A 56,978-nucleotide genomic window follows, 5' to 3' on the forward strand; every position below is an offset into this window, starting at 1 on the left:
AATGATCTTTTCAGGAGAGACGTCTTCCACACAATCGGCTATAGCTTTAGCCGCCGTGATAAACATTTTTGTAGTCAGTCGTGTAATCCGTGCATCAAGAGCACCACGAAACAGCCCCGGAAAGGCAAGCACATTATTGATCTGATTAGGATAATCAGATCGGCCGGTCGCAACAATTGCTGCTCCGGCTTCCCAGGCATCTTCAGGAAGGATCTCAGGGTCAGGGTTGGACATGGCAAAGATCATTGGATTCTTGTTCATGCTTTTTACCATATCTTTAGAAAGCACATTTGGTACTGAAACACCAATAAAAACATCCATATCCTTAACAGCATCGGCAAGTGATCCTTTTCGTCCCTGTTTGTTGGTGATATCAGCCATCTCTTTTTTAGTGTCATTAAGACTACTTCGGCCCTTGTATATGATGCCACGACTGTCGCACATAATGACATCCTTAACACCTGCTGCAAACAGCAGCTTAACGATAGCTACTCCGGCAGCACCCGCTCCATTAACTACAACCTGAAGTTCTTTCATTTCCTTGTTGGTCAGCTCGAGGGCGTTATACATACCGGCCAGCGTTACTATAGCGGTTCCGTGCTGATCGTCATGGAATACAGGGATGTCGAGTTCCTGCTTTAATCGCTTTTCAATTTCAAAACAACGAGGAGCAGAGATATCTTCCAGGTTTATTCCACCAAAGCCCGGTGCAATATTCTTCACGGTTTGTATGATCTCATCGGTATCTTGTGTATCGAGGATGATAGGAAAGGCGTCTACATCGGCAAACTTCTTGAACAGAACAGATTTCCCTTCCATAACAGGGAGAGAGGCTTCAGGGCCAATATTTCCAAGACCTAAAACAGCGGAGCCGTCACTGACCACGGCAACCATGTTTCCTTTTGCGGTGTATTTATATGCGTTTTCTTTATCTTCTGCGATCTCCAGACATGGTTTTGCAACGCCTGGTGTATAGGCTATACTTAGATCATCTTTAGTTTCGAGAGGCATTTTAGGCTCAACTGAGATCTTGCCTTTGTATTTATTGTGGGCTTCAAGCGCCAGTTTGCCGTAATCTTTGTGTGACATATAAAGTAATGAGTTTTAGCTAAGCTAAAGTGAGTTTTAAAAATCCAGTAAATAAAAAAGGCGTTGCAATGTGCAACGCCTTTTCAATGATCCTAAAAATAAGCAATTATTCACTCAACATTGAAGCAACATCAAAAGAATTATTTTCTGTATTGATATCGGCCAAACGCTGACTAGGATCGATCGTGATACTTTTAACCTGAGATGCGGGTTTGTTGATCACCAGGTTATAGGTTGGTTCAACCCAGGTCCAGTCTTTCAGTACCGTTCTGTTCATATCAGTTTCGTTGGGCTTTTCACCGCGCATCATGCGTAATGGCAGATAGAACAGTTCCTTCTCACCGTTGGTATATTCCACGACGATGTCAAGTGGCATAGGCATCAGTTCGTTTCGCTCAAGCTTGGCTACGGTCTTGTTCTCATCGCCAACCACAGATTCGATTCCATAATCAATGGTCTTTGTGGTCTGTACGAAATACTCATAGTACCAATCCAGTATCAATCCGGACTCCTGTTCCATAATATTGATGAAATCAAGTGCGGTTGGATGTTTAAGTTTCCAGGTCTGATGGTACCTAAGCATGCCATTACGGAAATCTTCTTTACCAATGATGTATTCCAGCTGATTCAGAAACACAGCGCCTTTTGAATAAGCTGCTACGCCGTATGCTGAGTTGGTGTTGTAATGATCAGCATGGGTGATCAATGGTTCTTCATCTCCACTTTGTACAATGTAGTTGTAGCTTCGGTATGAACCGGCGTGCACGTTGCCATCACGGTCGAAGAGGTGTGCCATGGTTTCGGAGGAGGCAAAACTTGTGAATCCTTCATCCATCCATTCAAGCAGGCTTTCATTGGTAGCCAGTACATTTTGATACCAGCTGTGGTACATCTCATGAACCATCACACCTACAAGACTTACAAGGCTTCGACCGCCGGTGATAAGAGTTCCCATCGGATATTCCATTCCACCGTCACCACCCTGAAGGTTTGTGTACTGTGGATATGGATATTCTCCAAAATTCTCGTTTGCGTATTCAAATGCACCAATTGTGTAGTCAACCAGTTGCTCCCAGTTTTCAGTATACTGAGCATTGGCTTCGTCGGAGGCTCCTTCAACTACAGCAGGCTGTTGGTAAAGGAAGTGCAGTTTTGGCCCATTGGGCACCTGAGCCGTTACATGTTTGAAATCAGGATCAGCTCCCCAGAAGAAGTCGATCACGTTCTCAGCTTTAAAGTGCCAGGTCATTTTATCGCCATTTGGTCGATCTACACGGGCACCTTCTTCTTCATATCCATAACCGATCTGATTTGGATTTTGAAGGATACCGGTTCCACCTAATACATAATCTTGGTCGATGGTGATTTTCACGTCAAAGTTACCGAAAGGGGCGTGGAATTCACGACCTACATATTCGTTCGGATGCCAGCCCTGAAAATCGTATTCAGCCATTTTTGGATACCACTGACTCATGGAGAACTCAACACCCTCAGCATTATTCCATCCTGAACGGCGGATCTGCAGAGGAACCTGAGCGTCCCATTCCATTTCAAAAGTGGCTTTTTCACCAGGACCGATCGGTTCATTCAGGTCAACGACCAATACGGTGCCGTCTGTTTCATAATTAACAGCACGACCGTTTTGAGTAAGTGAACGTACCTTCTGATATCCGATCTCATCCTCAGACAGATTGTAGATACGGTCGCCAACACGACGATCAGGGTCTACAATGGTTCTGGATCGGATGTCCATCATGCTTTCCGGTTGGAATGCATTAAAATAAAGATGGTAATACACGCGATCCAATGTGTGGGGCGAGTTATTGGTGTAAACCAATGTTTGCTCACCGGAGTACTGATGGTTTTCAGCGTCTACGTCGATCTGCATAGTATAGTCAACATGCTGTTGCCAGTAATCTCGGTTCTGAGCCTGAATAACAGGCAGCGTTAATATGGTAATCAGTAGTAGCGATAGTAGTTTTTTCATACCGTTTTATTAGGGTTAGTTCAAAATTTAAAATTCAAAATGAAAAATTGAAGACCATACAGGTTAATTTTGAATTTTTCATTCTTAACATGTTAAAAACTGTTTCTGCTGGCGAAGGCTCGGCTAAGGGTTGCTTCATCAATAAACTCGAGTTCAGTTCCCATAGGGATTCCATAGGCAATACGCGTTACCTCCACATCATATTGTTTAAGCAATTTATTGATGTAATAGGATGTGGCTTCGCCTTCGGCATCGGGATTCAGGGCCAGTATGATCTCATTGACCTGATCATCCTCCCCAACGCGCTTCAGTAATTCCTGTATTCGCAGTTTATCGGGACCAATGTTATCCATGGGAGAGATCACACCGCCCAATACATGATAGCGGCCCCGAAATTCATTCGATTTTTCAATGATATAGACATCATTGAACTCCTCCACCACACAAATGGCAGAAGGATCTCTTTTTGGGTTGTCGCAGATCTTACAGGGATCCGAGTCACTTACGTTTCCGCAGACAGAACACCGGGTTACTTTTTCCTTAAGGTCCACGATTGCCTGAGCAAGGCTCATGGCATAATCACTGTTCTGTTTTAAAAGGTGAATGGCAATACGCTGGGCTGATTTCCTGCCGGTACCGGGTAATTTGGCAAGCTGTTCAATGGCCCGCTCTAAATATTCTGAGGTTATCTGCATGTTTTGAGAGGCAAGGTGCAAGGCGTTAGGTGTTAGTGTTTCTAAAACCTAACACCTTGCAACTAAAACCTAAATTATAGTCCAAATTTAGACATATCCATTCCGGGGATGCCGCCACCGGGCATCATGTTCTTGTACATTTCCTGCATTTTCTCTTTGGATGCCTCCTCAGCTTTTTCAAGGGCCTTATTGACGCCAGCCACGATCAGATCTTCCAGCATTTCTTTGTCGGCAGGGTCAACCACATCATCATCCATCTCAATGGAAACGATCTGTTTGTTACCATTAGCTTTTACCTTTACCATTCCACCACCGGCTTCCGCTTCAACAATGACTTCTTTCAGTCCTTCCTGAGCTTCCTGCATTTTAGATTGCATTTCCTGGATCTTGCCAAACATATCGGCCATATTAAAATCGTTCATAGTTCTAAGTTTTAATTAAAATAATAATCTTTCTTGCCACTATAACGTCTTATATACTTATTAGTTACTCAAATTAGTGGCGACTCTTAATATTCAAGTTCTGCCCCAAATATCTCAACGATATCACGAATGATAGGGTCTTTTTGTTGAATTTGCTTAAAGCGTTCGTACACGCTCATGGGTTTATCCTTTTCGTCTTTTTCTCCTACTGAAATATTAAAACGAAGTACGCTTCCCGTAAATTCCTTTAGTTTGAACTGCAGATCAGTACTTTGCTCGTCCAGCATTTTCTGTGCAAAATCATTATCACATTCAAGATGAATTTCGCCACCCTTGACCTTTTTTACTTTGGCCCGTTCCATTTGCAGGTGCAATAGCATGGGAAAATCCCCTTTCAATGACTCCAGATATTCTAACCAGATCTCTTGAACATATTCTGTGGTGATTTTCTCAGGAACTTCTTTTTCAGCAGGGTTTTTAGTATTAGGCTTTTCAGAATTCCCATTTTGATTCTGTTTTTCGGCTTGAACCGATGCTCTGGCTTTGCGGGTTAGGGTTGTTATCAAAGCCGGGGCTCCGATATCAAAATCATCGTCTTCCTCTAACTGCTCTTCTTTTGCCTCTGATCTCTTTTTAGATTCAGCAGCTTCGGGGTCCGCTTCTTCTGCTTCAATTTCAATTTCTTCTTCTGAATCTATTCTCTTTTGTCCTTTCGGTACTGAATCAGTTGTGGTGTCAGGAGTTTCTTCTTCAGGTTCAGAGACCTTATTCGACAGATCTTCAGATTTCGGTTCTTTTTGGGTTGAGCCCTTATGGGAAGGAGCTACGAAGTTACCGGAGTTTTTTTTTAACTCCTGAAGTCCTGCCAACAGGTCGGATAGCTGTTCACTTCTCTCCATGTGAATGAGTTTCAGCAGGGTGATCTCAAATTGTATTCTGGGCTGACTCGCATCCTTCAGTTTTATCTGAGCCTCACTGATGATATGCAACATGCGCATCAGGTCATCCCGCGAAAAATCAGAAGCAGTTTTCTGATAGCGTTTTTTGGTTTCTTCGGAAGCCTCAACCAGGTAGAGCTTTGAGGTTTCATGAGCAATGTAAAGATTTCGAAGGTGCTCGGTCAGTCCTATTAAATATTCTTGAATGTCATAGCCTTCCTGCAGGAGGGTGTTGATCAGTTCCAGCCCTTGGTCGGCATCGTTGTCTTTAACGCATTCCATGAACTCGAACAGACGGTCGGTTCCAACTACGTTCAGCGCCTGCAGCAGTTCATTATGGGTGATCGTATCACCGCAAAAGGCAATAGCCTGATCCATGAGCCCAAGGGCATCGCGCAAGGCCCCGTCGGCTTTTTTAGCGATCACATGAAGAGATTCTTCATCAATGGAAATATTCTCATCGATGGCAATTTTGCGCAGCCGCTGCACGATCTCTTCAACGGAGATACGCTTGAAATCAAATCGCTGAACGCGGGATAGAATGGTAGGGAGAACCTTATGGGGTTCGGTAGTCGCAAAAATAAAGATGGCATGCTCAGGCGGTTCCTCAAGAGTTTTTAGCAGAGCATTGAAAGCTGCTTTACTGAGCATGTGGACCTCATCTACGATGAAGACCTTGTATTTGCCATTTTGTGGCGGAATGCGAACGCTTTCCCGAAGGTGATGGACATCATCCACCTTATTGTTGGAAGCGGCATCCATTTCCACAATATTCAATGTTTGATTCAGCGATTCCCCGTCAATACTGATATCGATCTCGTTGATGGTTCGGGCAAGCACCCTGGCCATTGTGGTTTTACCAACCCCGCGCGGACCGCAAAACATATACGCATGTGAAAGGCGATTTTGTTTGATCGCATTCTTAATGGTGTCACTCACATGTTCCTGTGAGACAATATCCTCAAAAGAGGTCGGTCTGTATTTTCTGGTAAGTGCGCGGTAGGTATCTGACATTGATAAATCTGTTTTTCAATCATAACAATGTACAAAAAGGAAGAGAAAAAATTGGGGTGAATTGGGTAATAAATGATGTGATTTTAGTGGTCATTTCTATTTTTAGTCAGGTTAGATCATATTGTTTCATTGGTTGAGAAGAAAGTATCAGAGTGTTTATGATAATGGGCTGTTTCATTCATCGGACAGAAGCCACGTTTGTCCTGATCTACAACACAATCGTCGGGTTTTAATTCAATGGATCCCTTATTGAACTTACCTTAAAGTGAGTTAAGGAAAACCGAACACTTAAAACACAAAACAATGAGATCACTAAAAATATCAGCGCTGTTAATCTTAACATTCACAGCCACAAGTCTTTTTGCACAAACACAAAATTCTAAGTTCAGTTTTGAATTTAATGTCGGCCCTTCTTTGGCAACTCAAAGTTTGGGTGATACTGACCTGAATATGGGTTTTGGGTTCGAAGGAACATTCACGTACAGGTTTATGCCGCACCTAGGCGTTTATGCCGGATGGGGATGGAATAAATTTGCTTCAGATGACCCATTTGAAGGAGTTGATGCTGACTTTGAAGAAACAGGTTATGTATTTGGCCTGCAGTTCAAACACCCATTTCAAACGTCAGACATCAACTGGCTGTTAAGAGCTGGCGGACTTTATAATCATCTTGAGATTGAAAACCCGGATGGTGATATCGTTTGGGATACAGGTCATGGCTTGGGATATCAGGTCGTGGCAGGTATCGAAGTTCCTGTGGGTAAAAAATGGAACCTGGTTCCGACCGTAAAATTTCACTCCCTCTCCAGAGAGATCGATGCAAACGGTAATACCAGAGACCTTGATCTGAGATACCTGGGTGTTCGAGTTGGACTGGCACGAAATTTCTGAACGTAGAAGTAAAAGAGCCTGGATTTAATCCGGCTCTTTTTAAAATGAATATTCTGTTCATAATTGTGTGTTACATTAATTTCATTACAATTGCCTGATGAAACTTTTAGATATGAAATTACGGGATTTACATGATTTGATACCTTTCCGAAACCTGTTCAAACTGGTTTTTGGTTTTGCCATATCATTACAGGTCATCATAATCCTGGTTAACCATTTAACAGGGTTTTATGAACTGAATGGAATATATCAGTTTATTTCACGGGTCATATTTGGTTCAACATTAGGTCTTTTAGCTACCTTTGCAGTGGTTTATCCTGATCTGATAGTCATCAAATTACTGAACGAAAAAATAGGGTGGAATGAGAAGGTGTTTGTCCGTGTGATAATTCAATTTTTTCTTACGGTTTTGATTGGTGGGATCATTGCCGCCTGTGTGACCTACTTTTCTCATGTATTGAATCCATAAAGGGGTGGGTTGCTCATCAACATGAGTTACAACCTGATGATATTTGCGGTGTGTAATGTAATATTGGTAATAATTCTGGAAGGATGGATATTCTTTATTGAAGGGGCTGAATCAAGGAAAAGGTCTAACGAACTGGAAGGGCAGGTAACGGAATTGCGGTTTGAAATGCTGAAAAAACAAATAGATTCCCATTTCTTATTCAACAGTTTGAACGTTCTATCCGGTTTGATTGAGAAGGATCCTGAAATGGCTCAGGAATTCATTGACGAGTTCTCAAAACTTTACCGGTATGTTTTGGAGAGCATTGATAAAAGAGTGGTTAGTGTGCAGGATGAGATCAATTTTGCCCGCAATTATCTGTATTTGCAGCAAATGAGGTATGGAAAAGGGCTTGATTTCACAGTGGATCTGGCTTCAGAACTATTGAATGGCTACATGCCCCCCCTTTCACTTCAGGTTGTTTTGGAAAACGTATGCAAACACAATACGGTGAGTGAGGAGCAACCCTTGGTGATCGATATATCCGGAGATGAAGACCAATTGATTGTACGAAACAACTTACAGTCAAAGATTTCATATTCAAGTGGAACAAGAACCGGGCAGTCCAATTTACTAAAACGCTATCAACTGCTTGGTAATTTCGAGCCAACTTTTAAGGTTGGAACGACTCATTACACGGTTAAACTTCCAATAATATTTGAGGATAGATAAGATAATGAATGTTTTGATCATAGAAGATGAGGACCTGGCTGCAGAAAGACTGGAAAGGATGTTAGATGAAATTGATCCGTCTGTAGAAGTACGTGCTAAGATCAGATCTGTAAAAGAGGCAGTGAGTTGGTTGCGAGAACACACTGTAGATCTGATCTTTATTGACATTCAATTGTCAGACGGACTCAGCTTCAGTATCTTTGATGAGGTACACATTTCTACACCGTTGATCTTTACGACTGCCTATGATCAATATGCCATCCGCGCCTTTAAGCACAACAGCATTTCATACTTGCTGAAGCCTATCAGTAGAATAGAATTGAAGGAAAGTCTTGAGAAATTTGAACAATTCAGATCTGCATTCAGCATAGATTTTGAAACCCTGAGATCGATATATCAAGGGGAAAAACCTGATTATAAAAAACGATTTTTGATCAGTATTGGCGAGAAACTCAAAAAGGTGGAAGTTACTGATATAGCCTATTTCTATGCCATGGATAAAAGTGTGTTTTGCCGAAGTTTTAATAATAAAGTTTTACCCATTGACCAATCTTTAGATGCACTCGAAGACCTTTTGAACCCTAAGGTATTTTTTCGGATTAACCGAAAATACATTGTAAATATGAATGCAATTGAGGAAATGATCGCCTGGTCAAGAAGCCGGATCAAACTGAAACTAAACCCACCTGTTCAGGATGAGGAAGGAGCCATTGTCAGTATCAGTCGTTCCTCAGATTTTAAAAAGTGGATGAATAGTTAATAATGGAATACAAGACTTGGGGCTATGACCTATGAAAGTATTTAGAGATCATAAAGGATGGTGGTTGATATTAGTGATATTGACGCTCATTGTATCATTGATCACTTCGAATAATGTAACGATACTGGGTTTGACGTTCAGCATGCTGGGGCATTTTTCTTTTGCCATGGTAGTGTCGATCTTTCCGCTGCTTTTTTACTGGATCATTAAAAAACCACTGTCTACTGAGGAATACATGTCAACGTTTACAGTGGCCTGGTTGATCCTGTCAGTTTCGAATCTTGCTGTAATGTGAATTTAGGTTTTAACACCAGCCACAATTTCACCACTAAGGAACAGTGATATTTGAAAAATATAGGCTGAGACAGTTACTTGATGCTGAACGAATCCCCTTCCGTGAGCAACTTGAAATTGACGCCTCGGTTTTCAGATTTTTGCATTGCTGAGGAAAAGTCATTTTCAGGATCTTTCATGCCATCATCGGCAAGAGGGAAAGTACCGAAGTGCATGCCAAAGCTTATTTCAGCACCCACATCTTTATGGACCTGAATGGCCTCTTCCGGGTTTACATGCATCGGCTTCATGAACCAGCGTGGTTTATAAGCTCCTATCGGAATAAGTCCTACCTTGATGTTAGGATAACGCTGACCGATATCTTTGAAAAACGATCCATAACCGGTATCACCGGCAAAGTAGACATTCCCGGCCGGGGTTTCTATAACATAGCCATTCCAGAAGGTCTTATCACGGTCAAATAATCCACGGGCTGAAAAGTGCTGTGCCTGAACGGAATGGATCGTAATGTCACTGTCGATAACTTTGTTGTCCCACCAGTTTAATTCAAAAACCTTGTTGATTCCGTTGCTATTCAGCATGCGTCCTACTCCAAGCGGGGCGATCACACGAGGCTCATAGATTTCATTGATCTTTTTAAGTGTTTCAAGATTCAGATGGTCATAGTGGTTATGGCTGATCACAATAAGATCGATGCGGGGAAGGTCTTCAAATCGGACTCCGGCAGGGCGATATCGTTTGGGGCCCGCAAAACTAACCGGGCTCACCCTGTCACTCCAAACCGGATCGGTCAGGATATTGACTCCGGCTACCTGTATCAAAAAAGTAGAGTGGTTTACATAGGTAATGACCATACCATCGATTACGTTGGAAACCGGTTTTGCAGCAAAGGTAATCTCACTTTCAGGAACCGGGGTCCACTCGCCTTGATCTCTCTGAAAGTACCACTTCATAACATCAAAGAAGGTTTTTTCAGGAACTTCATCCGGATTTTCAAAGGTCTCACCGTTAAAGTGCTCAGTAACAGGACCTTTATATCCCGGTTCAGAAACATACCAACCCAGAGATGCTATAAAAATAGCACCGGTAACAATAAGGATCAGTAGAATGGTCACAATTTTACCAATGAGTTTCATGCTTGGTTTGTTATTCAGTTTATGGAAAGTTTTAGGGAATAATGAAATATAGAAACACAGGCCTGTTTAAGTTACAGGTTGTAAGGTTCGTATCCATGGATCGAAATTCTTTTATTCCTGCATTTCCTGAATTACTTTTTTCCTTCCTTCAGATGTTTTTCAAAGAAATGATAGATTCGGCGGTATTCATCATACCATGCATCTTCATCCTGAAAGCTATGCCGTTCGGTTGGATACATCATCATCTCGAAGTTCTCATTTCCACTTTGCACGAGTTTTTCGATATACTGAACCGCATCCTGAAACCCTACATTATTATCAATAAGTCCATGCAGGAGGAGAACAGGACGCTCAAGTGAATCGGCGTATGTTAGTGGGTTGCTGCGCTCGTAGTGCTCAGGGAATTCTTCGGGATCACCGAGTCGGGGCAGAGTATACCATGGGTTGGTGTAGTAATAATTTTCCCACTTGGTGACCGATCGTAAGGCGGCTGCAGCATCAAATCGTTCGGGAGAAACACCTACGGCATACAAGGCCATGAATCCGCCATAACTGCCACCGTAAATTCCCACACGAGAGGTATCGGCTTTATCATAATTATCAGCAAGAAAAGCGAGACCGTCCTCTATGTCTTCGGTTTCGTATTTACCCATCCAGTTGGTTACGTCTTCACGGAATTTACGTCCGTATCCGGTACTGTGGCGGTAATCCACCTCTATCACATAATAACCCTGATGGGTCAAAAACTGATGGAACATATATTCGCGCCAATAGCTGTTTGACCAGCCTTTGTACACATTTTGCAGAGAGCCTGCTCCGTGAACAAACACAACTACCGGATTGCCATCAGGATTTCTGCGTTCAGGTTTCAAAACAGACATGGACAGTTTAGTGTTTCCGTCTCTACCCGTGAAGCGGACATAATCTTCCTTCTGCCAGTCATACGCATAAAAGGCTTCGGGAACGGAATTTGTGAGCTGAACTTCTCTTTGCGGGATCTTTGTATCAATCAGGAATAAGTCAAATGGCTCATTGAAGAAGGTTTTACTGTACACGATGTATCGCCGATCGTGGCTGAGGTCGAAATCCTGTCGATAGCCTTCCGCTGAAGTCAGTTTGGTGGGAAGATTGTTGATGATATCAAGTTTGTAAAGCTGCACTTCACCGGGATCCATTTCATTGCTTGCCATCGCAATGGTTCGTTCATCAAGCCATCTAGCCCAGCGAATGTCGTATTCCCCAAAGGTGTGCTGTTCGAAACCGGTTCCGTCAGGATTGATCGTGTAAATATGATTCCATCCGTCTTTTTCGCTTTGGAACATCAGACGTTCGGTAGCCGGCGCAAATTCCATGTTAGTATTATAAAGCCACCCTTTTGTGGAGTCCTCGAATAAGGTAAATGAAGATAAACCTTCAGTATCAAATACCTCGATGCGACGATGCTTCATAGGTGCATCGATGATATCCAAAGCTATATGCTTGCCGGTTGCGCTGATGTCCGTACTGACATATCCGCGATGCTCCAGGATCACTTGGACCTCACCGCTGTCCACCGGGGCAACGGAAATAATCCGGTTTGGGATCCCCCTTCGGGTAGCACCCGTTTGCACATATTGGCCGGCATATTCCGGAAAGTAATATTCCGTGTAATCGGAGTTATCAAATTGATTGAGTAATAATTTATTACCGGCCCAACCTGAGACACTGTAATTCGGTTCATCTTCATCTTTTGCGGTGATCTGCTTGATGAAGGCATCCTCTACACCGGATATCCAAACGTCTCCATTTTGCACAAAGGCAAACTGAGTGCCATCCTGCTTCCAAACCGGATTGTAGTCAAATCCCTTGGAAGCCACGATCACTCTTTGGTTCTCAAACCTTGAATTGGCCAGGATCAGATCCCCATCCTTCGTGAACAGAACGTGTTTGCCATCCGGAGATAATTCATAATTACGAACAACATCCTCAGGTGCTTCCTTTTGATTTTTGCCGCTTAATCCAACCTGGAACAGGTCACGGTCTGAGGTGGCTGAATCACTCCAGCTGAAATAAATGGTTTTGCCATCGGGAGAAAAATGCGAAAAAGAAGGCCGGGTACCCGGAATAAAGGGTTCATGGAAAATATCTTTAAGGGTTAATTCATCGGGAAATTGTTGAGCCTGAGCACTGAGGTCGGCTCCAATGAACAATAGCAGTAAAACGGCACTAAATAAACGCTTCATAGGATCTTGATGATTCTGAATTGACAAATGGAGGATGAGAGAATAAAAACTTTGGGGGAGAAATATTGAAAAAGTTGGTTTAATTGGTAGGACAAAATTTGATAAACCTCAGTACGGATTCAGCATTTATGAGTACTTCAGCATCAGTATCTTTGATTTGAAAAATTAACCCTAAAAGAAAAACACTATGAGATCCATAACCTTAAATATTGACGGAATGGGTTGTTCCGGATGCGTTAATACCATCGAAAATACACTTTCGGCTTTGCCCGGCGTTAAAACAGCGATCGCAAATTTAGAAAAGGGCATTGCTGAAGTTGACTACGATGAGAATGAAGTAAAAGAGGATGACTTCAGGAAAGCCGTGGAAGAAGCCGGATACCAAATGACTGGTATTTCAAACTAAATTAAGAGCTATATCATGCCTTGAGATCCCTCGTGTTAGACATTATCACTATTAGGAACTTGGTACACACTCGGGATGACAACTTCTTTTAAGAACCATTCCCGATGGTTGTCATCCTGAGCGCTGTTATAGTAACAAAGGATTTAATGATGATCGCGAAGGATCTCAACTTATTTTTGGACTTAGATGTATGATCTTGTTTGAGACTCTTGATGTTCAATAAGTTTCTTCAAAAATATAATAATAGGTCCAGTGTGACAACGTCGTAGTTTTTAACCAATAGGCAGTAAAAAATGAAAGAATGAAACCCATGAAAAAAACCACGTTTCAAATTGATGGCATGCATTGTGCCGGTTGTGTGAATGCCGTAGATAAACAACTGGAAGCCCTGGAGGGAGTGGAGTCTGCACAGGTGAATCTCGCTACGGAATCTGCTACGGTTGAATATGAGGGAGATATCTCTATAGAGACTTTTGATGAGGCCGTCACCAAAGCCGGATTCACACTGGTTCGTCAGCAATCAGAAGAAACCGAAGATAAAGCCCAACAGGCTGAGCAACGGGAGCAAAAGAAACTGGATACAGCACGCAGAAACATGGTGTGGTCCTGGATCCCGACTATCATCATGTTGGCATGGATGCTACCGATGTGGATCGCCGATTATATGTTATTTGGTATGATCGGTATGGAAGCCGGAATGATCCTGTTGTCAGGTTATGCCATTTTTGTACCGGGATGGGAAACTCTGAAGAGTGCCTGGCGGTCAACCAAGAACCTAAGCCCGAATATGGATGTTCTTATCGCAATGGGTTCTCTTGCAGCTTTGTCTACAGGGTTTGTGAAGCTGTTACATGCATTCGGGATCGGGCCTGATTTCCACAGCTTTGCCATGATAGGCGGTATGATCATGGCCTTCCACCTCACCGGCCGATACATTGAGACGAAAGCCAAGGGGAGTGCCTCGCAGGCCATCAGAAAATTACTGACCCTGGGTGCCAAGGAAGCCTCCGTTATAAGAGATGGGGAAGAGGTGAAGATCCCTGTGAACCAATTGAATATCGGGGATGTGATGCTTGTTCGCCCCGGAGAAAAGATCCCTACGGATGGTGAGGTTTTAGAGGGAGAGAGCAGCGTGGATGAATCCATAGCGACAGGCGAATCCATGCCGGTGGAGAAAACCGAAGGTGATGAGGTGATCGGGGCGACCCTGAATACCAATGGTGTGCTTAAAGTTAAAGCGACCAAGATCGGTAAGGATACCTTTCTGAATCAGGTGATCAAAATGGTGGAAGAAGCTCAGGGCTCCAGGATCCCGATACAGGATTTTGCCGACCGGGTGACCAACGTCTTTGTACCGGTGGTACTGTTGCTGGCCCTCTCAACTCTAACAGCCTGGCTGGTCTTTCCGGACTTTTTCGGTGGTTTGGTGATCTGGGCGTCTGATTTCATTCCGTGGGTAAATCCTGATCTTGGTTCCACAGCCCTGGCTTTTTATGCGATGATCGCGGTGCTGGTAATTGCCTGTCCGTGTGCGCTGGGACTGGCCACGCCGACAGCACTTATGGTCGGCTCAGGACTTGGAGCTGAAAATGGCATCTTGATTCGTAAGGGAGAAGCCATACAGCGAATGAAAGATGTAGATACCATTGTGTTGGATAAAACAGGAACTATCACCAAGGGGAAGCCCGAAGTGACCAATGTGATCACATTTGGGGATATGAGCGAGAACGAGCTGCTTAATCTGGCTGCCTCTGTTGAAAACAACTCAGAGCATCCGCTGGCCCGGGCTGTGGTGAATGCAGCTTCAGAAGGAAGTATGGAGCTAAAGAAATCGATCGGCTTTGAAAGTATTACCGGAAAAGGAGTGAAAGCCATAATTGGTGAGGGAGCCATTGGAGTGGGAACGGCATCACTGATGGAAGAACTGGGTGCAGAGATCACCGATGAGAGAGCCCGGCAAAAACAACAACTTGAAGAAGAGGCCAAAACAGCCGTTTATGTATGCCGATCCGGAGATCTGCTGGGCATTCTGGGTATCGCCGATGAAGTAAAGTCAGACAGCCTGGAGGCTATTAGCGAATTTCGAAAGCTGGGATTAAAAACGATCATGCTGACGGGTGATAATGCCAAAACCGGTCGAGCCATCGCCGAAAAGGTCGGTATTGATGAAGTGATCGCTGAGGTATTGCCGGATCAGAAATCAGATGAGATCCGGAAACTGCAGCAGTCAGGTAAAGTGGTAGCCATGGTTGGCGATGGCATCAACGATGCCCCGGCGCTGACCCTGGCAGATGTGGGCATTGCCATCGGAACGGGAACGGATGTGGCCATAGAATCAGGCGATATCGTACTCGTAAAAGGCGATCTACCAGGTGTATTGCGGGCGATCAATCTCAGCAAGGCTACCTTTACCAAGATCAAGCAAAACCTCTTCTGGGCCTTTTTCTACAATCTGATCATGATACCCCTGGCCGTGGTGGGTATGCTGCATCCCTTACTGGCTGAGGCAGCCATGGCCTTTAGTTCTATTAACGTGGTGCTCAACTCCAAGCGATTGGGGAAGGCGGAGCTGGATTGAACATAGAGAATGATTTTAATCAATCGTCAGATCACTTCGTAGCAAAAGAAAAAAGGCAGGCATTTTTCAGTGGTCGGACGATTTTCGGTCTTCATCTGACGACTTTAAGTTCGTCTGATGAATGAATAGGCTTGGTAATCATACCTATGAATGATCTGTAATCGTTGTACTCGTTCCGGTGCTCCGCTCCGGAATGAAAGATTGAGGCTCCGCCTCATGCTATCCAATTCCAGTCTAACTTTCCACCCATACCGAACGAAAACCACCCTAACAAACTTTCATAATTCAGAATAAAACAAATTTCCTGTAAGAAGGTTATCTTTATCGAAATCCTATTCAAAAATTTTATTTATTAGAGCTATGAGTAATAACAAGATCCTGATCCTAGGTTTACTGATAACTGCCGGTGTAGCCGCCTTTTTATTCTGGCCGGGTAATGATTCACCCAGCGACCTGTTTAAAAGCGGAACTGAAGTGGTCATGTATAAGAATGAAGGTTGCCAGTGCTGTACAAAATGGGGTGATCACATGTATGAAGGTGATTTTGCCGTGGAAGAAGTTCCGGTTCCTGTACTGATGCAAGTGAAGCGCGACAACGGAATTACCCGAGAGCTTGCATCCTGTCATACAGCCATCGTGGAAGGATATGTGGTGGAAGGTCACGTACCGAGAGCTGATGTAGAGCGTATGCTTAGAGAAAAACCTGATGCTGTGGGACTGGCAGTGCCGGGAATGCCGATCGGGTCACCTGGAATGGAAACACCGGGGCGTACTCCGGAAAGCTATGATGTACTTCTGGTTCATAACGACGGGTCAACCAGTGTTTATTCCTCTTACTAAGCTAACCAATGCGATCCTAAATTAGGAAAACAGGTACTAGTTTTAGAGACTTTTTTGCAAGCCCTTACAGAGCGTAGGGGCTTTTTTTATGGGTCGATATATTTTTATGCAGCTTTAATTGAATTTATTACCGAAACAAAGTATCCTAAATCGGGTTATATAAAGAAATCAGAATAAAATTCGGAGTATCATGAAAGAAACAATAGGAAGAATACTGGCCATAGGGGGTGTTTTGGGTATCGTTTATTACGGATGGCAATACTACGAAGAGTCGGACTCATTTGAAGCTTTTGGGGCGGATATTGCCGTAAGTACAGGTGACTATGTCCCCATTATCATTTCTGCGGTGGTCATGTTGGTCGGAATTGTTATTACCAAGCTTAACTTCAAATGAAGTTGCCGATACCACTTAAACACAGCACAGTTTTTCACTGATATCCCAGAGTTTTTTGGCTGCTTTAGGATCTCGCGCAATAGAAGAAGGTGTCGCTACTTTTTTATTTCTGAAATAGGCTCCATTGGTGTTTTCAACCTCAGGTGAGGTAGCCAGGTATATGGACGTTTCTGCTCCTTTTTTCGGTGAAACGAAAAACGGTTTACCAATGGTGAATAACGTTTTCATGATCCAGCTACCACTTTGTGCAAAATTGGATGCCACCACGCCGGGATGCAGGCAATTGGCGGTTACATTGGTATCCACAAGGCGATTGGCGAGCTCTTTGGTAAACAGAATGTTGTACAACTTGGAATTGCCATAAGCTTTCCAGGGGGAGTAATTTTCCCGAAGCTGAATGTTCTCGGGATCAAAGGTTCCGGCACGATGTGCTTCAGAAGCAACGCTGATGATCCGGCCACTGTCAGCTGCTTTGACCTTGTCGAGGAGTAACTTGGTGAATAAGAAATAACCGATGTGATTGACGGCAAAGGTCTTTTCAAGTCCGTCTACGGTTTCTTCTTTTTCTGAGGCTAAAAAACCATGGTTGTTGATAAGGACATCGATCTTTTCATAATGCTCGTTGATCTTTTCAGCTGCCTGATGGATCTCAGCCTGTATGGAAAAGTCGCATAGAACGATCTCTATACCCGAGTTACCGGTTTCTTCAATGATCTCTTTTCGGGCTGATTCCGCCTTATCCTCGTTCCGGCAGACCATAACGAGAAAAGCTCCTTTTTGTGCAAGAGCTTTGGTGGTCTCATAACCAATTCCGGAGTTTGCACCGGTGATGACCACCAGTTTGTTGTGCATCAGATCGCTTTTCGAATGTTTATTCATTTAAGGCAATTAAGTGCTTTTGGTTTGAAATGTGAACTTTTCTAACGGTTTTCATAAGTCTCAAATTCCGTATCTTTAATCAAAAATTTTGTAGTGACATGATACAGGAATATCTGAACTCAATTGAGAAATTTGTTGTGGTTGGAGACCGTGTTCTTATCAAACCACGTGATATGGAAACACATACGCGAAGCGGTCTTGTTCTTCCGGCTTCCGTGAAGGAAAAAGAGGAGATCCAAAGCGGTTACATCCTTAAAACAGGGCCCGGTTATCCGATTCCCAACACTGATATTGAAGAAACATGGAAAGGCAGCACCGATACAAAATACATTGGTATGCAGGCGGTGGAGGGTGATTTAGCCATCTTCCTGAAAAAGCAAGCACATGAAATTGAATTTGAAAACGAAACGTATCTGATCGTACCACATGCAGCGATCCTGCTTTTGATCAGAGACGACCAACTGACTTAAATGAACACTGATAAAGAAAACGAGATCACGAATAGGGAAACACTAGTAGAAGAAGAGCAAGGAAAGAAGGCTGAGGGTATAGACAAGCACTCGGTAGTGGATGATATTCAGGGTATCATCATTGGTTCGCTGTTGGCAGCATTCGGTATTGCGATCTTTTCGCACATGAATTTCCTGATAGGCGGAACCGCCGGCGTGGCCTTTTTGACGCAATACACCACTTCGCTGACTTTCGGTCCCATTTTCTTTGTGATCAACCTGCCGTTCTATGTATTGGCCATTAAAAAACTAGGGTGGGATTTTACGATCAAGACCTTCATTGCGGTTTCTGGAGTTTCTTTCCTGACCGAATTCATTCCAACGATATTTGAATTTGGTGAGATTAACCCTTGGTTTGCAGCCATTTTTGGAGGCTTCCTGATCGGGAGTGGTTTGCTGATGCTTTTCCGGCATAAAGCAAGTCTTGGTGGACTGAATATCCTTTCTATTTATGTACAGGAGTACTTTCAGATCAGTGCCGGGAAGTTTCAGATGGTAGCTGATACACTGATCATTCTGGCTGCTTTCTTTGTGGTTGACTGGAAAGCACTTGCCTTTTCCGTACTTGCTGCCGTAGCCCTTAATATCATCCTTGCTATAAACCACAAACCCGGACGATATAGAGGTATGAGCTGAGTTATTGGTGATACTCAGACTTGGCCTCAAGCCTGACGCTCTGCGTTGGCAGAAGATGACCACCAGGAAAGTCCGGGGAATGAAAACTGAAATATTTTTCGTTAATTGCACCGTATAGAACCACAATTAAACGAATCTCCTATGAATCGACGTGAATTTCTGCTTAAGTCAGCCCTAATGAGTGCTGCAGCTACTCTTCCTTTTCATAAACTGCTGGCTTTTGGACAAAACAGCCCTTTTGCAACTCTAAGGGGAAACGTAGGAACCTTTATTGGGCGAGGCGGAACCATCGGATGGTTGGTTAACGAGGAAGGTATCATCGTTGTAGATTCACAGTTTCCGGAATCAGCTCAGAATTGTATATCAGGACTTGAAGAGATGAAAGATGTGGCTTTTGATATGCTAGTCAATACACATCACCATGGTGATCATACCGCAGGTAATCCTGCTTTTGAAGGAAAGGTGACCCGTATTGTAGCACATAAGAACGTTCCTGATCTGCAAAAAGCAGCAGCTGAAAGAAATGGTCAGGAGGCGGTTGATGCCCAGGTTTACCCGGATACAATCTATGAAACATCCTGGTCTGAAGGTATTGGTGATGAGACCGTTCACCTGAAACACTATGGACCGGCCCATACCGGTGGAGATTCCGTGGTGTATTTTGAGAAAGCCAATGTAGCTCATATGGGTGATCTCATGTTCAACCGAGCACATCCTTTCATCGATAGGGCTTCAGGCGCTTCCATTTCTAACTGGATCACTACCCTTGAAACCGTGGCCGATGAACTGCCTAGGGATGCAATATATATCTTTGGACACGGAAATTCTGATTATGGGATCACAGGTTCAAGGAATGAACTTAAGGTAAAGAGGGACTTTTTAACAGCTCTGATCGAATACACTCAAAATGGAATTGAGGCCGGAAGAACAAAAGAAGAGCTGGCAGATATTGAAACTTTGGATGGGTTTGAGGAATTTAAGGCTCCCGGCTGGAGATTGCCTTTAAGTGCTAACGTACAGGTTGCTTATGATGAACTCACGCAAGACTAAAGCTCAGGAAGAAACTCAGCAAGCAGGATCAGCTAAAAGAAGATGCCTGTTTTGTGGGCAGGAAGCAGAATTGATCTGGGTGCATGGTCACGGGCAATGTGCGGCTTGTGGAACCAATGCAGAAGAGTGCTGCCGTGGTGAACAATGTAGAAATTAAGTGTTACCGTGCTTAAGTGTTATGGTGTAGGGCATGTAATACTATCCTAACACCGTAACACTTAGGCACTTAAACACGGATAACACTGATCAATAGTCGTAATGCCAGCGAAGGTCAATTCCCTGCTGCCGTTCATCACCCTGAGTCAGAATGAGATCAAGGTTATTATTTAACATGTACTCCAGAATGAACATGGTTTCAGGGGTTGTTCCGGTGATCTCATTGATGATGGCAAAAAAGGTTCTCCGGTTCAAATACCACCCGGTTTTGATGGAGGTGGTTGTGCCGGCATCAGATCCGGTGTTTAAGGTTTCGATCTGAACTACATCAATACCAAGTTCCTGAGTAGCCAGAGCTTCCACTTCATCCAAAAGTACTCCCATCAGTAGATCGGTCGGAGATGATCCGCCGCCACCACTAACCACCTGTTGCCAGGAATCCAGGGCATAGCATGGTTTATTAAAGAGGGTGTAGCATATGATATCCTGCTGTTCCATCTGAGGCTCACTCTCAAAACGAAATTCCGGTTCCTGCGCTGTTCCATCGATAATGTAATACAAGGTAATTGGATCGCCCTGTTTTTGAGCCGTTTGAGGTATGTAACTGGTACTTACAAGAATATTAGGATTTTCGAGTGGTCCGCTAAAAGTGAATCTTCCCTCTTCGAGATTAAACTGCTTGCCAAGCGGACGTACATAACCATCACCGGCATCAAGGGTGCCAAATAGCTGAAGTTCACCGGCGGTTTGTTTTTGTGCTTCAAGTTCTCCGTTTATTTCGATCTCCATATCCAGATACCGGCTGTTACGGATGAAAAAATCCTGTTCTATCACAAAGGTCATATCCATGGCAAGTGAATCATATGGGCTGAATGAAGAGGCCTCTTCTTCTTCAAGTTGTACATCCTCTACCGCTTTTTCACCAAAATTCTGTAAATAAATAAATCCGTTTTTAATGGTAAGTGAGCCGGAGGCTTTTGGACGAAGCGGATCTCCGGAAATATTACTATTCAGGTCAATGGTGAGGTTGTAATTATCGGTGTTGGCAAGTCTGAACCGACTTGCTTTTGCATTCAGATCAAGTTTTGTCGGGGTGATTCCTTCGAGCTCAATGGCGCCTGAGGCTGTAAAATTACCACTCCCGCTTTTCATATTGAACCTGTTGAGGTCAAGATGTCCGTTTTCTAAAAGTTGAATTTCCGAATTGATGTCTGTTAACGTAATCCCCGCAATTGGGACTGATAATCGTCCTTTGTCTAACCTTAGGTGTCCTTCTGATTTAAGGTCCGTCTTAGTGCCGGATATATTGACATCAGCATTAAGCGTACCTTTTAGGTTTCTGGTAAACTGCTTATCGAGGAAATCATTGAACACTGAAATATTGAAATCATCAGTGATAAGATTCATGCTTAACGAATCTTCAGGTCCCGGCATTTGAATCTCAAAGGTTCTGAAGTCCATCGAGATCGGAATTTTGGCTTCAATGGATGCGGCTCGTTGCCCACGGGCATCTATTCGCGTAAGAGCGGTAATATTTTTTTGAGTATGATCGTAGCTGAAACTGGCAGAAGCTGAGTCGATAGAAATACCGGAAAGAGTAGGTTCGGTTAGAGTAAAATTACCACCAAGGTCAGGCTCTCCTGCTGTTCCACTAAGCATTCCTTCAAAGGAAAGGATACCATCCGTTTGTGTGATCTGAAATTCCTCCAGGATGCCTTTTATTTCATCCAAAGGGATAGGGAAAATTTGGAAGGAGCCGGAAACAGGCTCATTAAAAAAGGAATCTGATAAGCTTTCAGGTGATTCCGGAACAAAGGGTACATTAAATCTGCCGGCCACTTTTTCTTCCTCTTGCATGATAATACTCAAACCGGCACTTAACCTTTCATCCTGGAGGTGAAAATCTATAGAGAAGCGTTCAGCCTGAGTTCCAAGATAGGACAGGTTTTCAATATTTAGTGCTCCGTTTCCGGTAAATGTACTGTCCGTATTTTCCAGTGTAAAACCTCCGGAAAGGACTCCGTCTACAAAACGTTCATCAAAGATGGTTTCCTGGATAACTCCAAAGTCACAGTTTTTGGCCTGCATCCAGAAACGTTGTGAAAGCGTATCAGCATATGGAACCGCAAAGTTAAGGTATGCTTCATCTTTTGAACCTAACCTCAGGGTGTCAGTTTTGATACTGGCATCTTCATAAACCAGATTGAACGGCTGTTCCAGGGAAAGTGTCTGTGCCTGAGTTCTGAATTCCAGAAAATCCCAGCTTAGCTCAGTTCTCAGGTTGCTAAGGTTGACGGCAAAATCCCCTGATTGTGTGATCTCACCGGCATCTTCACTGATTATATCAAAATTGAAGTAACCTGACATGAATTCATTGGTTGAAACTCCAATGGTCTGCAAAGTGATATCCTGAAGCGCCACATCATTTATAATTGGCTGTTCGATATTAAGTGTAAAGTCGAAACCATATTCATCGCGGATAGATATTTTAGTTGAGCCGGATATTTTATTAGCCGTAAAAAGGGAGTCATACTGAAAATCGGACAGGGATATATTTCCATCAAAGAGTAGCTCATTATCTACGACTTCACTGACTTTACCTGTTAAGGTTCCGGTTGCTTCAAGCACGTCTGCTTCTGCTATAGACGCAATAGGTTGAAGATTCAGAATTTCCATGTTCAAGCTAAAGTTATTGTCCGGATCTGTACGGTCAGTAAGATTGCGTCGCCCCGAAAAATTACCTGCAATGACCTCACTGGCAAGTTGGCCATTTCTGATTTTCAGAATATTATCCTGCATTTCTGCATCAATGGTCAAGGAGTCAAGTGAGGCACCATTGATAGAGCTCGAATCGATCTGTACCAATGTTTCAAGGCTAAGGTTTTCTGGGTCGGTAAAGCTGCCGTTACCGGTTACATTTAGGTTTATTGAGCTTGGTAATGATTCAAGGTCAGGCAGGTCGGCAATGTTAAAAGAGCTTGTCGAGGTTTGGAATGTAAAAGATCGCTTTTTCTGCAAAAGCTGCTGAACGGCTGCCCTGAAATTGATCCTGTTGTCAAACAGATCCACGAAGCCCTTCGTAGTGATCTCATCAGAATTGATGGATCCGGTAACAGAAAGATCCGGTATTCGATAGCCTGCCAGCTCGATTGGTTTGGATCGAAGTGATATTCGATCTCCGAAATCTGCATTAGATGGATCATCTGTAACAACGGGATTCTTACGCTTGAAGAAGGCATATTTCCAGGGTGTTTCACTTAGGGTAAACCCTGTTCCGGAGGCTCTGGCATTCAGTGAAACGACACCGCTCATTTCAGGAGTTTTCATCCAGCGGGCAGGATTTAGCTTTCTTACGCTTATATCTAATACCCACTCCGGGTCAGTACTTAATATCTGTTCTACATCTGTGTTAAGGACTATTGATTCCTGACCGTCCCGCATTTCCACATTAGCTAAAACGGTTTCATTTTTTAGCGACCCGCTACCAAACAGAGTTTGGAGTCTGTAATTTTCGTAGGTGATATTATCCAGTGTAAATCCCCAGATCAAGTCAGCTTTTTTCAGATCCCGACCCAGGTAACCCTCAGCCGTGATCTGAAAATTAGATATATTTGCGTCTACTGAATCACCGGTGTAATATCTAATATCAAGATTGCTTCCGCTCAACCCTATCTTCTTAAGGGAAGGCTGCTCACTTAGTGATACAGTTGTGATAAACTGGAGGTCATCAAACCCGGTTCCGGCACCTGAGATCTCAATATCAAATGAGTCAAAAGTTCCTTTAGCCGTCAATGATAATTGCAGGTTTTCATCAGGCAGAGGCTGATCGATGTAAGGCTTGAGATCTGTAAAAGAAAATGGGGCTGCCTGAAATGCCGCGTTCAATGTGGAATCCCTCAGGTTAGTGGATGCATTAGCTTCTAGAAATGATCTGCCTGTTCCAAGGATCAATTCATTAAGGGTGATCTGCTTACCTTCGTAACCGGCAGAGGCAGAAAGAGCAATTGGTTTGGGTAAACGACCCTCATTGATCTTGAGATCCAGTTTACTGAGGCTGGCCGAGAATTCATCAAACAGTTTAAATTGTGCACGTGCATTCACGTCTGTAATAGATAATCTTTGATCCGGAAGATAAGACGGTGAGTTTACGTATATCGCTGAGTTGAGTAATCGAATATCTTGAAGGTCAAAATTAATAGGGGATCCACTATCAGTTTCAGTAGTGTCTCGTGGGATCAATTGCTGTGCGTTGAAACCACCGGAGCTGTTTTCTTTCAGGTAGACCTTCATTCCATCGATGGTTATAAGGGAACTTTGATAGGTAAGAGTTACCAGTTTTAATAAAGAGTGATTGATTTGAACTTTTGAGACAGTAAGAAGGGTATCAGTCTTCTGATCAATTAAGGAGATACCCGTTATATTGAAGTTATTCCAAAGATCACCCTCCAAAGACGAGATATCCAGGGTTCCATTAATGGTTGAGTTTGTCACAGATACGATCTGTTTTTTAACAAAGTCACGGACCAATGTCGTCTTAAGGGATAATCGCAGACCCCCCAGCAGAATAATAACTGAAAGCAATGTCCATGCTGTTCTTTTAATCCAGACTTTTTCAAAGATATGTTTTTTGTCTTCACTCATTAAAATGCCTGCCCTATACTAAAATGAATGCCCCATCGGTCCCAGGCATTGCCATAATCAATACCCTGATAGAGTTGAAGGTCTTTATCGGTTGGATTTACTTTATAGGCGACGTCAACCCGGACAGGTCCGATCGGTGACTGATAGCGCAAACCGGCCCCGGTTCCAAATAGGATAGAAGTGGAAGCGATGTCTCCAAAATTACGCCATACCTGCCCGCCATCCAGGAAAGCAGCCATTCCAAAACCTTTAATAAAGCTGTCGAACCTGAATCGAAACTCAGTATTGAAGCTGAAGTTTGCGCGACCGCCTATAGGTACATAACGATCAAAGTTACCATCGGCATCAAGGATAGCTCTTTTGGGGCCTAGTTCCTGTCTGTTCCAGCCACGCACGGAATTTGTCCCGCCACTGAATAATCGAATATTGGATGGCAGTGTATCATTTTTTGAGAAATAGATAGCTCCAAGGTTGATCCGTTTTGCAAAAACAATGTTTTCAGTCAGGGGGGTGAACTTTCTGGTATCGAGGCCAACTTTTTGAAAGCTAAAAGTAGATTCACTGAACAAACCCGATAATTGCCAGAAAGGCTGAATAGACCAGCCACTCCGTCCCCGGTTCAAGCCGGTAGAGTAATACCCGTTTAGGTTAAACGAAGAGGTATTATATGATTGAATACTGTCTGGAAGGCTTTCCTGAGAGCTAAGCGTTGACTCATTATTAAGCGTAAATTCATATGAAACAGAGCCGGTTAGATTAGAGCTGTATTGATAAAGAAAGCTGTTTGTAAAACCACCTCGGAAGATCTCGTAGGAGGGTTCAAGCTGATGACTGATAAAAGGGGAGGTTACAAAAGAAGACTTTGTATTAAATAAGTAGGGAAACAGGTAATCGGTACTTAGCCGCTGCTCAATGGCAGATGCACTGCTTGAAATAGTAAAACGCTCACCCTTTCCCCGAACATTTCTGTGAGTCCATGAAGCCCGCCCTCTGAACAGTTTATAGAAATCGGCCCAGCCATTATCAAGCCGTGTAAGGTTTCCGATCCCAAATAAAAGCTGTACGGTACGTAGAGGAGCCTCCTTTACTCTCACATTCACGCTGATGGTGGAATCCTGTGGTTGATCGGGTATGGAGACGATAGCGAAGCGAAGCAAATGGTGACTGAAAACTTCCCGTTGTGCTTCCCTAAGTTGATCATTGCTGAAATACTCGCCATCTTTGATACCTGTTTCCCGGGCTATATACCTAGCTCCCAACGATTCTTCACCTTCTACAGTTACAGTATCAAATCGAGCCCTGACTCCTGAAGTAACCTCGATATTAACCACGGTAGATTTTGCAACGCTGTCTGTTTCAGCCTCGATTGAACTGTTCGCATATGGGAACCCAAGATTGTTGAGAGCGCGGGTCAGATTTGCTCTGACATCAGCTTCATTTATGACCTCATACCGTTCTCCTTTACGATAAGGTAATCGCTCTCTGATGGTGTTAAACCGATCGTTAGTAACGATCAATTCACGGTCTTTCGGATTGGCTTTGATGTCAAAATTTACTTCTTTGATGCGAATGGGTTTATTTTCAGTGACAGTGAACAGAATAGCTTTTCTCCATTCCCTGTTCAAAGATTGTATCTCATAACTTACCTTAACTTCATCAAAACCCCGGCGTTGGTAAAACCTTTCGATACGGATCACATCTCTGCGTACTTCATTCTCATTGAGTTTCATTCCAGGTTTTCTCCAAAAAGCCAGCTTTTTAAACCTTCCCGGGGGTTCATTCAGAATAATCTTACTTAACACAAGGTCTTCGTATGTGGTATTACCCTTGAAGTCTACACTCCACACACGGGGCTGAACCGGTTCTTCATCTTGATCCTGAGCCAAAGCCATATTCATAGGATAAAATAGAAGTCCCAATAATAGAATGAAAAATTGAATTGCTTTATGCATGGTAGAAGTCAGGAAATAGAAGCTGCTATTTGAGTAATAAGTATAACTGAATGTTTGCTATCTTGGTAGCCGTTATCCGATTTTTTGAGGATATAATGCCAAAGTTTAAAAGTCTTTATTTACATGCGTTCTGTACTGATTGTAGCATTTTTGCTAGTAATGTTGTCATCCTGTAAAAGTACTGAAGAATTTACCGGTTTTTCGTACGATCCGCCTGATGTTACAAATACCACTGATAAAGAACTTACCCCACAATATAAGAGGGTGATCGGAGCCGGTTCGCCTAAAGTTTGGGTCTCAAACGAATTTGAAGGTGCTCGCCTTAATGATTTTTATATGAAAAATGATTCTTTATTTGAGGTTTTTATACAACCGGAAAATGCTCCGATAAATAATAGCCCATGGTATGCTTTTAAGATATGGAGTGATACCTTAAGGACCGCTAAAATAATGATTAATTATCAGGATGCCACACATCGTTATGTTCCTAAATTACATAAGGCAGATAATTTAGAAACAACCTATTTCACTAAATATAAGGAATTGTCTTTTGAATTTGATTCAACTGACGGCACGGCTATCATAGAGCTGAAACTGAGTGAAGATCCGGTTTATATATCGGCACAACCCCTTCAGACCTCATCAGATCTAGAGGCAGATCTGGCTGTGCGTGACATCAGCGGGCATGATTTTGTGAAACTGAGAAGTGCCGGAATTTCTAAAAGTGGAAGAGAGATCTTAGAGCTTGAGATTACAGAGGTGAACCCTGATCAAACAGCTCCTGTTTTGGCTATAGTGGGAAGGCAGCATCCACCTGAGGTGACGGGCTATCTCGCCTCACTTAGTTTCCTGGAAGAATTGACCTCTGATTCTGAATTGGCTAAAGAGTTTAGGAATACATTTGTGGTTAAAGCATTCCCAATGATCAATCCGGATGGAGTCGACCTTGGACATTGGCGACATAATGCGGGAGGGATAGATCTGAACCGCGATTGGAAAAATTTCAATCAACCTGAAACAAAAGTGGTTCGAGATGCTCTTTCATGGATGAAGGGACACAATAAAAGAAGGATGTTTTACGCTATCGATTTTCATTCCACAAATGAAAATTTATTTTATCCTATAAATACGGACATTAAGACCGATCCTGATAATATCACTCAAAAATGGATCAATTTCATTAAAGGTGATAACAAGGACGTAGATTTTACCGTTGAGGAATTTGATACTAGTTCACCCATCGCCAAAAATTGGTTTTACCATACTTTTGGTATTGATGCCGTAACCTATGAAGTTGACGATCAGCTTGACATGAAAAAACTGGATAAAATTTCAAAATCTGCAGCTCGTTCTCTCATGCGTCTACTATTGGATGAATGGAAGACTAAAAAATCTTGATAACTATCATAGCGTTACACATATTCATTTCAAATATTTTGATTAGCAGTATATGAAAGGATCTGAAATACTTCTGGAAGGAATACAAAACTGGAAACTGAGACTTATTTTAAGTGCGCTACTCAGCATAATGGGGCTTGCCGCATTCATTAGCATGATGCTGGGTGAATTCGTGCAGCTTACTGTTTGGGATAAAACAGTGGTTAGCATAGCAATTTTTATGGTTGGAATGCCTTCTTATCTTATCTTAAGTAAACTTGGAAAAGTAGATCAGTATACCATTGCCGGATTTTTAAATGAGAGTCTGGAAGAGATCCAAGGCGATGCAGAAGTATTGGTTAAAAAAGAGGATGATCTGGATGAGACCGAAAAAACGAGAAGAGAGCAACTGGAACAATTCTTTACGGAAAACCCTTTGTACCAATATCTGCCGGACAAACCGGTAAAACAGGCTTATATCTTATTTTTGATCACATTGATCGGAAGTTTTGGAATCTGGTATCTGGGTTAAAATCAAAATTCGACAAGAACTTGTTTGAATTTAAAAAAATGACGATCCAATATTTTTGGAATATTGGAAACTGTTAAAAATGAATCTATACAGCTCTCAGGCTATAATAAATCATAATGGGACATAATCACCAACATCACCATCATCCAAAGATAGATGACTCTTCAATTTGGAAATTATGGGTGTCTATATTTCTAAACCTCGGTATCACGCTGGCACAGGTGATAGGTGGAATTATCGCTAACAGCCTTTCTCTGCTTTCAGATGCGGTACATAACTTCAATGATGCCATGTCGCTGGTAACTACATTAGTGACTAAGAAAATTGCTAAGAAAGGGGCTACTTCTTCAAAGACCTTCGGTTATAAAAGAGCGGAAATAATTGGGGCTTTTGTCAATTTGATCACTCTTGTAATTGTGGCTTTATTCCTCATCAAAGAAGGGATTGAAAGGTTTTTCGTCCCTGAGACAATTGATGGGTTTACGATGTTATGGGTGGCAATGATCGGTTTAGCTGCCAACCTTATAACTGCTGCTTTACTTTGGAAAAATTCTAAGGATGATTTGAATATGAGGGCAGCTTTCATCCACATATTGGCTGATGCGATCTCATCGTTTGGGGTAATAGTGGGTGGATGGCTCATTATTAAGTACGAGTGGTATATTGTAGATGCCATATTGACGCTCATTATTGGCTCGTACATTTTGTGGCACAGCTACCATATGTTGCGGGAGGCCATCGAGATCTTAATGGAGGCTAAGCCCGGGAATATAGATATTTCTGAACTGACTGAGTCTATGCAGAAAGTAGAAAAAGTATGTGATGTGCATCATGTTCACGTTTGGAGGCTGGACGAGGAAAGCACTCTGCTGGAAAGTCATATTGTTATTCATAAGGAAGATCTGCCCCTCATGGAAGAAATAAAATCAGCCATCAAAGAAGTGCTGCATGATGAATATGATATCTCACACAGCACGCTTGAGTTTGAGGTTGAGCCTTGTAATGCTCATAAACATGAAGTTCTTCATCAACACTGATCCGATTTACTGAGAAGGTGCCGAAAAATCCTGATTAAAATGATTTTGTTCAGGAATGGTGATTTTTACAAGTCCATAGTCAGCCTCTTGGTGGCACTGATTACAGGTTTGTATCATATTCTCATAACTTCTCTTGAACATAGCCAGATTTTTATTATCGATAGCTTGCTCAACTTTTTCGATCTGTGGCGGTAACATGGTTTTCATCAGGTCGCTTATATTAATGCCGTCGTCTATCATATCTCCTTCAATGATCACTTCAGACAGCTCTTCCAGTTCGTGTGCGTAGATATCTGCCAATCCCCAGTTCTCTTCCAAACCTGCAAAATACAATTTGGTACTATAGCGCTGAATGAAAGACATATGGTAGATAAGAGGAACTGTGTTAGCATAGTTCTCCTCGGAATCCATATGAGTTTCGGCCTCAGGAACAACTTTCTGAGATGGCTGAGGTTCACACGCAATACTTATAAAGATCAAAATTGTAATAAATGTGGCACTTAAGAATTTAACTCTGTTAATCATTCCGGATTTTTAAAAAGGTTTATACTTGTTGTCACAATCTTAAAGTTATTCGCGAAGTTCCTTACATTCAAACCATGAAAAAACTTTTACTTTTTATACTCCCAATTCTTTTTTTCGGATGTAGCAGAAACCCGGACGTGATCGACGACATGGGGGATGCTTCATTCCAGCTTATGGATCAGGACAGTGCTGCTGTGTCTTTCCCAGACGATTTTCAGGGAAAATACGTTGTCATGGGATTCATTTATACCAACTGCCCTGATATATGTTCGCTCATCACTCAGAACCTGATGAAGATCCAGAAAGATCTGAACTACCCTGAGGATGTTGAATTTGTAGCTGCCACTTTTGATCCGGTGCGTGATACGCCCACTACCCTGAAGCAATACGCCAGCTCATTTGGAATAGATGAGGGGTTTACATTTCTGACTGGTGATTCAACTGAAGTTTTTGCCTTGATGGATAGCGCCAGGGTACGAAGTCAGGTTTCTATGACTCAGACCACTGAAGATGGACGTGAGTTGTATTTTATTAACCACTCCGACAAGATCATGGTGCTCGATAAAAAATCGCGGGTTATTTTTGAATACGGTGGGAGCCAGAAAGTAGTACCATCAATTGTAGTTGAAGATCTAAATAGAGTACGATGAGAAATTTATTAATTGGGTTATTGGCGTTAGGCATTTTGGTTTCGGCTTGTAGTACTGAAAAAAAACAGGAAACAGAAGCGGGTGTCATTGAAGAACCGGTAGAACAAAGAGTACGGCCAGCAGCAAGTGGTGGGACAAGCGCTGCCTATTTTACCTATACAAATAAACTTAATGAGCCTGACACCCTACTTGGAGTTAGCAGTGCCGTTGCAGCCTTGACCCAGATCCATGAAACATATGAGACAGAAGACGGGATGATGGGAATGCGTGAGAAAAAAAATCTCTCGGTTCAGCCCAAAGATACAATGGTTTTTAAGCAAGGTGGTTTGCACGTCATGCTTATTCAGCTTGATAAGAACCTGAGTACCGGGGATTCCGTGTCAGTAATACTGCAATTGAGTAAGGCCGGTGAGATTGAGATCAAATTGCCGGTAAAAAATTGAGTAAAAAGCTAACCTCAGAATCTTATTCTAAAGACGCCCGTAACTATGAGGAAACATGGGCGAATTATCTGGATCATACGCACGCAAAATTGCTTGCCGAATTTAAAAGTAACCCGGATGATGAGATACTTGATGTAAGTGCAGGAACGGGTTTGTTTGCGGAACATCTGATAGAGGCAGAATATGAATTTGATACAATGACTCTTAATGATGTGTCGGCAGGAATGCTCAAGCTGGCAAGACAGCGATTTGAGGGTAGGGTAGATCTAAATTTCACGTGTTTTTTTGCTGAAGAACTGGGTTTTGAAGACTCTGCTTTTGATATCGTAATATCGATGAGTGCCTTTCATAATTATGCAGAGCAAGAAAAGGCATTGCATCAAATACATAGGGTTTTAAAGGCCGATGGTTGTTTTTACCTATTAGACTGGAACAGGACAGGACTGTTTAGTTTGATCAACTACGGAATCAGTAAAATGGTACCTGAAATTATCAACACTAGGTCGGCCACAGAAACCAGAAAGATGCTGAATGAAAGAACCTTCCGTGTAATGGTTGAAAAGGAGTGGAGATATAAATATTGGGAGTTTTATCTTTTTAAAGCTTTTAAAGAATAAAACTACCGGTTGAGGGAGGGCAGGAAAAGCCTATTTGAGGCTATTTAGCTGGCCGTTAGTTTCTAAATCTTTCCAAATCAATAATATTCAACCACTGCAGTGATGGCGCCCTGATAGTGACCGCTTAGTTGCTGTAGGTCACTTACTGTACCATTAATGGATATCTGATGCTCACCATTATCAGAAATTGTCTGATCCGCGGCTAATTCTTCAAAATCAAGCGTTTCACCATTCCCGTTTGTTATCTGATCGGTGTTTTGAATATGAACATTGACGTCAGAACCGGGTGTAGTAACGAGAGTAAATGCACCGGCTTCAAAATCTTCAAAAGCATTAACAGAAGTGAAGTCGATGAGGTGTTCGCTCAAAGTAGTAAAACTTGCACCGCTAATTACTTCTACCCGGGCTTGCATTACGGCGGTTACCTGTGCATTAGTTTGGAGAATAGATCCGGAAACTAAACAGATCAGTATGGAGAGAATTAGTGTTTTCATTGAATCTCTTGTTTTATTTCACCTGCAATTTATTAATTATTCTTAATATTAAAAAATCTTAATGTTATGAAGGGTAGTAAACCTCTCCCTTGATGACCAAAAATGCCCTAAATGGAGGGTTCAGGGGTGATTTTTACACTTATTAGAAAATAAGGTTAAGCCTTTGTGGTGAGCCAATTATTAGAAAAACCCAAATATTGCTGATCAGATGCGTAGAAATCGTTTGATCTTGATCATTCTTGCACGCTTTTTCAATTGGATCAGTTTTTCAGGTGAGAGTCCGGCTTCGTCCGGATTTAATTCAACATCTTTTAAAGCGTTTTCGGGATCTAATACACCCAGATGATTGATAAAAGTTGTCAGATGAGAGCGGAGATAGTTACTTCTGTTTTTATCCAAAAGGTCGAGAATGGTGTCCCATTTTTCCGGTTTTACTGAACATTCAATACCAAGCCCAATAGCGTCAGAGTTGTCAGTACTATTAAGGCAAATTTCAAGCTGCAGTTCCAGACTTTTAGGGAGAGGTTCAGGGCGCAGTAACTTTGGACCTTTATGTTTTTGATAGCCCTTGGGAAAAAAACTCTTCCACATTTCACCGGTAGAGGGGTCATGATAATATACTTCGAACGTTTCAAGGTTCTTGCGAAGTGGAACCATGCTGTTAATGCGTTCGATCTGTCGTTTGTTATCAATGATATACATAATGGTACGGTCTTATGTGTGTCTGATCATTTTTACCTGAACCTATACATAAAGTTCCCTGAGAGAAATTTGTTACAATTAAAAAAGGGATGTCAGTATAATACTGACATCCCTTATCAATGTCGGGGCGACTGGATTTGAACCAGCGACCTCTCGACCCCCAGCCGAGCGCTCTACCTAGCTGAGCCACGCCCCGATCATTGCTATAAAGATACGCCCTTTGTGGCCTGTCTTCAATTCTAATTAATGTATAATCTAGGATTCTTTTTTACTTTGGCACAGCTCTACCAAAACCCCGTTGTTGTCTTTAGGATGCACAAAAGCCACCAGTTTGTTGTCGGCCCCATCCTTGGGTTGTTCATTCAATACGGTGAACCCTTCTTTTCTGAGGCGGTCGAGTTCTGCGTGGATATCTTCCACTTCAAAGGCGACGTGATGCAGTCCTTCCCCTTTTTTAGCCACATACTTTGCAATCACGGAATCATCATTTATGGGGCCAAGTAGCTCAACTTTAGATTCCCCGGTTTGAAAGAAGACGGTTTCTACCTTTTCACTTTCAACCACTTCCGTTTTGGTTGGTTTACTGTTCAGGATCCTGGAGTAGGTTTCAGTTGCTGATTTGATATCTTTGACAGCAATACCAATGTGATCAATATGCATAGTGTATTAAATATGATTTAAATTAATGATGAACCGAAGCAGTTAATAACTGAAACATGCCTGAAAGCTGGATCAAGTCTTTTATTGTGAATCTAAATATGCTCATCAGGAAACAGAAATAGTTAACATTAACGGAGAGTATGTGCTATGTACAAAGGAAATAATTTATCTTTAAGTTAATCTTCATGAAATTGGGTAATTATAAGTAACATATAGGTTTATTGAGAGTACAAGAATTTCACCCTCATGGTCAAAAAACGTTTTAAAAGTTATATTAATTTTATTGAAATATCAGCAGCCGTAAAAAGTAATCAAATTACATGCCTAAAAAGTTAATGCACCATCCCCTTTCTTCGCAAGAAAACTATCCCTTTTGGTTTAAAACGACGATAATTTTAATTGGTCTGAGCCTGCTGATCACTTTACTTACTTCAGCAAAATTCATTTTAATGCCGGTGGCATTTTCTGCTTTCCTGGCGATGCTTTTGAACCCGCTTGTTAAGTTGTTTGAGAAACTTAAGGTTGGTAAGGCTTTAAGCATCCTTTTGACAATGATCGTTGTCATCGTTGTTTTAGCCGGTATCCTATTTCTGATATCAGTACAGTTCACTCAATTTGCTGAGCGCGTTCCTGAAGTAACAGAAAAGTTGAAAACAGTATCTGGGCAGGCTATAGGTTTTCTTGAGGAGCAAGTAGGAATTTCTCAGGAGGAACAGAGTAAATATATTGAGCAGGGTATCAATAACCTGATTGATCAGAGTGGCAATCTTGTGAGTTCTGTAGTGGGTGCAACAACCAACATGTTTACGGTTTTAGGACTGTTGCCTATATTTGTTTTCTTCATGTTGTATTATCAGGATATGTATCGGGTCTTCTTTCAGAAATTATTTGCTGCAAAAAAAGGAGATTATACTCATGTAAATAATTTACTGGACCGCATTCAGGAAGTGACTCAAAATTATTTGGGCGGAATGCTGACAGTGATAGGAATTTTGGCTCTTTTGAATACCATTGGGTTATTCATAATTGGCCTTGAACATGCCCTTTTCTTTGGCGTGTTTGCTTCTCTGCTTGCTATCATACCTTATATCGGTATAATTATAGGAGCTTTGCCGCCACTTTTATTTGCTTTGTTACTGACAGACTCTCTAATCGCCCCATTACTGGTGATCGCTGTCTTTTCAACGGTTCAGTTTCTGGAAGGTAATTTTATAACGCCAAACATCGTAGGTTCAAAAGTCTCTATAAATCCATTTGTTGCTATGCTGGCACTTATCGTTGGCGGGCAATTATGGGGCATCTCAGGTATGATCCTTTTCGTGCCCTTGATCGGTATCCTTAAGGTGATATTTGACCAGATTCCTGAACTTAAACCTTATGGATATTTACTGGGGAATACGATTGAATACAATAAAGATTGATGGCTTTAATTTTCCGAAGTATTGTCTATCTAATGCTCTTTTTTATAGTCTCTTCTTGTGCGGAGCAGTCAAATGGAAGGAGCCACTATTTTCTGAACGGATATGAAAATCTGGAATTCAGGGATGAAAATGGGAATGTTGTTTCACCTAGAGAATTCATCACAAGTGGAAATACGAATGGGGCACGCCATTATATGATCCGGGATACAAGCTTAAATTTAGTTCATAGAAGATCGGGGGATCCATACTCAGGCTATATCAGAACTTTTCATCGGCATAGATACAATATCCAGGCCGAATTTGATGAGGGCAAGATATTCAGATTAAGATATTGGTACCCAAACCGTACTTTGGCAATGGATCAAAATTTCATTGAAAAGACAATGTCATTATGGAATTCGACCGGGAATCTTATGGCATCTGCCAACAAGGATGAGATGTATTATTATTACTCCGGTTCTCAAGGTATCAAGGAGATCATCATGGATACAATGCATAGTTACTACGACAGAGAAGGCCAGCTCGAGCGTTATACTGTAAGAAGGGATTCAGCAAGTATCCATTTTGACAGTGCCGGTACTATGCGCCGGTATTTTCCTTTTAAAGCAGGTGTTGGATTTCATGGGATAGTTAAAGAATGGCATGCAAACGGCCATCTCAAAGTGATCGGTGAGTATGTAAATGGTCGTCAGTCGGGTGATTGGGTAGAATATGACAGTCTTGGTAATGAAGTGAAACGGGAAAGGTACCCGGATCGCAAAATTGGAAATAGGACTCTAAATTGAGGAAACATCGCCCGGAAAGAAAAGGTCGCGAACGTGTGTGTAGTTTGCCGCCATTCTTCCGATTGGGTCATATTTCTGGTAATTCACCTTATCGTTTTCCATGTACACTTCATCATTGATGTGGTAGCAAACGAGTTCAGCGATTATCTGATTAAAATTACCAAATTCAAGAACCTCCCGAAGAATGCATTCCATACTGATGGGAGCCTCAGCGACCCGCGGAGCAGTCACAATTTTACTTTCAGCTACGGTCAGGCCGGCTTCTTCAAATTCACTGACATCCTTAGGGTAGACAATGCTGCAATGGTGCATCTTATCGGCAAGTGAAGCTGAAGTCATATTGATCACAAAATCACCACATTCCCTGATGTTGGCAAGCGTGTCTTTATCACCTGTTTTTCCAACGTTTTCAGCCGGGCCACTGGCGATCATGAACATTATTGGATTAGTGGAAATGACATTGAAAAAACTATAAGGAGCAAGATTTGGGATCCCGCTTTTTCCAACAGATGATATCCATGCAATGGGTCTTGGGACTACAGTACCTTTGACAAGTTTTACGATATCAACTTCCGAGAATTGGGTTTTGTCGATGATCACTTCGAAATAATTAGAGGTTAAAATTCAGGCCAAAGGTAGCTAATTTTCGATACCATGCATAATGAACCAAATTTGAAGGGACCTACCTTGCCTTAAAAAAATCCATCACTTCATCAGCACTTTTTGCATTTAATACACGGTCTTTTCCATATTTTCCCTTTCGGGCAATCCGAACTCCGAATTCAATGTCATCAATACCCTCGATAGTATGAGCATCAGGATTGATTGACGTCATCATGCCCGTCTCCCGGGCTATATTTCCAAATCTCCAGTCGATATCCAGTCGGTGAGGATTTGCGTTGATCTCAATTGCCGTGTTGTGTTCAGCGGCTAATGCAACGAGTTCATTGAGGTCAAGATCGCTGCCGTTTCGTTTTAAAAGCAGGCGACCTGTTGGGTGTCCAAGGATTCTTGTATATGGGTTCTTTATAGCATTCCGCATGCGTTGCATCATCTGTTCACGAGGCATGTTAAGGGATTGGTGCACGCTGGCAACAACAAAATCGAATCCATCCAAGACCTCATCTTCATAATCGAGAGAACCGTCTGTAAGGATATCAGATTCGATCCCTTTGAATATGACGAAATCTTTTCCGGCTTCTCTGAATTCTTCGTTCAGCTGGTCGATCTCATCCCACTGTTTTTTGATCTTATCAAAAGAAAGTCCGCCTGCATAGGCTGCCGTTTTGGAATGGTCAGTTAATCCGAGGTATTCATAACCACGAACCATGCAAGCCTCAGCCATCTCCCGGATCGAATATTTACCGTCACTGTAAGTACTGTGAGCATGAATGACTCCACGAATATCATCGTCTGTGATTAGTTCCAGAGTGTTCTGTTTTTCGTAGATATCAAATTCTCCACGGTCTTCCCGGAGTTCAGGTGGCACAAAATGGAGATCCAGTTTTTTATAAATATCTGCTTCACTATTGAACGCAATAGGCGAATCAAAATCAGTCTCGCCTTCATTATTCAGTTTGAAGAGGCCATATTCATTTAATCCCATGCCGCGTTCACGGGCGCGTTGCCTCATCACTACATTATGCTCTTTGCTTCCGGTAAAGTACATGAGTGCAGCCGGAAACTCCTTGTTTGATACGATCCTAAGATCAACCTGCCGGCCTTCTTTGGTTCTTACTGAACTCTTGGTATCACCGCGTCCCAATATTTCAGTAACGCGTTCATGGTTGGTAAATACATCGAAAAGATCTTCAATGTATTCTTTTTCGGCAGCTATCAGAATGTCTATATCTCCAATTGTCTCAAGTCCTCTGCGGTATGAACCGGCTACTTCGATCTGCTGCACACCTTCAAGGTCTTTCAGGCTTTCAAATATTGGGGTAGAGATCTCTTTGGCTTCGTCCAGTCTGCAACGCTCATTGAATTTTTCCATCCACTCAATGGACTTCATGATCTTCTCTGCCGATTTCTTACCCAATCCTGAAAGAGAAGCAACCGATCCGTCTTTCAGTCTTTCCTTTAATTCTTCAATCGTACTGATGTCCAGTTCATTGTGGATCTTGTAGGCATTCTTCGGGCCCAGTCCTGAAATATTAAGCCAATCAACGAGGTCTTCCGGAACCTTTTCCTTAAAGGCTTCGAAAACAGGCATCTTTCCGGTTTCTTCAAGGGCATAGATATCCTCAGCAATGGATTTACCTACTCCCTTTATATCCGTAAGGGTTTTGTTCTGAATGTAATCATCGATTCTTCCCTGTAATCCTTCAATGGATTGTGCTGCTCTGTCAAATGCGATGACCTTGAAGCGATTCTCGCCGGCAAGCTGCATCAATTGTGAAACTTCACGGAGTTTGGAAGCAATTTCGTCGTTAGTAAAAGGCATATTTTAATTTTAAATGCGGTAATTAATAATGTTAGGTGCAAGGTGCAAGGTGCAAGGTGCAAGGAATTCAGTAAAAAACACTTGCCCCTTGAACCTAACACCTTGTGCCTATATCTACCTATAAGCATCCTCAATATGATTAAATTCCGGTGCTTTATTTTTTTTCTTTACGATACCAATTATATCGAATCTCACAGGCGAATCATGCATATCATTTTCCCGGATCCACGCTTCAGCAGCTTTAAATACATTTTTGACTTTGTTTTCCGTTACGTATTCAAAAGGCTGTCCGAATTTAGTGGATGATCTGAGTTTCACCTCTAAAAATACAATAACAAGACCATCCTGAGCTATGACATCAACTTCAGCACGATCAAAAAAATAATTTCGATCCAGTATTTGCCAGCCTTTAGATTTCAGAAATGTACAAGCCAGATCTTCACCGCTATTTCCGATCTCCCGGCGAGATTTATCGGTCATCGTTTTTTTTCTTTCCCGCCAGAGACTCTTTGACCTCCACGAGTTTCACAAGCTGTTTCAGGAAGCCAAGATTCTTCTTATTGATGTAGGGCAAAAGGGCATCGGTGAATCGTTCGAACATCTCAAGGAATTCCATATAGTTTTCAATGCGAACCTTAAACTCCTTGCTCTCCTGATCCTCTAAACCGCCCGATTCAAGGGTTTCAACACACTTAACTAAGTTTTCACGAATTGGAGCGATCTCTCGTTGCTGACGCTCCCGTATAATGGTTGAAACGATCTTCCAGACATCCGTTTCGGCAGAATAATAATCCTTTCGGTCACCGGGATAGCCTGTTTTGTGGATCAGCTCCCAGTCAACCAGTCGCCTCAAATTCATATTGGCATTACCGCGACTGATGTCGAGTGTTTCCATGATGGAGTCTGTATCCAGGGGCTGAGACTCGGCATAGAGTAAGGCGTGAATCTGGGACATGGTCTTGTTGATGCCCCAGGCTGATGCCATTTCACCCCAAAGAAGTACAAACTGATCTAAGGCTTCCTGATATGCTTTACTGTGTTCCATCTGGTTAATGGTTTATTCGTTAATCGTGATTCGTATAATGGAAATAAGATACGAATAACGATTAACCATTAACGACTTATGATTTCTTTTCCTTTACGGCATCTGTTTTTGGAGCTTCAGCTTTGGTCTCAGAGCTGACATTATCAGTAGTATCAGCGGGAGGAGTAGAAGCTGATTTACGTCCGCCATCTTTATAGTCGGTAACATACCATCCATCGCCTTTGTAAACGACACCTCCGCCACCTGAAATAATCCTTCTCACTTTTTGACCGGTAGTTGGACAGGTTGTGAGAGCAGGTTCGCTCATTTTCTGCATGATCTCAAAGGTGGATCCGTCTTCTCTTTTATATTCGTAAGTAGGCATGGTGAATATTGTAAATTAGTTAATGATGAATTTTAAATGGCTTAAACAAATTTTGTACCATTTTCATCATTTAAGTCAAACTTGCTAAACCTTTTTTCAATCGGTTGATGGCTTCTTTCAGGTCATCCATAGATGCTGCATAACTCAGTCGGATTCCATTGGGTTCGCCGAAGGCATCACCGGGAACAAGGGCTAATCCAAACTCATCCAGCAAATAGAGGCACATGTCGGTTGAAGATTCGATTTTTGTGTCCTTAGGAGTTGATGAGCCTATGTAGTGTGAGATATCCGGAAACACGTAAAAAGCTCCACCAGGCGTAAAACAACTGACACCTTCAATGGCATTCAATGCTTCAACAAGGTAATCCCGGCGTTCTTTAAATTGTTCGCGCATGGCAATAACTTCATCAAGATCACCTTTGTAAGCTGCTTCTCCTGCTTTTTGTGAAATAGAGGAGGGCGCTGATGTTTCTTGACTCTGGATCTTTGAAACGGCTCCAGTGATCTCATCATTGGCAGCCAAATAGCCCAATCTCCAGCCGGTCATAGCAAATCCTTTTGAAAATCCATTGATGAGAATGACTCTGTCTTTGAGTTCAGGTGCAACATTTAAAATACTGACATGCTCACCTTCAAAAACGATATACTCATAGATTTCATCAGAAATGATGTAGACTTGAGGATAATTTTTTAGTACCTCTGCCAAATCTTTCAGCTCTTCAGCGGTGTATTGGGCTCCTGTTGGATTGGATGGCGAGCACAGGATAAGAGCCTTGGTTTTATCAGTAATGGCTTCTTCAAGTTGCTTAGGGGTCAGTTTGAAATTGTTTTCAAATGAAGTTCTAACAGGTACGGATGTTCCTTCAGCCAACCGCACCATTTCGGGGTAGGAAACCCAGTAAGGAGCCGGAATGATCACCTCGTCACCCGGGTCGACCAATGCCAGAATACTAAACCCAATAGATTGCTTGGCACCGTTTGAACAGATGATCTGTGAAGCATCGTAATCCAGATCGTTGTCTCTTTTTAATTTATTGCAAATGGCTTCACGTAATTCCGGAGTACCGGGATTCATGGTGTAGCCATGAAAGCCGTCATTGATCGCTTTTATAGCAGCGTCACAAATATGCTTCGGAGTTTTAAAATCCGGCTCGCCGGCGCTAAGCGACACAATGGACTTACCCTGTCTTTTTAATTCCTTGGCTCTGCCGGTGACCTTGAGGGTTGCAGAGGGTTGTAGTTGTTGTGCACGTTTTGAAATCATCTTTTTAACTGGGTATTAAGGCTATGTTTTATATATAATGATATAAGGTAATCAGTTTTAATAGTCAGCGTATGACTTATTCTACAATTTTTCCTTTTCCCTGAACTTGTTTTTGAGTGCTTCGGCAACAATCTCAGGCACAAAAGAGCTTAGATCTCCATCCCAATAAGCTACTTCTTTGACTATGGAGGCTGAAATAAATGTGAATTCTTCATCAGGCATCAGAAAAACAGTATCTACTTCAGGAGCGAGCCGTTTGTTGGTCAGCGCCATACGAAATTCATATTCGAAATCTGAGATCTGTCGTACACCTCTGACGAGGGTATCGGCATTCATCTTTTGAGCATGATCAACCAATAGTCCTGTGAACTGATTAACAGTGACATTTTTTGACCATTCCTTATCATCAATACAGGTTTTGATAAGCTCAACTCGTTCTTTTCCACTGAATACAGCATCTTTTTTATTATTTACAGCAACTGTGACAATAACTTCCTCGAACAATTTAGTTGCTCGCTTAAGAATGTCCAGGTGACCGTTTGTGATAGGATCAAAAGAGCCGGGATACAGGGCAATGGTTTTCATGGTCTGATTTTTATTCTGAATCTACCGGATGCTTTTGAAAGATGCTAACAATAGTACGACCATAGGCTTTAGAGAAGGTGCAATTAGGATGATCCTTGAAGTCTTTGTATTTATCATGTTCAAGCATTAGCCACCCTTCATCGGTTAGCCAGTTGTCAGAAAGTATTTGATCGATTATCTCGTCCATAAATGGATAGTCGTAGGGAGGGTCGCAAAAAATAAAATGGTGAGGAGTAGCCATACCGTCCAGGAATTTCTGAACATCAGAGCAAACGATGCGCATCTGTTTTTCAATACCAAATTCTTTGGCGGTCTTCTCAATCTGCTTAACGTTCTGAGAGTCCCGATCTACAGCAGTTACATGTTTTGCACCTCGCGAGATGGCTTCAAATCCCAGGTTTCCGGAGCCTGAAAACAGATCTAAAATGATCGTGCCCTCCATGAAAACCCTGGCTTCGATCAGATTGAAGATACTTTCCTTGGTTCTGTCTGTGGTTGGACGTACGTCGAGCCCTTTTGGGATGGTAAATTTACGCCCTTTTAATTTTCCTGTAATGATCCGCATGGCGGAGAGTTTATTTTAAGTTATAGGTACCAAATGAACTATACCCGTAATTTAACACTAATAACTGAGCATTAAACATCTCAAATCAAAAATCGAGGCTGAGTAGAATAGCAGGAAAAGCAGCGGTGAGGTCAAAGCCGTAAGTCTCCTCTTCAGCATTAACACCGATGGTCTCGAGTGAGTTTAGCTTGACGATCTCGGCAGAATTATCCCAAAAACCTTGTAGGGCCTGTTCAACATCATGGGTGTCGGTGCCGAACAGATAAATAGTTTCATGTAACCCTCTGAGCCAGCTTGAATTTTTAGCATATTGAAGCCAGTGATACGGTAGGTCTTCGGGCTGATCAAAAGATATATAGGTAGCTGCTCTAAACTTTCCCAACAGATAGGATGTGATAGAGATGACATTTTTATGGCAGCCTATCATCAGGAAGGAACCACCGGGTTTGGCAAAACCCGACCACTGCTGTGCCATTTCAAAATCACTGCTGAAATCGGTGGTTGCAACTTGTTTGGTCAGCTTGTCAAAACCTTCCATTAGGTTTCTTCTGCGTACGGAAAGAAATTTGTACTCGTTGTTGTGAAGTGAATGCCATGTTGGCTCTATGACCTCCCGATCAACGCCTTTCATCAGAATTGAAAGGTGGTCTTCGCGTTCATCCGCATTATCATAAACTACTTTGGGGAATACCGTCCAGCATTCGTGGGACGGATTGGTGAGCGCACGCACTGATTTTATGTTGAAGTCAGCCTTGAATTGTTCAAAGGTCGATAGAACGTGGGAAAAGTTGGGATCCTGCTGTTGGGTAATGGCATCGATAACATTGAAATTGAAGTCAAACGAGCCAATACGAAAAAGGTGCTTGTCTTTATTCGGATCGTTTATAGAATAGAACAAGCGATCAGAAAAAAAACAAACACCTAGATTTGCAGGTAGGTCACCCATTAATTCCAGTTTGGAGCATTACGCATAGTTGTACGTTCAAGGCTCCCAATGGCGTCGTCAGAGCCAGGATCCGTCAATAAGTAGATCTGTGGGCGTAGCGTATCATTCAGTGCGTACTCAAATTTTGGATGCGGAGGCCGAGGTGAGTACACCAAAGAATCAGGATTGAACACATCGAAAGTAGAACCAAACAGAGAATCACCCATCGCGATCATCATTGAATCCGTTTTAAGGAATTGGACCAAACTGTCCAATCCGCCTTCAGATGGGGGGAAAGTTTCATGAACTGACTCATACTGAATCAAGGCATCTTTTGTGTCAACTAAGCGCTGACGAACTTTTTCGGTCATAGCTTGTCGCTCTCTTACCTCTTCATATGGGGTAACTAGGGAATCATACAACCAATAGGTAAGCCCAAGAATTATTATTCCAAGTACAATAGTCAGGATCGAGTTACGCGTTTCAAGTTTCATGTGAAAGGCAAATAAGTTAGATAATTAAGTTTTATTCCTAAGAATTTTTGGAGAAAGAAAATACATGCACACCCATAGATATGCAACTTTACAGAACATTCAAAAAATATGAATTTATTATTCTTTGAATGCTCTTATTTTAGCCTTTTAACATTAAAATTAAAAACTACTTTCATTGAACCGGCAAATACTTAGACTGGCTATTCCTAATATTATAAGTAATCTGTCGGTACCGCTACTGGGAGCTGTGGATACAGCTGTTGTGGGTCGTCTTGAGCACGTTTACTATTTGGGAGCCATTGCAGTAGGCAGTATAATATTTGATTTTATTTTTTGGGGCTTTGGTTTTTTGAGAATGGGAACCACAGGAATGGTGGCACAAGCCTATGGAGCGGGAAATAACAGAAAAACAAAAATCATACTAATGAGGGTTTTGTTAGTGGCTGCTGTCAGCAGTTTGTTGATCCTGATATTGCAATACCCGCTTATTGATATTTCTTTGGCTATCATTGATGCTTCTCCAGAGGTAGAAGAATATACCCGGCTGTATTATCATATTCGAATCTTTGCAGCTCCGGCTACACTTGCCTTATTTGGATTGAATGGCTGGTTTTTGGGAATGCAAAATTCTACCTATCCAATGATAGTGACTATTTTCTTAAATATTGTAAATATCATTTTGAATCTGATTTTTGTGTTCCGGTTCAACATGACGGTAGATGGTGTGGCAACAGGAAGTTTGATTGCAAGTTTCCTGGCATTGGCTCTTGCCATTATACTTTATAAAAAGAAATACGGCGGGGTTAAGCTTAATATCAGATGGAATGAACTGATTGAAACCTCAGAGCTTAAAAAGTTCTTTTCAGTCAACAGTGATATTGTGATCCGCACCCTGTGCCTGATATTTTCTTATGCTTTTTTTACAGCAAAGTCTGCCGAAATGGGGGATGTAGTTTTGGCAGCCAACACAATTTTATTACAAATGTGGTATATCAGTTCGTATGGAACAGACGGGTTTGCCTATGCGGCGGAGAGTTTGGTAGGGCGGTTTAAAGGAGCTAATGACGATGAGAGTCTAAAGCTGGCGGTCAAGGCCAATATGCTCTGGGGGTTGGGTCTGGGGTTAATGGGAACTATTGGTTATGCCGTATTTGATGCTGAAATACTTTCATTATTTACAGATAAGGAAAATGTAATTGCGGTAGCTATGACCGTAGTGATATGGCTGATCGTGGCACCTCTTGTTAACAGTGTATGTTTTATTTGGGATGGTGTTTACATTGGGGCAACGGCAACGGCTGCGATGAGAAATTCGATGCTGGTAGCAACCATTCTCGTGTTTGTGCCGGTTTATTACATAAGTGAATCATTTGCCGGTGTTCATGCGTTATGGATGGCGATGACGGCATTTATGGTGGCAAGAGGTTTGATTCTGACATTATATGCACCAAGCCGAATTTTCAACAGACAAACAGGATAGTGATGAGCAACTATGTAATGAAGATCTGGCGGACTTTTTATACGGCCGTTGACTCTTTTATAAAAGATAATTGTTTTCAATATAGTGCCTCAACCGCTTTTTATACCCTGTTTTCATTGGCTCCGATCGTGGTAATAGCAGTTTATGTGGTCGGTATCTTTTTCGGTACTGAGAGCGCAATGGCAGAATTAAGAAATTATTTAACCACTTATTTGGGAGAAGAAAGCACAAAGGGAGTAATGGCACTGGTTGAGACTATTCAGACAAATACTGAAAGTGTTTTTTTTCTGATCCTAAGCATTATTTTTTTGATGATATCGTCAACAAGTATCTTGGTACAGCTGCAGTATTCATTTAATCAGATCTATCGAGTCAAACCAAATCAGGATGCAGCTGTTTTTAAATTGATTAGAGACCGGGTTATGGCTTTCGGCATGATCTTGCTTTTGGGGGCTGCTATGATCTTTTCATTAGTAATAGATTCCACAATGACGGCACTTCTTAATGTGTTGCCGGTTGGGGGATTGTCGGATCAGGTAATATTAGTAGGTGCTGCAAGTAATCTATTTTCATTTTTTATGATACTGATCGCTGTTATGGTGGTGTATTATTTATTGCCGGATGCTAAAGTTCCACGGTCATCATTGGTTTGGGGAAGCCTGGTAACGGCTCTCTTGCTTGTGTTTGGGAAATTTCTGGTAGGCTTGGTGATCGGTAACAGTTCTCTTACACAACTCAGTGGGGCTTCATCTTCAATAATAATTTTGATGTTGTGGGTTTACTATTCTGGTATTATCATCTTTTTCGGGATCGAACTGGTAAAGGTTATGGCAAAATCCTCAGATGGCAGTATTGTAGCCGGTAAATATGCCCGGAAGGTAAAAATGGTTGAACTGGAAACAGAAGATTAAGCCGATTATGAAGCAGCTTTTATTAATGAGACACGCAAAATCCAGCTGGGATAGCGCCGGGCAGAAAGACTTTGAACGGCCTTTAGCTGAGCGTGGGTTAAATGACGCCCCTATAATGGGGCAGTTTGTAAATAACATTAATTACAATCCGGCGGCCATTTATAGTTCAACGGCTAAAAGGGCTGTGCAAACTGTAAGATTGTTTGCAGAGGCCGCTCAGATAAAGCCAGATAATATTCAATGGAATGAGGATCTATACTATGGTTCTATGAAAGATTACATTGAACAAATACAGGCTGCTTCGGATGATCATGAGCGCATTATGCTGGTTGGTCATAATCCGATAATGGAAAATACGGCAGGTATGCTTGCCGGCTCAGAACACAAGATCGCTGTGCGTATGCCAACAGCAGCATTGGTTTGCCTCGAATGTTTTGCGAATTCTTGGATAGATGTCACGCCGGGTACTTGCCAGATCAAATGGATGATGATCCCTAAAGTTTTAAAGAAAATAGGGGCAAGTTATTAGGTATTAGGTGTTAGGCGTCGCCACTAACACCTAATACCTCACGTCTAAAACCTGTGACCTAGAATGGCACATTTTGCACACTATTTGTTATATTGACGAAGCTAAAAAATTCAATTATCAAATAAACAGCAGATGCAATACCAACAAAACTTTTTTTATCTCTGCAAAACCCCTTTAAGTGCGGAAGGACCTGAGCACGTTGAAGTGATAACCCGTGCTGAAGACAGCGAAGACTTTCCGCGGGTATTCAAAGAATTTGAAGAACTAAGATCCCATGCTTTTAATGATGATAAGATCTACAGTGTAGTTCGTGCTGATGATATTTATGAGCTTGTCCGAACCAATACGGATAAAAATGCTAAAGAATTAGCTTACGAAAGAGCTGAGCAGGAAATCATTACTAATTTACAACATCGCGTAATGCAAGATGGTGATGCCAATGCCAAAGGTATTCTAAAAGAGGTTTATGGAGTAGAAGAGTAACAGACTCTGCCAAAAAAATCGAAGCCTCGTGTTTTATAAAGCACGAGGCTTTTTTTTATTGAAACTCTCTATATTCACAATCATAAATCAATTGTAATAACTACTTAAGTATTGGAATTATTTACAGTGGTGTGTGTTTTGGTAAGTGAATATTAAAGAAAAATACAGATATTATGAGTACTGAGGCACCAAGCGAAATTGAGACTATGAAAATAAACATCGGGATTTCTGAAGAACACAGAGAAAAGATCGCGAAAGGGTTATCCAAAGTATTGGCTGACTCCTATCTGCTTTATTTGAAAACACATAACTATCATTGGAACGTAACGGGTGAATTATTTCATCAGTTGCATGAGCAGTTTGAAGAACAATATACCGAGCTTGCTGAGGCCATTGATGTTATTGCAGAACGCATCAGGGCTTTGGGTTTCAGAGCACCGGGAACGTTTAAAGAATTTAATGAGCTAACCTCAATTGAAGAAGATACCGATCGCCCCAAAGCCTTAGAAATGGTCCGTCGCCTGACAACAGCAAATGAACAGGTTATCCGAACCGCACGTGAGGCCTTGGAGCCGGCAAATAATGCTGAGGATGAAGCAACTATCGATCTGCTAACGGAGCGATTGACTGTCCATTCCAAGACAGCATGGATGCTGAGAAGTCATTTAGAAGAATAGAACCATCCCGAGTTGGTGGCTATTTTGGAAGTTCTTGTTAAAGACTTCCTGAATGGCCATTAACTTTTTTTAAAACACTAAAAATCAGAACTGTCTAAATATCGGAGTCACATTATGAATGATCTGACAATTAAAGGAAATTGGAATGAATTAAAAGGAAAATTAAAGCAAAAGTATTCTGAATTGACGGACGATGACCTGACATTTACCGAAGGTAAAGAAGATGAACTTATCGGTCGATTACAGAAAAAGTTGGGTAAGACAAAAGATGAAATAAAGAAAGAGTTGGCAGAACTCTAAGAACTCAATTATTTGCTAAATCAGGGGGGCAATAGCCTCCCTTTTTTTATGAGAAATAGTTAGAAATTTTGCTCATATTAAATCAAATAACCAATTAACTAACAAGGGTATACAGTCAGTGGAAAATTTTAATATTTCGTCAGATGATCTAATTAATATTGTGACCACTTATGGTCCAAAACTCCTTGCCGCGATCGCCACACTTGTTGTTGGTCTTTGGATCGTAAAATTAATAGTCAGGGGAGTAGGAAAAGGCCTTGATAAAAGCAGTGTAGATACAGCACTAAAATCTTTTTTAAAGAGCTTGGTTTCCATCCTGTTAAAAGTGATGGTGTACATTACAGCACTCGGCATGCTGGGTATTGAAATGACCTCCTTTATAGCCGTATTGGGTGCCGCCGGTTTAGCTGTTGGTTTAGCCTTGCAGGGTAGCCTTGCAAACTTTGCAGGAGGAGTTTTGATCCTGTTTTTCAAACCATTTAAAGTTGGGGATTTTATAGAAAGAGGAAGTGAGTCAGGAACTGTAGAAAGAATCGACATCCTGCATACAGTTTTGAATACTCCGAATAATCAGATAATAGTCATTCCAAATGGACAACTTGCTAACTCGCCTGTTAAGAACTATTCAGAAAAAGATACGAGAAGAGCTGATTTTGCTATCGGTATTGGATACAATGATGATATCAAGAAGGCTCGCGAAGTTATTCTTAAAGTATTAAATGAAGATGAACGTACATTACAAGAACCGGAACCAATGGTTGTATTAACAAATCTTGGTGATAGTTCCCTTGATCTTTCTGCACGTGCGTGGACTCAGACAAGTGAATATTGGGGCTTTTTTTGGGATAATATGGAAAAGATCAAAGAGGAATTAGATAAAGCAGGTATTGATATCCCATATCCTCAGAGAGATGTTCACATGTTTCAGGAAAAATAATTTACAGCTTGTTTTTGATCCATTTAGAAGGTGCATGAAAGTGCGCCTTTTTTTGTGCATTGTGATTTTTGGATAGGTATATCCGGATAGCCGGTAACAATTTTGGGTTGTTTTCCCTTTCAATTGCCAAAGAATAGGTAGATATATTATCTTAACTAAAATAAATAGCAGGCTTAGGGCCGTAAATCAAAAAGAACTACGAGGAAAGGAAGGTTACTGTGGAGAACCTGGAGCAAAACAATACCGAATCTGAAAAGAAAGAAGAAAAAACTGCTGAAGAAATAGAGCAGGTTAAAGATACTGAAAAAGCTGGAGCAGAAGAGCAGAAGCCGGAGTCTGATGAGGCAGCCACTGCTATATCTGAAGAAGAGAATACCGTGGAGGCAGAATCTGTAGATGAAGTGGATGCAACTGAAGAGGTGAAAAAATCTGAGCCAGCTGAGGAAATTGAGGAAACTGAATCTGAAGCAGGAGAAGACGCTGAGGAAGCCTTAGATAGTGAGCCTTCTGAAGAAGATGAGGTATCTGCTGAAGAGTTTTACTCAGAGATCGTTGATAAGGCAAAAGAACTTGCTGCGCAAACCGACTGGCCGTACGTGACAACAGAATTAGCTAATCTGGCACAAAAAATTACGGAAGGACCGGATTCAGACAACGAAGAAGTCAGAACCCTGATCAGCGAGTTTGAAGAGATTCGTGATAATTTTGAGGAGAAAAAGAGGGTACACTACGAAGAACTGAATCGCAAAAAAGAAGAAAATCTTGGCAGAAAAAAAGAGCTGCTGAAATCATTATCCGATATAGTTAATGAAGAAAACTGGACAGCCACCAAGGAAGTAAGCAAGATCAAAGGTCAGTGGGAGTCTATCAAGCTTCTGCCACAAGGAGAGGCTGAGGCGTTAGATCAGCGCTTTAAAGAATTGATGGGTGAATTTGAAGACCATAAAGTTGACCGCCTCGTCAAGAAGCTACAGAAAGAGGAAGAGAATTTAGATTTAAAACTTCTGCTTTTGGACAAGATGGATGCTTTGGTTAAAAAGCTTGAGGACGAAGATCCAGATTTTGAAGAGCTCGAGGACGAATTCAACAAATTGATCTCTCAGTGGAGAAAAGTAGGGAGGGTTCCTTCAGAGAAAAATCAACCATTGTGGGATCGTTTTAACAAGGTTCAGGATACATTCAACGATATCCGGTTCAAAGTTGATAAAACATACCGGGAAGTTATAGAAAAAGCTCTCGAGAGGAAGAAGAAGCTGGTAAAAGAAGCTGAGGCACTGGTAGATCAGGAGAATATTGCCAAAGCTGCCCGAAAAGTTAATAAGCTGCACAGGGCCTGGAAAAAAGCCGGTAATCTTCCGCAGAAAGATGAGAACGAAATGTGGGATAAGTTCAAGGCAGCCACAGATAAGTTCAATGAAGTGAAATCAGATAATCTGGACTTGTTAAAAGAGCAGGAAGAGGAAAATCTGGAGAAGAAGTATAAGCTGATTGAAAAGGCTAAGGAAGTTAAAGAAACGGACGATTTTGATAAAGGTCATCAGACCATGCAAAGTCTGATGGGGCAGTGGAAAAAGATAGGTCCGGTTCCGCGGAAGAAGTCTTCCAAGATCTGGAAACAATTCAAAGGGGCAATGGATGAGTTTTACGACCGGCGCCGTGAAGCTTTCAAAGGTCAGAGAAAGGATCAAAAGGAAAATCTTGCAAAGAAGGAAGAGATCCTTGAGAAGCTAAGGGATTTGGGCAAGCATGAGGATCCGGCACTTGCGGTTCAGGAAGCCAAAGAACTGCAGCAAGAATTCAAAGATATTGGGTATGTACCCATCAAAATGAAGAACAAGATCTGGAAGCAGTACCGCGAAGCCTGTGATGTGATCTATGATCGATATAGGGCACTCGGTTCTGATCTCGGAATGGAGAAAAAACTTGCCAACCAGGGAATTGATCCGGATACCAGAAAAGATATCATCAAGTATCAGAAAGAGCGCGACAAGCTTAAAAAAGAGGTTTCAAAGCTCGAAAGTGAAATGATCCAGTTCGAGGAAGCCAAGACCTATTTTAAGCCTACAAACAGGGGGAATGCCCTTTTAGATGAGCTTCAGGGTAAAATTGATAAGGCAGATCAGGCTATTGAGGAAAAACAAGATCGCATCATTGAATTGAAAAAAGAGATCGATCAATTGAAACGATCTGCAGAAAATGATGATGAGTCTGACGAAGCGGAGTAAATATTACTTTATTATAATAGCCAAGTAGTACTTTTGGCGATATCTTTATCATACAATATTTTATCACCCCAGAAGAATATTCTGGCAGAAATCACCAAAATCATTTGAACTCACATCCCATACAAATAAAATTCTGGGGAATCAGAGGCTCTACACCATGCGCAAATGCTGAAAATATGCGGTATGGTGGCAATACGTCTTGCGTTCAGATTGAAATGCCTGGCGAGGATACAATAATCGTCTTTGACAGCGGCACGGGTTTCAGAAATCTTGGTAACAGCCTAATGAGTAACGGCAAAGGCTATAACGGACGTGTCTTTATAACTCACCCACATTGGGATCATTTGCAGGGTTTTCCCTTCTTTAAGCCTTTCTATGACTCTGAAAACTCATTTCGAATATATATGCCGCCTAACGGAGATATGGGTTGTCAGGAGATACTGCAGGGGCACATGTCGAAAACCTTCTTTCCCGTCTCTATGGATATGCTGGAAGCGGACATAAATTGTATAACCACAGATCCTGATCCAATAGATTTCGGTACTTATCAAGTTGAATACATGTGGGCAGGTCATACGGTTCCAACCGCCATCTATAAGCTTACAGCCGGTGAAACCACCATCGTATACGCCCCGGATAATGAGATCATGATAGGTGATGGGGAAGACGTTTATGATTTCAGGAAAGAATTTGTTGAATTTGTTGAGGGTGCGGATATCCTGATGCACGATTCTCAGTATAATAGAGAAGAATACAAAGACCGAATAGGCTGGGGGCATTCAGCATGGGAAGAGGTCGTCAAGCTTGCTGAAAAAGCAAATGTCAAGAGATTATGCCTTATTCACCATGACCCCGATAAGGATGATGATATATTGGATGGGGTGAATGCGAAGATTCAAAAAGATTTTGCTTCAAAATTTGAGCATATCAGTTTAGCAAAAGAGGGGCAGGTCATCTCGATTGATCCGCCCTGCCCGTTTTTAGCTTTAGTTTAGAAGTAATAGCGGATGCCTAGAGCTCCATTTCCATCAAAATCAGTATCAGGAATCAGATTTAGAATAGGTACTGCTTCAACAAACAGATCTATTTGGGAATTTGGAATAATATAATTCAGCCCGAAAGGCACTCTTATACCTGCACGTGCATCCGGATCACTTAATACAATGCGTGCACCAACGCCATAATAGAAAGCAAGGGCACCCTGATCGATGTCGCTGAACCATTTATGCATTAGATAATCACCGTGTAAATGTAAAGCATCATCATTTCCGAATGACCATGCAGCGCCAAAAGCAAAAGCGGATCGGTCATTATTCCAAATTTTAGCAGATATACCTGTTGGCTCTCCCAACATTACACCGATACCTACATTTCCTCCATTTCCATTGGCCTGGGCCTGAACTTTATTGGGAGAAAAAATTAAAAAACCGGTGACAATAAACAGTATCGATAATAATTTAGTTGTATTCATTTTCATATGATTTAGATTTATTGGAGTTTCTACCTATTTAAAGGGAAAAAAGAACGAAATTGTTTCATTTTCTAAAAATTAGTGAGTTCTGCGACAGGCATATTGATCCAGTACACTAATTATTTCATAAGAATTATATATACACAACCATCTACTAGAAAACTAATATTATTATCATGGACAAATCTTATTATAAAAAAGAAGACTTAAAAAAATTCGGTAAGGTCACGGAATGGCAAGAAAACATGGGCGAAAAATTCTTTGAATATTATGAAGAAGTTTTTGAGGAAGGTGCTCTAACTAAGCGGGAAAAGGCACTTATTGCTTTGGCAGTTGCACATACGGTTCAATGTCCATATTGCATTGATGCTTATACAACAGAAAGTCTCGAGAATGGCGTGAGTGAGGAGCAAATGATGGAAGCCGTTCATGTTTCTGCTGCTATTCGTGGTGGTTCTTCTTTGGTTCATGGTGTGCAGATGATGAACAAGGTCAAAGACGTGTCAATGTAAGTTACGCCAATCCTTTTTAATTATTTTTTTAAATCTATTACACCAATGAAGACTTTAAAAGCAGAGACGCATGAGCTTTCTAAGCCTGAAGTGCAGCTCGATATCATCAACAATCATAATACGAAGATAAAGTCACTTTCCAAGTTTGAGGATAAACTGGATGGTATAGGATTATTCCCCCTTAAACCCACAGGTATTGAGATCTTTCAAATGAATGTAGGTTATATGTGTAATATGACCTGCAAGCATTGTCATGTTGATGCCGGCCCGGATCGGGAAGAGATCATGAGTAAGGAAACATTCGAGTATTGCCTTGAGGCATTGAAAGATTCGGATATTGAAACTGTTGATCTAACGGGTGGGGCCCCGGAGATGAATCCGCATTTCAGGTGGTTTGTCAAAGAGGCCGCTAGAATGGGAAAACATATTATTGTCCGGTCTAATCTTACCATACTGACTACTAACAAATTCAGTGATCTTCCTGAGTTCTTTAAGGAGCATAACGTTGAAGTCACCTGTTCATTACCTTTTTACAGTAAATCGAGGACCGATCGGCAGAGGGGTAAGGGTACGTACGATAAATCCATCATAGCATTAAAGAGACTCAATGAGATCGGATATGGCAAAGAAAACACAGGCCTAATGCTTAACCTGGTGTATAACCCGGTTGGCGCTTTTTTGCCAGGAGATCAGGAAGAGGTTAAGCAGGAGTTTAAAAAAGAGCTCAAGCGGACTCATGATATCGAATTCAATGACTTGTATACCATCACAAATCTTCCCATCAGTCGGTTTCTGAATTTTCTACTCATGTCAGGTAATCTTGAGGATTATATGGAAAAGCTGGTAGAATCATTCAATCCATCAGCTGCCATGGGAGTCATGTGCCGAAATACCATTTCTATTGGTTGGGACGGGAAGCTATTTGATTGTGATTTCAATCAAATGCTGGAAATGGAGACTCATAGTGATAGTGTGCAGCATATAAAAGAGTTTGATCTGGATGTTCTTAACGACAGAGATATCAAAGTGAATCAGCACTGCTTTGGCTGTACTGCAGGATCCGGAAGCAGTTGCGGTGGGGCCACTGCCTGAACCGCCTGAACATTCAACAAGGAACATAGAACATCGAATTTTGAAGTGTAGATAGCTAAGTAAGGGCGTATCGCATACGCCCTAGGTATTACATGTCTGTGAAATGGAAATGTTCTAAAGCCATTCATATAAAGCCAACAAATTAATGACGAAAGAAAAGCTCATCATTTTTGTAAAGAACGAGGAAGCCGGGAAAGTTAAATCCAGGCTTGCTAAAAGCATAGGGAATATAGAGGCACTTCGCGTGTATCAAAAACTGTTGAGGTATACTTACTCAGAAACCGTGTCTTTAAAAATGAACAAAGAGATCTGGTATTCATCTTATGTAGAACTTAATGATATTTGGGAAAATGATCGGTTCACTAAAAAGCTTCAGAAAGGGGATGATCTCGGGCAACGAATGGAGTATGCCTTTAAAACAGCCTTCGAAAACGGTGCTGAAAAAGCAGTGATCATTGGAAGCGATAACGCAGAGATCACAGCTAAAATAATTGAAGATGCTTTTTTATCACTGAATAAGAAAGAATTTGTAATAGGGCCTGCCAAAGATGGAGGATATTATTTACTGGGGATGAATAAATTTTATCCCAAAGTATTTAAAAAAGTGAAATGGAGTACAGAAGAAGTATTTGAAAGTACGATAGGTACCATTGAACAGCTTGGCGAGTCTATTGCTCTTTTAAAGACCTTAAATGATGTGGATATCATAGAGGATTGGATAGAAGCGAAAGGAATTTTACTGAATACGCCGGAAGATCATGTTTAGTATTATCATACCAACTTATAACGAAGAAGAAAAGATCGGTGAGTTGATCCGACACCTGAGGGAGTCGGCCGGTTCAAGGGAGATCGAAATTCTGGTAATAGATGGTGGCAGTTCAGACCATACAATTGAAGAAGCAAGAAAGGCAGGCGCAAAAGCTATGATATCTCCCCAAAAAGGCAGAGCCCACCAAATGAATTACGGAGCAAGGCAGGCTGGGGGAAAGTGGTTGTATTTTCTTCATGCTGATACAATTCCACCTGATTCATTCGTGGAAGACATGAGAAGGGCTATAGAAAATGGGGCTAATAGTGGTTGTTTCAGGCTTGCATTCGATATGGAGCATTGGGCTCTAAAGCTCTATGCCTGGTTTACACGATTTGATGTGGATCTGTTCAGGTTTGGAGATCAGAGCCTTTTTGTTGAAAAGGCAGTCTTTGAAGAGATCGGTGGGTTTGATGAATCTCTGATTGTGATGGAAGATCAGGAAATTGTGAGAAGGATCAAGAGGTATTCACAGTTTCGGTTAATTCCCAAAGCTGTAGTTACATCAGGCCGGCGATATGAGCGAATCGGGTTCTTCAAATTACAGCTGATTTTTACTATTATTGTGCTATTGTATTACTTAGGGGTACAACAGGAGACGATCGTGAAATTCTATCGTTCACAAATGATCAGCAACGCGTATTAAGTTAGTGTTAAATAGCAAAAAGAAAGGGATGTTGGGTTTCATTATTCCTATCTTTTTGAGACTTGAACAAAGACCAAATGAGTATATTTTTAACTCTTGAGGCCTGTTCATAGCTCTAAGTCATCAACTTGGAGTCATATGAGATTTTTTTGAAAATTTTCTAACAATCCATCATAAAACAAAACCCATGAAAAAATTAATACTATTTTTTTTCGCTGCACTTGTGCTGCCTTTTGCAGGTTTTTCTCAAGGTACCACCACAGGTTCAATCGAGGGAACAGTAACAGATATTAATGGTGAGCCGTTACCTGGAGCTACCATAATTGCCCAGCATATGCCCACCGGAACCGAATACGGAACAGCTAGCCGCCCGGACGGACGTTACACGCTTAGAAGTGTGCGTATTGGCGGACCTTACGAAGTGCGTATTACTTTTGTAGGGTTTAATCCGCAAATTGTAGAAATAGACAGAATTGAGCTAGGCGAGCGTTATACGCTGGATTTTACGTTGGAAGAAGGTGCTCAGGATCTGGGAGAAATTTCTGTTGTTGCTGCCGGTGATCGATTATTTAATCCAGATCGAACAGGAGCCAGAACAAATATTACAAGCGAGGATATTTCGAGAACCCCGAGTGTATTCCGTTCTTTGGGAGATTTTACCCGTCTGACTCCACAAGTTACAAGTGGAAATAGTTTTGGTGGTGCGAATGACAGATATAACAATATTCTCGTAGATGGTGCCACTCTTAATGATGTATTTGGATTAGGTGATGCAACTCCTGGTTCGCAGGCAGGTGTTAGCTCTCCGCTGAGTATTGATGCTATTGCTGAATTTAATGTGGATATCGCACCTTTCGAAGTAACAAATAATGGATTTACCGGTGGACAGGTAAATGCCGTTACCAAGAGTGGAACAAACAATTATGAAGGGTCTGTTTACTTTCAAACAAGAAATGAGAATTTGATCGGTGATTACGATTACTTTGCAGCCAGACCTAATATAGGTGAGGATATCTTTGAGAAGGTCGAGGGTGGTGATTTCCCTTCCTTTACTGAAAGATATATAGGACTTAATATTGGTGGTCCCATCATTCAAGACAAACTTTTCTTTTTTATAAACGCAGAATTTAAAAGAGAGACAAGTCCTATCACTACTGGTGTATTTGGCAGTGGAGCACCTGTTCAAGTCGGATTTGAACCTGCTACATTTGATCAGATCAGCAGTATCTTACAGAATGAATATGGTTATGATCCCGGAGCTTACACTTCGCCGTTAGACACCGATACCAATAATGATAAGGTATTGGCCA

Annotated in this window: 60 protein-coding genes and 1 tRNA gene (2 of these 61 only partly in view); 35 read left to right on the forward strand and 26 right to left on the reverse strand. The window is 41.8% G+C overall.

Annotated features, from left to right (window positions below; translation table 11 throughout):
• The 5 genes from ACKGJO_RS13210 to dnaX form a co-directional block, all read right to left on the reverse strand.
• Positions 1-1,089 carry the 5' portion of an NAD(P)-dependent malic enzyme gene (locus tag ACKGJO_RS13210; protein WP_411323913.1) on the reverse strand. It extends 66 nt beyond the left edge of the window, so the window shows 1,089 of its 1,155 coding nt (coding positions 1-1,089); its start codon is at positions 1,087-1,089; its stop codon lies off the left edge, out of view.
• A 106-nt stretch (positions 1,090-1,195) separates the two neighbouring features.
• A complete protein-coding gene (locus ACKGJO_RS13215; protein WP_411323914.1) occupies positions 1,196-3,076 on the reverse strand; it encodes a M1 family metallopeptidase in 1,881 nt (626 codons plus the stop codon).
• Positions 3,077-3,168: 92 nt separating this feature from the next.
• Positions 3,169-3,771, reverse strand: a complete 603-nt coding sequence (gene recR, locus ACKGJO_RS13220; RefSeq protein ID WP_411323915.1) for a recombination mediator RecR — start codon at positions 3,769-3,771, stop codon at positions 3,169-3,171.
• A gap of 74 nt (positions 3,772-3,845) precedes the next feature.
• Positions 3,846-4,193, reverse strand: coding sequence for a YbaB/EbfC family nucleoid-associated protein (locus tag ACKGJO_RS13225; RefSeq protein WP_411323916.1), 348 nt, complete (start codon positions 4,191-4,193; stop codon positions 3,846-3,848).
• 86 nt (positions 4,194-4,279) lie between these two features.
• The gene (gene dnaX, locus ACKGJO_RS13230; RefSeq protein WP_411323917.1) at positions 4,280-6,145 is read right to left on the reverse strand and encodes a DNA polymerase III subunit gamma/tau; all 1,866 of its coding nucleotides are present in this window, start codon (positions 6,143-6,145) and stop codon (positions 4,280-4,282) included.
• Positions 6,146-6,448: 303 nt separating this feature from the next.
• Here dnaX and ACKGJO_RS13235 point away from each other — a divergent pair, with 303 nt between their 5' ends.
• From ACKGJO_RS13235 to ACKGJO_RS13255, 5 genes are all read left to right on the forward strand, one after another.
• A complete protein-coding gene (locus tag ACKGJO_RS13235) occupies positions 6,449-7,036 on the forward strand; it encodes an outer membrane beta-barrel protein (protein ID WP_411323918.1) in 588 nt (195 codons plus the stop codon).
• A 112-nt stretch (positions 7,037-7,148) separates the two neighbouring features.
• On the forward strand, positions 7,149-7,505 hold the full coding sequence (locus ACKGJO_RS13240; protein WP_411323919.1) for a hypothetical protein: 357 nt from the start codon (positions 7,149-7,151) through the stop codon (positions 7,503-7,505).
• Positions 7,506-7,526: 21 nt separating this feature from the next.
• A complete protein-coding gene (locus tag ACKGJO_RS13245; protein WP_411323920.1) occupies positions 7,527-8,216 on the forward strand; it encodes a sensor histidine kinase in 690 nt (229 codons plus the stop codon).
• 4 nt (positions 8,217-8,220) lie between these two features.
• A complete protein-coding gene (locus ACKGJO_RS13250; RefSeq protein WP_411323921.1) occupies positions 8,221-8,976 on the forward strand; it encodes a LytR/AlgR family response regulator transcription factor in 756 nt (251 codons plus the stop codon).
• 31 nt (positions 8,977-9,007) lie between these two features.
• The gene (locus ACKGJO_RS13255; protein WP_411323922.1) at positions 9,008-9,271 is read left to right on the forward strand and encodes a hypothetical protein; all 264 of its coding nucleotides are present in this window, start codon (positions 9,008-9,010) and stop codon (positions 9,269-9,271) included.
• A gap of 73 nt (positions 9,272-9,344) precedes the next feature.
• Here ACKGJO_RS13255 and ACKGJO_RS13260 read toward each other — a convergent pair whose 3' ends face one another.
• Together ACKGJO_RS13260 and ACKGJO_RS13265 are read right to left on the reverse strand one after the other, a co-directional pair.
• Positions 9,345-10,406, reverse strand: coding sequence for an MBL fold metallo-hydrolase (locus ACKGJO_RS13260; RefSeq protein WP_411323923.1), 1,062 nt, complete (start codon positions 10,404-10,406; stop codon positions 9,345-9,347).
• A gap of 131 nt (positions 10,407-10,537) precedes the next feature.
• Positions 10,538-12,628, reverse strand: coding sequence for a S9 family peptidase (locus ACKGJO_RS13265; protein WP_411323924.1), 2,091 nt, complete (start codon positions 12,626-12,628; stop codon positions 10,538-10,540).
• A gap of 187 nt (positions 12,629-12,815) precedes the next feature.
• On the opposite strand from ACKGJO_RS13265, the gene ACKGJO_RS13270 reads away from it, so the two are divergent.
• From ACKGJO_RS13270 to ACKGJO_RS13285, 4 genes are all read left to right on the forward strand, one after another.
• Positions 12,816-13,034 (forward strand): heavy-metal-associated domain-containing protein, encoded by a 219-nt coding sequence (locus tag ACKGJO_RS13270; protein WP_411323925.1) that lies wholly within the window; start codon positions 12,816-12,818, stop codon positions 13,032-13,034.
• Between the two features lie 310 nt (positions 13,035-13,344).
• On the forward strand, positions 13,345-15,612 hold the full coding sequence (locus tag ACKGJO_RS13275) for a heavy metal translocating P-type ATPase (RefSeq protein WP_411323926.1): 2,268 nt from the start codon (positions 13,345-13,347) through the stop codon (positions 15,610-15,612).
• 360 nt (positions 15,613-15,972) lie between these two features.
• Positions 15,973-16,452, forward strand: a complete 480-nt coding sequence (locus ACKGJO_RS13280) for a DUF411 domain-containing protein (RefSeq protein ID WP_411323927.1) — start codon at positions 15,973-15,975, stop codon at positions 16,450-16,452.
• 190 nt (positions 16,453-16,642) lie between these two features.
• Positions 16,643-16,846: a hypothetical protein gene (locus tag ACKGJO_RS13285; RefSeq protein WP_411323928.1), complete on the forward strand. Its 204-nt coding sequence runs from the start codon at positions 16,643-16,645 to the stop codon at positions 16,844-16,846.
• A 15-nt stretch (positions 16,847-16,861) separates the two neighbouring features.
• Here ACKGJO_RS13285 and ACKGJO_RS13290 read toward each other — a convergent pair whose 3' ends face one another.
• The gene (locus tag ACKGJO_RS13290) at positions 16,862-17,725 is read right to left on the reverse strand and encodes an SDR family oxidoreductase (protein ID WP_411323929.1); all 864 of its coding nucleotides are present in this window, start codon (positions 17,723-17,725) and stop codon (positions 16,862-16,864) included.
• Positions 17,726-17,823: 98 nt separating this feature from the next.
• On the opposite strand from ACKGJO_RS13290, the gene ACKGJO_RS13295 reads away from it, so the two are divergent.
• From ACKGJO_RS13295 to ACKGJO_RS13310, 4 genes are all read left to right on the forward strand, one after another.
• The gene (locus ACKGJO_RS13295; protein ID WP_411323930.1) at positions 17,824-18,195 is read left to right on the forward strand and encodes a co-chaperone GroES; all 372 of its coding nucleotides are present in this window, start codon (positions 17,824-17,826) and stop codon (positions 18,193-18,195) included.
• Positions 18,196-18,870, forward strand: a complete 675-nt coding sequence (locus tag ACKGJO_RS13300) for a YitT family protein (protein WP_411323931.1) — start codon at positions 18,196-18,198, stop codon at positions 18,868-18,870.
• Positions 18,871-19,011: 141 nt separating this feature from the next.
• Positions 19,012-19,920: an MBL fold metallo-hydrolase gene (locus ACKGJO_RS13305; RefSeq protein WP_411323932.1), complete on the forward strand. Its 909-nt coding sequence runs from the start codon at positions 19,012-19,014 to the stop codon at positions 19,918-19,920.
• Positions 19,898-20,077, forward strand: a complete 180-nt coding sequence (locus tag ACKGJO_RS13310; RefSeq protein ID WP_411323933.1) for a hypothetical protein — start codon at positions 19,898-19,900, stop codon at positions 20,075-20,077. Before ACKGJO_RS13305 ends, ACKGJO_RS13310 begins: the two co-directional genes overlap by 23 nt.
• An 89-nt stretch (positions 20,078-20,166) precedes the next feature.
• Here the strand turns inward: ACKGJO_RS13310 and ACKGJO_RS13315 are convergent, their stop codons facing one another.
• Both ACKGJO_RS13315 and ACKGJO_RS13320 read right to left on the reverse strand, forming a co-directional pair.
• Positions 20,167-24,717 carry a translocation/assembly module TamB domain-containing protein gene (locus ACKGJO_RS13315; protein WP_411323934.1) on the reverse strand — a complete coding sequence of 1,517 codons (4,551 nt, stop codon included), beginning with the start codon at positions 24,715-24,717 and terminating at the stop codon, positions 20,167-20,169.
• Positions 24,717-26,669, reverse strand: a complete 1,953-nt coding sequence (locus ACKGJO_RS13320) for a BamA/OMP85 family outer membrane protein (protein ID WP_411323935.1) — start codon at positions 26,667-26,669, stop codon at positions 24,717-24,719. The genes ACKGJO_RS13315 and ACKGJO_RS13320 overlap by 1 nt, the downstream gene beginning before the upstream one ends.
• Positions 26,670-26,792: 123 nt before the next feature.
• Here ACKGJO_RS13320 and ACKGJO_RS13325 point away from each other — a divergent pair, with 123 nt between their 5' ends.
• The 3 genes from ACKGJO_RS13325 to ACKGJO_RS13335 all read left to right on the forward strand — a co-directional run bounded on the left by ACKGJO_RS13325 (position 26,793) and on the right by ACKGJO_RS13335 (position 29,615).
• Positions 26,793-28,067, forward strand: a complete 1,275-nt coding sequence (locus tag ACKGJO_RS13325) for a M14 family metallopeptidase (RefSeq protein ID WP_411323936.1) — start codon at positions 26,793-26,795, stop codon at positions 28,065-28,067.
• Between the two features lie 52 nt (positions 28,068-28,119).
• Entirely contained in the window at positions 28,120-28,578 is a 459-nt protein-coding gene (locus ACKGJO_RS13330) for a hypothetical protein (protein ID WP_411323937.1), read from the forward strand.
• 116 nt (positions 28,579-28,694) lie between these two features.
• Complete coding sequence (locus ACKGJO_RS13335) at positions 28,695-29,615, forward strand: cation diffusion facilitator family transporter (RefSeq protein ID WP_411323938.1); 921 nt, start codon at positions 28,695-28,697, stop codon at positions 29,613-29,615.
• Between the two features lie 6 nt (positions 29,616-29,621).
• On the opposite strand, the gene ACKGJO_RS13340 is transcribed toward ACKGJO_RS13335, so the two are convergent.
• A complete protein-coding gene (locus ACKGJO_RS13340) occupies positions 29,622-30,140 on the reverse strand; it encodes a hypothetical protein (protein ID WP_411323939.1) in 519 nt (172 codons plus the stop codon).
• Positions 30,141-30,214: 74 nt separating this feature from the next.
• Between ACKGJO_RS13340 and ACKGJO_RS13345 the strand changes: the two genes are divergently transcribed.
• Genes ACKGJO_RS13345 through ACKGJO_RS13355 form a run of 3 tightly spaced genes read left to right on the forward strand, consistent with a single transcriptional unit; the run spans position 30,215 to position 31,850 of the window.
• Positions 30,215-30,790, forward strand: coding sequence for an SCO family protein (locus ACKGJO_RS13345; RefSeq protein WP_411323940.1), 576 nt, complete (start codon positions 30,215-30,217; stop codon positions 30,788-30,790).
• Positions 30,787-31,233, forward strand: coding sequence for a copper chaperone PCu(A)C (locus ACKGJO_RS13350; RefSeq protein WP_411323941.1), 447 nt, complete (start codon positions 30,787-30,789; stop codon positions 31,231-31,233). Before ACKGJO_RS13345 ends, ACKGJO_RS13350 begins: the two co-directional genes overlap by 4 nt.
• On the forward strand, positions 31,230-31,850 hold the full coding sequence (locus ACKGJO_RS13355) for a class I SAM-dependent methyltransferase (protein WP_411323942.1): 621 nt from the start codon (positions 31,230-31,232) through the stop codon (positions 31,848-31,850). Before ACKGJO_RS13350 ends, ACKGJO_RS13355 begins: the two co-directional genes overlap by 4 nt.
• Positions 31,851-31,927: 77 nt before the next feature.
• Here ACKGJO_RS13355 and ACKGJO_RS13360 read toward each other — a convergent pair whose 3' ends face one another.
• From ACKGJO_RS13360 to mce, 4 genes are all read right to left on the reverse strand, one after another.
• Positions 31,928-32,344 carry a hypothetical protein gene (locus tag ACKGJO_RS13360; protein WP_411323943.1) on the reverse strand — a complete coding sequence of 139 codons (417 nt, stop codon included), beginning with the start codon at positions 32,342-32,344 and terminating at the stop codon, positions 31,928-31,930.
• A gap of 204 nt (positions 32,345-32,548) precedes the next feature.
• The gene (locus tag ACKGJO_RS13365) at positions 32,549-33,046 is read right to left on the reverse strand and encodes a hypothetical protein (protein WP_411323944.1); all 498 of its coding nucleotides are present in this window, start codon (positions 33,044-33,046) and stop codon (positions 32,549-32,551) included.
• 122 nt (positions 33,047-33,168) lie between these two features.
• Positions 33,169-33,242, reverse strand: a tRNA-Pro gene (locus tag ACKGJO_RS13370).
• A 59-nt stretch (positions 33,243-33,301) separates the two neighbouring features.
• Positions 33,302-33,706, reverse strand: a complete 405-nt coding sequence (gene mce, locus ACKGJO_RS13375) for a methylmalonyl-CoA epimerase (RefSeq protein WP_411323945.1) — start codon at positions 33,704-33,706, stop codon at positions 33,302-33,304.
• Positions 33,707-34,026: 320 nt separating this feature from the next.
• On the opposite strand from mce, the gene ACKGJO_RS13380 reads away from it, so the two are divergent.
• Positions 34,027-35,127, forward strand: coding sequence for an AI-2E family transporter (locus ACKGJO_RS13380; protein WP_411323946.1), 1,101 nt, complete (start codon positions 34,027-34,029; stop codon positions 35,125-35,127).
• Entirely contained in the window at positions 35,127-35,912 is a 786-nt protein-coding gene (locus ACKGJO_RS13385; RefSeq protein WP_411323947.1) for a toxin-antitoxin system YwqK family antitoxin, read from the forward strand. Before ACKGJO_RS13380 ends, ACKGJO_RS13385 begins: the two co-directional genes overlap by 1 nt.
• Here the strand turns inward: ACKGJO_RS13385 and ACKGJO_RS13390 are convergent.
• The 10 genes from ACKGJO_RS13390 to ACKGJO_RS13435 all read right to left on the reverse strand — a co-directional run bounded on the left by ACKGJO_RS13390 (position 35,904) and on the right by ACKGJO_RS13435 (position 43,597).
• Positions 35,904-36,512, reverse strand: coding sequence for a flavin reductase family protein (locus ACKGJO_RS13390; RefSeq protein ID WP_411323948.1), 609 nt, complete (start codon positions 36,510-36,512; stop codon positions 35,904-35,906). The genes ACKGJO_RS13385 and ACKGJO_RS13390 overlap by 9 nt on opposite strands.
• Positions 36,513-36,594: 82 nt before the next feature.
• Positions 36,595-38,355 (reverse strand): DNA polymerase/3'-5' exonuclease PolX, encoded by a 1,761-nt coding sequence (gene polX, locus ACKGJO_RS13395; protein WP_411323949.1) that lies wholly within the window; start codon positions 38,353-38,355, stop codon positions 36,595-36,597.
• A 114-nt stretch (positions 38,356-38,469) separates the two neighbouring features.
• Entirely contained in the window at positions 38,470-38,835 is a 366-nt protein-coding gene (locus ACKGJO_RS13400; RefSeq protein ID WP_411323950.1) for a YraN family protein, read from the reverse strand.
• Positions 38,825-39,400 carry a GbsR/MarR family transcriptional regulator gene (locus tag ACKGJO_RS13405; protein ID WP_411323951.1) on the reverse strand — a complete coding sequence of 192 codons (576 nt, stop codon included), beginning with the start codon at positions 39,398-39,400 and terminating at the stop codon, positions 38,825-38,827. Before ACKGJO_RS13405 ends, ACKGJO_RS13400 begins: the two co-directional genes overlap by 11 nt.
• Positions 39,401-39,476: 76 nt before the next feature.
• On the reverse strand, positions 39,477-39,764 hold the full coding sequence (locus ACKGJO_RS13410; protein WP_411323952.1) for an FmdB family zinc ribbon protein: 288 nt from the start codon (positions 39,762-39,764) through the stop codon (positions 39,477-39,479).
• Between the two features lie 70 nt (positions 39,765-39,834).
• Positions 39,835-41,028: a pyridoxal phosphate-dependent aminotransferase gene (locus ACKGJO_RS13415; protein ID WP_411323953.1), complete on the reverse strand. Its 1,194-nt coding sequence runs from the start codon at positions 41,026-41,028 to the stop codon at positions 39,835-39,837.
• A gap of 81 nt (positions 41,029-41,109) precedes the next feature.
• Positions 41,110-41,613: a pantetheine-phosphate adenylyltransferase gene (coaD, locus tag ACKGJO_RS13420; protein ID WP_411323954.1), complete on the reverse strand. Its 504-nt coding sequence runs from the start codon at positions 41,611-41,613 to the stop codon at positions 41,110-41,112.
• Positions 41,614-41,623: 10 nt separating this feature from the next.
• Entirely contained in the window at positions 41,624-42,178 is a 555-nt protein-coding gene (gene rsmD, locus ACKGJO_RS13425; RefSeq protein WP_411323955.1) for a 16S rRNA (guanine(966)-N(2))-methyltransferase RsmD, read from the reverse strand.
• Between the two features lie 85 nt (positions 42,179-42,263).
• Positions 42,264-43,124 carry a hypothetical protein gene (locus ACKGJO_RS13430; protein WP_411323956.1) on the reverse strand — a complete coding sequence of 287 codons (861 nt, stop codon included), beginning with the start codon at positions 43,122-43,124 and terminating at the stop codon, positions 42,264-42,266.
• On the reverse strand, positions 43,124-43,597 hold the full coding sequence (locus ACKGJO_RS13435; protein WP_411323957.1) for a hypothetical protein: 474 nt from the start codon (positions 43,595-43,597) through the stop codon (positions 43,124-43,126). Before ACKGJO_RS13435 ends, ACKGJO_RS13430 begins: the two co-directional genes overlap by 1 nt.
• A 175-nt stretch (positions 43,598-43,772) precedes the next feature.
• Between ACKGJO_RS13435 and ACKGJO_RS13440 the strand changes: the two genes are divergently transcribed.
• From ACKGJO_RS13440 to ACKGJO_RS13480, 9 genes are all read left to right on the forward strand, one after another.
• Positions 43,773-45,077: an MATE family efflux transporter gene (locus tag ACKGJO_RS13440; protein ID WP_411323958.1), complete on the forward strand. Its 1,305-nt coding sequence runs from the start codon at positions 43,773-43,775 to the stop codon at positions 45,075-45,077.
• 2 nt (positions 45,078-45,079) lie between these two features.
• Complete coding sequence (locus ACKGJO_RS13445) at positions 45,080-45,988, forward strand: YihY/virulence factor BrkB family protein (protein ID WP_411323959.1); 909 nt, start codon at positions 45,080-45,082, stop codon at positions 45,986-45,988.
• Positions 45,989-46,013: 25 nt separating this feature from the next.
• Positions 46,014-46,517, forward strand: a complete 504-nt coding sequence (locus ACKGJO_RS13450; RefSeq protein WP_411323960.1) for a SixA phosphatase family protein — start codon at positions 46,014-46,016, stop codon at positions 46,515-46,517.
• A gap of 132 nt (positions 46,518-46,649) precedes the next feature.
• Positions 46,650-47,000, forward strand: coding sequence for a hypothetical protein (locus ACKGJO_RS13455; RefSeq protein WP_411323961.1), 351 nt, complete (start codon positions 46,650-46,652; stop codon positions 46,998-47,000).
• A 173-nt stretch (positions 47,001-47,173) separates the two neighbouring features.
• Entirely contained in the window at positions 47,174-47,677 is a 504-nt protein-coding gene (locus tag ACKGJO_RS13460; protein ID WP_411323962.1) for a Dps family protein, read from the forward strand.
• 114 nt (positions 47,678-47,791) lie between these two features.
• Positions 47,792-47,977 (forward strand): CsbD family protein, encoded by a 186-nt coding sequence (locus tag ACKGJO_RS13465; protein WP_411323963.1) that lies wholly within the window; start codon positions 47,792-47,794, stop codon positions 47,975-47,977.
• A gap of 118 nt (positions 47,978-48,095) precedes the next feature.
• Complete coding sequence (locus ACKGJO_RS13470; protein WP_411323964.1) at positions 48,096-48,914, forward strand: mechanosensitive ion channel family protein; 819 nt, start codon at positions 48,096-48,098, stop codon at positions 48,912-48,914.
• 218 nt (positions 48,915-49,132) lie between these two features.
• Positions 49,133-51,139, forward strand: a complete 2,007-nt coding sequence (locus ACKGJO_RS13475) for a DUF349 domain-containing protein (protein ID WP_411323965.1) — start codon at positions 49,133-49,135, stop codon at positions 51,137-51,139.
• A gap of 284 nt (positions 51,140-51,423) precedes the next feature.
• Positions 51,424-52,134 (forward strand): MBL fold metallo-hydrolase, encoded by a 711-nt coding sequence (locus ACKGJO_RS13480; RefSeq protein WP_411323966.1) that lies wholly within the window; start codon positions 51,424-51,426, stop codon positions 52,132-52,134.
• On the opposite strand, the gene ACKGJO_RS13485 is transcribed toward ACKGJO_RS13480, so the two are convergent.
• Complete coding sequence (locus ACKGJO_RS13485; protein WP_411323967.1) at positions 52,131-52,610, reverse strand: hypothetical protein; 480 nt, start codon at positions 52,608-52,610, stop codon at positions 52,131-52,133. The two genes, ACKGJO_RS13480 and ACKGJO_RS13485, sit on opposite strands and share 4 nt — an antisense overlap.
• 176 nt (positions 52,611-52,786) lie before the next feature.
• Here ACKGJO_RS13485 and ACKGJO_RS13490 point away from each other — a divergent pair, with 176 nt between their 5' ends.
• The 5 genes from ACKGJO_RS13490 to ACKGJO_RS13510 form a co-directional block, all read left to right on the forward strand.
• Positions 52,787-53,122 (forward strand): arsenosugar biosynthesis-associated peroxidase-like protein, encoded by a 336-nt coding sequence (locus ACKGJO_RS13490; protein ID WP_411323968.1) that lies wholly within the window; start codon positions 52,787-52,789, stop codon positions 53,120-53,122.
• A 45-nt stretch (positions 53,123-53,167) separates the two neighbouring features.
• Positions 53,168-54,214, forward strand: coding sequence for an arsenosugar biosynthesis radical SAM (seleno)protein ArsS (gene arsS, locus ACKGJO_RS13495; protein WP_411323969.1), 1,047 nt, complete (start codon positions 53,168-53,170; stop codon positions 54,212-54,214).
• 145 nt (positions 54,215-54,359) lie between these two features.
• The gene (locus ACKGJO_RS13500; RefSeq protein ID WP_411323970.1) at positions 54,360-54,980 is read left to right on the forward strand and encodes a TIGR04282 family arsenosugar biosynthesis glycosyltransferase; all 621 of its coding nucleotides are present in this window, start codon (positions 54,360-54,362) and stop codon (positions 54,978-54,980) included.
• On the forward strand, positions 54,973-55,668 hold the full coding sequence (locus ACKGJO_RS13505) for a TIGR04283 family arsenosugar biosynthesis glycosyltransferase (protein WP_411323971.1): 696 nt from the start codon (positions 54,973-54,975) through the stop codon (positions 55,666-55,668). Before ACKGJO_RS13500 ends, ACKGJO_RS13505 begins: the two co-directional genes overlap by 8 nt.
• Before the next feature lie 187 nt (positions 55,669-55,855).
• On the forward strand, positions 55,856-56,978 hold the start of the coding sequence (locus ACKGJO_RS13510) for a TonB-dependent receptor (RefSeq protein ID WP_411323972.1). The gene runs 2,129 nt beyond the window's last position; 1,123 of the gene's 3,252 nt are visible here — the first part of the coding sequence; its start codon is at positions 55,856-55,858; its stop codon lies off the right edge, out of view.

The sequence above is a fragment of the Gracilimonas qinghaiensis genome (assembly GCF_046602855.1).
In the GTDB taxonomy this organism is placed as follows: Bacteria; Bacteroidota; Rhodothermia; order Balneolales; family Balneolaceae; genus Gracilimonas.

Coding starts and splice junctions, on each gene's coding strand:
- mce (WP_411323945.1), bottom strand. CDS start 33,706: ATGCATATTGATCACATTGGTATTGCTGTCAAAGATATCAAATCAGCA.
- ACKGJO_RS13280 (WP_411323927.1), top strand. CDS start 15,973: ATGAGTAATAACAAGATCCTGATCCTAGGTTTACTGATAACTGCCGGT.
- ACKGJO_RS13445 (WP_411323959.1), top strand. CDS start 45,080: ATGAGCAACTATGTAATGAAGATCTGGCGGACTTTTTATACGGCCGTT.
- ACKGJO_RS13460 (WP_411323962.1), top strand. CDS start 47,174: ATGAGTACTGAGGCACCAAGCGAAATTGAGACTATGAAAATAAACATC.
- ACKGJO_RS13480 (WP_411323966.1), top strand. CDS start 51,424: ATGAGTAACGGCAAAGGCTATAACGGACGTGTCTTTATAACTCACCCA.
- ACKGJO_RS13275 (WP_411323926.1), top strand. CDS start 13,345: ATGAAAAAAACCACGTTTCAAATTGATGGCATGCATTGTGCCGGTTGT.
- ACKGJO_RS13250 (WP_411323921.1), top strand. CDS start 8,221: ATGAATGTTTTGATCATAGAAGATGAGGACCTGGCTGCAGAAAGACTG.
- ACKGJO_RS13345 (WP_411323940.1), top strand. CDS start 30,215: ATGAAAAAACTTTTACTTTTTATACTCCCAATTCTTTTTTTCGGATGT.
- ACKGJO_RS13400 (WP_411323950.1), bottom strand. CDS start 38,835: ATGACCGATAAATCTCGCCGGGAGATCGGAAATAGCGGTGAAGATCTG.
- ACKGJO_RS13330 (WP_411323937.1), top strand. CDS start 28,120: ATGAAAGGATCTGAAATACTTCTGGAAGGAATACAAAACTGGAAACTG.
- ACKGJO_RS13215 (WP_411323914.1), bottom strand. CDS start 3,076: ATGAAAAAACTACTATCGCTACTACTGATTACCATATTAACGCTGCCT.
- ACKGJO_RS13235 (WP_411323918.1), top strand. CDS start 6,449: ATGAGATCACTAAAAATATCAGCGCTGTTAATCTTAACATTCACAGCC.
- ACKGJO_RS13295 (WP_411323930.1), top strand. CDS start 17,824: ATGATACAGGAATATCTGAACTCAATTGAGAAATTTGTTGTGGTTGGA.
- ACKGJO_RS13310 (WP_411323933.1), top strand. CDS start 19,898: ATGATGAACTCACGCAAGACTAAAGCTCAGGAAGAAACTCAGCAAGCA.
- ACKGJO_RS13225 (WP_411323916.1), bottom strand. CDS start 4,193: ATGAACGATTTTAATATGGCCGATATGTTTGGCAAGATCCAGGAAATG.
- ACKGJO_RS13435 (WP_411323957.1), bottom strand. CDS start 43,597: ATGAAACTTGAAACGCGTAACTCGATCCTGACTATTGTACTTGGAATA.
- ACKGJO_RS13245 (WP_411323920.1), top strand. CDS start 7,527: ATGAGTTACAACCTGATGATATTTGCGGTGTGTAATGTAATATTGGTA.
- ACKGJO_RS13325 (WP_411323936.1), top strand. CDS start 26,793: ATGCGTTCTGTACTGATTGTAGCATTTTTGCTAGTAATGTTGTCATCC.
- ACKGJO_RS13415 (WP_411323953.1), bottom strand. CDS start 41,028: ATGATTTCAAAACGTGCACAACAACTACAACCCTCTGCAACCCTCAAG.
- ACKGJO_RS13305 (WP_411323932.1), top strand. CDS start 19,012: ATGAATCGACGTGAATTTCTGCTTAAGTCAGCCCTAATGAGTGCTGCA.
- ACKGJO_RS13350 (WP_411323941.1), top strand. CDS start 30,787: ATGAGAAATTTATTAATTGGGTTATTGGCGTTAGGCATTTTGGTTTCG.
- recR (WP_411323915.1), bottom strand. CDS start 3,771: ATGCAGATAACCTCAGAATATTTAGAGCGGGCCATTGAACAGCTTGCC.
- ACKGJO_RS13270 (WP_411323925.1), top strand. CDS start 12,816: ATGAGATCCATAACCTTAAATATTGACGGAATGGGTTGTTCCGGATGC.
- polX (WP_411323949.1), bottom strand. CDS start 38,355: ATGCCTTTTACTAACGACGAAATTGCTTCCAAACTCCGTGAAGTTTCA.
- ACKGJO_RS13360 (WP_411323943.1), bottom strand. CDS start 32,344: ATGAAAACACTAATTCTCTCCATACTGATCTGTTTAGTTTCCGGATCT.
- rsmD (WP_411323955.1), bottom strand. CDS start 42,178: ATGCGGATCATTACAGGAAAATTAAAAGGGCGTAAATTTACCATCCCA.
- ACKGJO_RS13490 (WP_411323968.1), top strand. CDS start 52,787: ATGGACAAATCTTATTATAAAAAAGAAGACTTAAAAAAATTCGGTAAG.
- arsS (WP_411323969.1), top strand. CDS start 53,168: ATGAAGACTTTAAAAGCAGAGACGCATGAGCTTTCTAAGCCTGAAGTG.
- ACKGJO_RS13265 (WP_411323924.1), bottom strand. CDS start 12,628: ATGAAGCGTTTATTTAGTGCCGTTTTACTGCTATTGTTCATTGGAGCC.
- ACKGJO_RS13335 (WP_411323938.1), top strand. CDS start 28,695: ATGGGACATAATCACCAACATCACCATCATCCAAAGATAGATGACTCT.
- ACKGJO_RS13285 (WP_411323928.1), top strand. CDS start 16,643: ATGAAAGAAACAATAGGAAGAATACTGGCCATAGGGGGTGTTTTGGGT.
- ACKGJO_RS13260 (WP_411323923.1), bottom strand. CDS start 10,406: ATGAAACTCATTGGTAAAATTGTGACCATTCTACTGATCCTTATTGTT.
- ACKGJO_RS13430 (WP_411323956.1), bottom strand. CDS start 43,124: ATGGGTGACCTACCTGCAAATCTAGGTGTTTGTTTTTTTTCTGATCGC.
- dnaX (WP_411323917.1), bottom strand. CDS start 6,145: ATGTCAGATACCTACCGCGCACTTACCAGAAAATACAGACCGACCTCT.
- ACKGJO_RS13300 (WP_411323931.1), top strand. CDS start 18,196: ATGAACACTGATAAAGAAAACGAGATCACGAATAGGGAAACACTAGTA.
- ACKGJO_RS13365 (WP_411323944.1), bottom strand. CDS start 33,046: ATGTATATCATTGATAACAAACGACAGATCGAACGCATTAACAGCATG.
- ACKGJO_RS13505 (WP_411323971.1), top strand. CDS start 54,973: ATGTTTAGTATTATCATACCAACTTATAACGAAGAAGAAAAGATCGGT.
- ACKGJO_RS13290 (WP_411323929.1), bottom strand. CDS start 17,725: ATGAATAAACATTCGAAAAGCGATCTGATGCACAACAAACTGGTGGTC.
- ACKGJO_RS13340 (WP_411323939.1), bottom strand. CDS start 30,140: ATGATTAACAGAGTTAAATTCTTAAGTGCCACATTTATTACAATTTTG.
- ACKGJO_RS13465 (WP_411323963.1), top strand. CDS start 47,792: ATGAATGATCTGACAATTAAAGGAAATTGGAATGAATTAAAAGGAAAA.
- ACKGJO_RS13240 (WP_411323919.1), top strand. CDS start 7,149: ATGAAATTACGGGATTTACATGATTTGATACCTTTCCGAAACCTGTTC.
- ACKGJO_RS13485 (WP_411323967.1), bottom strand. CDS start 52,610: ATGAATACAACTAAATTATTATCGATACTGTTTATTGTCACCGGTTTT.
- ACKGJO_RS13410 (WP_411323952.1), bottom strand. CDS start 39,764: ATGCCTACTTACGAATATAAAAGAGAAGACGGATCCACCTTTGAGATC.
- ACKGJO_RS13405 (WP_411323951.1), bottom strand. CDS start 39,400: ATGGAACACAGTAAAGCATATCAGGAAGCCTTAGATCAGTTTGTACTT.
- ACKGJO_RS13315 (WP_411323934.1), bottom strand. CDS start 24,717: ATGAGTGAAGACAAAAAACATATCTTTGAAAAAGTCTGGATTAAAAGA.
- ACKGJO_RS13320 (WP_411323935.1), bottom strand. CDS start 26,669: ATGCATAAAGCAATTCAATTTTTCATTCTATTATTGGGACTTCTATTT.
- ACKGJO_RS13500 (WP_411323970.1), top strand. CDS start 54,360: ATGACGAAAGAAAAGCTCATCATTTTTGTAAAGAACGAGGAAGCCGGG.
- ACKGJO_RS13385 (WP_411323947.1), top strand. CDS start 35,127: ATGGCTTTAATTTTCCGAAGTATTGTCTATCTAATGCTCTTTTTTATA.
- ACKGJO_RS13255 (WP_411323922.1), top strand. CDS start 9,008: ATGAAAGTATTTAGAGATCATAAAGGATGGTGGTTGATATTAGTGATA.
- ACKGJO_RS13455 (WP_411323961.1), top strand. CDS start 46,650: ATGCAATACCAACAAAACTTTTTTTATCTCTGCAAAACCCCTTTAAGT.
- ACKGJO_RS13450 (WP_411323960.1), top strand. CDS start 46,014: ATGAGACACGCAAAATCCAGCTGGGATAGCGCCGGGCAGAAAGACTTT.
- ACKGJO_RS13380 (WP_411323946.1), top strand. CDS start 34,027: ATGCCTAAAAAGTTAATGCACCATCCCCTTTCTTCGCAAGAAAACTAT.
- coaD (WP_411323954.1), bottom strand. CDS start 41,613: ATGAAAACCATTGCCCTGTATCCCGGCTCTTTTGATCCTATCACAAAC.